Origin of the sequence: Phreatobacter sp. (assembly GCF_052440005.1) — a bacterium.
Lineage (GTDB): Bacteria > Pseudomonadota > Alphaproteobacteria > Rhizobiales > Phreatobacteraceae > Phreatobacter.
The window spans coordinates 1-56,494 of record NZ_JBQVQL010000010.1 but is presented as its reverse complement, the minus strand read 5'-3'; the positions used below and the strand labels follow the sequence as shown (position 1 = coordinate 56,494).

Annotated in this window: 47 protein-coding genes, 1 tRNA gene and 2 pseudogenes (1 of these 50 cut by a window edge); 26 read left to right on the top strand and 24 right to left on the bottom strand. The window is 69.8% G+C overall.

Going from position 1 to position 56,494, the window contains the following annotated elements; genetic code table 11:
• The 7 genes from ACT6XY_RS04355 to ACT6XY_RS04325 form a co-directional block, all read left to right on the top strand.
• Positions 1-620, top strand: the 3' portion of a protein-coding gene (locus ACT6XY_RS04355; protein WP_444747105.1) for an isocitrate lyase/PEP mutase family protein. The gene continues 262 nt to the left of window position 1, outside the view; the window shows 620 of its 882 coding nt (coding positions 263-882); its start codon lies off the left edge, out of view; its stop codon occupies positions 618-620.
• Positions 617-2,272: a hydantoinase B/oxoprolinase family protein gene (locus ACT6XY_RS04350; protein ID WP_444747122.1), complete on the top strand. Its 1,656-nt coding sequence runs from the start codon at positions 617-619 to the stop codon at positions 2,270-2,272. The genes ACT6XY_RS04355 and ACT6XY_RS04350 overlap by 4 nt, the downstream gene beginning before the upstream one ends.
• A gap of 229 nt (positions 2,273-2,501) precedes the next feature.
• Complete coding sequence (locus tag ACT6XY_RS04345) at positions 2,502-4,553, top strand: hydantoinase/oxoprolinase family protein (RefSeq protein WP_444747104.1); 2,052 nt, start codon at positions 2,502-2,504, stop codon at positions 4,551-4,553.
• Entirely contained in the window at positions 4,553-5,149 is a 597-nt protein-coding gene (locus tag ACT6XY_RS04340) for a cysteine hydrolase family protein (RefSeq protein ID WP_444747103.1), read from the top strand. Before ACT6XY_RS04345 ends, ACT6XY_RS04340 begins: the two co-directional genes overlap by 1 nt.
• Before the next feature lie 7 nt (positions 5,150-5,156).
• Positions 5,157-6,560, top strand: a complete 1,404-nt coding sequence (locus ACT6XY_RS04335) for an FAD-dependent oxidoreductase (protein ID WP_444747102.1) — start codon at positions 5,157-5,159, stop codon at positions 6,558-6,560.
• Between the two features lie 9 nt (positions 6,561-6,569).
• A complete protein-coding gene (locus ACT6XY_RS04330; protein WP_444747101.1) occupies positions 6,570-8,495 on the top strand; it encodes an aminopeptidase P family protein in 1,926 nt (641 codons plus the stop codon).
• A 134-nt stretch (positions 8,496-8,629) separates the two neighbouring features.
• Positions 8,630-10,336: a methyl-accepting chemotaxis protein gene (locus ACT6XY_RS04325; RefSeq protein WP_444747100.1), complete on the top strand. Its 1,707-nt coding sequence runs from the start codon at positions 8,630-8,632 to the stop codon at positions 10,334-10,336.
• Positions 10,337-10,404: 68 nt separating this feature from the next.
• Here the strand turns inward: ACT6XY_RS04325 and ACT6XY_RS04320 are convergent, their stop codons facing one another.
• The 3 genes from ACT6XY_RS04320 to ACT6XY_RS04310 all read right to left on the bottom strand — a co-directional run bounded on the left by ACT6XY_RS04320 (position 10,405) and on the right by ACT6XY_RS04310 (position 14,434).
• On the bottom strand, positions 10,405-11,706 hold the full coding sequence (locus ACT6XY_RS04320) for an amidase (RefSeq protein WP_444747099.1): 1,302 nt from the start codon (positions 11,704-11,706) through the stop codon (positions 10,405-10,407).
• Between the two features lie 114 nt (positions 11,707-11,820).
• Positions 11,821-13,104: an ArgE/DapE family deacylase gene (locus tag ACT6XY_RS04315; protein WP_444747098.1), complete on the bottom strand. Its 1,284-nt coding sequence runs from the start codon at positions 13,102-13,104 to the stop codon at positions 11,821-11,823.
• Between the two features lie 40 nt (positions 13,105-13,144).
• Positions 13,145-14,434, bottom strand: coding sequence for an ArgE/DapE family deacylase (locus ACT6XY_RS04310; protein WP_444747097.1), 1,290 nt, complete (start codon positions 14,432-14,434; stop codon positions 13,145-13,147).
• Positions 14,435-14,642: 208 nt separating this feature from the next.
• Here ACT6XY_RS04310 and ACT6XY_RS04305 point away from each other — a divergent pair, with 208 nt between their 5' ends.
• A complete protein-coding gene (locus ACT6XY_RS04305; protein WP_444747096.1) occupies positions 14,643-15,668 on the top strand; it encodes a histone deacetylase family protein in 1,026 nt (341 codons plus the stop codon).
• Here the strand turns inward: ACT6XY_RS04305 and ACT6XY_RS04300 are convergent, their stop codons facing one another.
• Positions 15,669-15,884 carry a YgaP family membrane protein gene (locus ACT6XY_RS04300; RefSeq protein WP_444747095.1) on the bottom strand — a complete coding sequence of 72 codons (216 nt, stop codon included), beginning with the start codon at positions 15,882-15,884 and terminating at the stop codon, positions 15,669-15,671.
• Between the two features lie 85 nt (positions 15,885-15,969).
• Entirely contained in the window at positions 15,970-16,656 is a 687-nt protein-coding gene (locus tag ACT6XY_RS04295) for a Crp/Fnr family transcriptional regulator (RefSeq protein ID WP_444747094.1), read from the bottom strand.
• Between the two features lie 125 nt (positions 16,657-16,781).
• On the opposite strand from ACT6XY_RS04295, the gene ACT6XY_RS04290 reads away from it, so the two are divergent.
• The 3 genes from ACT6XY_RS04290 to ACT6XY_RS04280 all read left to right on the top strand — a co-directional run bounded on the left by ACT6XY_RS04290 (position 16,782) and on the right by ACT6XY_RS04280 (position 19,477).
• A complete protein-coding gene (locus ACT6XY_RS04290; RefSeq protein WP_444747093.1) occupies positions 16,782-18,467 on the top strand; it encodes an FAD-dependent monooxygenase in 1,686 nt (561 codons plus the stop codon).
• The gene (locus ACT6XY_RS04285) at positions 18,464-18,706 is read left to right on the top strand and encodes a hypothetical protein (protein ID WP_444747092.1); all 243 of its coding nucleotides are present in this window, start codon (positions 18,464-18,466) and stop codon (positions 18,704-18,706) included. Before ACT6XY_RS04290 ends, ACT6XY_RS04285 begins: the two co-directional genes overlap by 4 nt.
• Before the next feature lie 96 nt (positions 18,707-18,802).
• Positions 18,803-19,477: a glutathione S-transferase family protein gene (locus tag ACT6XY_RS04280; protein WP_444747091.1), complete on the top strand. Its 675-nt coding sequence runs from the start codon at positions 18,803-18,805 to the stop codon at positions 19,475-19,477.
• Between the two features lie 12 nt (positions 19,478-19,489).
• On the opposite strand, the gene ACT6XY_RS04275 is transcribed toward ACT6XY_RS04280, so the two are convergent.
• A complete protein-coding gene (locus ACT6XY_RS04275) occupies positions 19,490-20,209 on the bottom strand; it encodes an RlmE family RNA methyltransferase (protein ID WP_444747090.1) in 720 nt (239 codons plus the stop codon).
• Positions 20,206-21,294, bottom strand: coding sequence for a Ppx/GppA phosphatase family protein (locus tag ACT6XY_RS04270; protein ID WP_444747089.1), 1,089 nt, complete (start codon positions 21,292-21,294; stop codon positions 20,206-20,208). Before ACT6XY_RS04270 ends, ACT6XY_RS04275 begins: the two co-directional genes overlap by 4 nt.
• A 254-nt stretch (positions 21,295-21,548) precedes the next feature.
• Here ACT6XY_RS04270 and ACT6XY_RS04265 point away from each other — a divergent pair.
• Positions 21,549-21,622, top strand: a tRNA-Gln gene (locus ACT6XY_RS04265).
• 188 nt (positions 21,623-21,810) lie between these two features.
• Here ACT6XY_RS04265 and ACT6XY_RS04260 read toward each other — a convergent pair.
• From ACT6XY_RS04260 to ACT6XY_RS04250, 3 genes are read right to left on the bottom strand one after another with little or no spacing between them, the layout of a single operon-like run.
• A complete protein-coding gene (locus ACT6XY_RS04260) occupies positions 21,811-23,361 on the bottom strand; it encodes an ABC transporter substrate-binding protein (protein ID WP_444747088.1) in 1,551 nt (516 codons plus the stop codon).
• A 13-nt stretch (positions 23,362-23,374) separates the two neighbouring features.
• Positions 23,375-24,244 (bottom strand): alpha/beta hydrolase, encoded by an 870-nt coding sequence (locus ACT6XY_RS04255; RefSeq protein WP_444747087.1) that lies wholly within the window; start codon positions 24,242-24,244, stop codon positions 23,375-23,377.
• Positions 24,241-25,713 (bottom strand): amidase, encoded by a 1,473-nt coding sequence (locus ACT6XY_RS04250; protein ID WP_444747086.1) that lies wholly within the window; start codon positions 25,711-25,713, stop codon positions 24,241-24,243. The genes ACT6XY_RS04255 and ACT6XY_RS04250 overlap by 4 nt, the downstream gene beginning before the upstream one ends.
• Before the next feature lie 298 nt (positions 25,714-26,011).
• Here ACT6XY_RS04250 and ACT6XY_RS04245 point away from each other — a divergent pair, with 298 nt between their 5' ends.
• Together ACT6XY_RS04245 and ACT6XY_RS04240 are read left to right on the top strand one after the other, a co-directional pair.
• A complete protein-coding gene (locus tag ACT6XY_RS04245) occupies positions 26,012-26,896 on the top strand; it encodes a GntR family transcriptional regulator (RefSeq protein WP_444747085.1) in 885 nt (294 codons plus the stop codon).
• Between the two features lie 190 nt (positions 26,897-27,086).
• Positions 27,087-28,421 carry an aspartate aminotransferase family protein gene (locus ACT6XY_RS04240; RefSeq protein WP_444747084.1) on the top strand — a complete coding sequence of 445 codons (1,335 nt, stop codon included), beginning with the start codon at positions 27,087-27,089 and terminating at the stop codon, positions 28,419-28,421.
• A gap of 46 nt (positions 28,422-28,467) precedes the next feature.
• Here the strand turns inward: ACT6XY_RS04240 and ACT6XY_RS04235 are convergent, their stop codons facing one another.
• On the bottom strand, positions 28,468-29,625 hold the full coding sequence (locus ACT6XY_RS04235) for a C45 family autoproteolytic acyltransferase/hydolase (RefSeq protein ID WP_444747083.1): 1,158 nt from the start codon (positions 29,623-29,625) through the stop codon (positions 28,468-28,470).
• Between the two features lie 151 nt (positions 29,626-29,776).
• On the opposite strand from ACT6XY_RS04235, the gene ACT6XY_RS04230 reads away from it, so the two are divergent.
• The 4 genes and pseudogenes from ACT6XY_RS04230 to ACT6XY_RS04215 all read left to right on the top strand — a co-directional run bounded on the left by ACT6XY_RS04230 (position 29,777) and on the right by ACT6XY_RS04215 (position 33,809).
• Entirely contained in the window at positions 29,777-30,724 is a 948-nt protein-coding gene (locus tag ACT6XY_RS04230) for an ABC transporter permease (RefSeq protein WP_444747082.1), read from the top strand.
• Positions 30,721-31,536: an ABC transporter permease gene (locus ACT6XY_RS04225; protein ID WP_444747081.1), complete on the top strand. Its 816-nt coding sequence runs from the start codon at positions 30,721-30,723 to the stop codon at positions 31,534-31,536. The genes ACT6XY_RS04230 and ACT6XY_RS04225 overlap by 4 nt, the downstream gene beginning before the upstream one ends.
• Positions 31,533-33,191, top strand: a pseudogene (locus ACT6XY_RS04220) (ABC transporter ATP-binding protein); the annotation flags it as partial. The gene ACT6XY_RS04225 and the pseudogene ACT6XY_RS04220, both read left to right, overlap by 4 nt.
• Complete coding sequence (locus ACT6XY_RS04215) at positions 33,189-33,809, top strand: pyridoxamine 5'-phosphate oxidase family protein (RefSeq protein ID WP_444747121.1); 621 nt, start codon at positions 33,189-33,191, stop codon at positions 33,807-33,809. The pseudogene ACT6XY_RS04220 and the gene ACT6XY_RS04215, both read left to right, overlap by 3 nt.
• 18 nt (positions 33,810-33,827) lie before the next feature.
• Here ACT6XY_RS04215 and ACT6XY_RS04210 read toward each other — a convergent pair whose 3' ends face one another.
• Positions 33,828-34,742: a tripartite tricarboxylate transporter substrate binding protein gene (locus ACT6XY_RS04210; protein WP_444747080.1), complete on the bottom strand. Its 915-nt coding sequence runs from the start codon at positions 34,740-34,742 to the stop codon at positions 33,828-33,830.
• Positions 34,743-34,933: 191 nt separating this feature from the next.
• Here ACT6XY_RS04210 and ACT6XY_RS04205 point away from each other — a divergent pair, with 191 nt between their 5' ends.
• The 4 genes from ACT6XY_RS04205 (at position 34,934) to ACT6XY_RS04190 (ending at position 40,619) form a co-directional block, all read left to right on the top strand.
• Positions 34,934-35,311, top strand: coding sequence for a DUF427 domain-containing protein (locus ACT6XY_RS04205; RefSeq protein WP_444747079.1), 378 nt, complete (start codon positions 34,934-34,936; stop codon positions 35,309-35,311).
• Between the two features lie 149 nt (positions 35,312-35,460).
• Entirely contained in the window at positions 35,461-38,412 is a 2,952-nt protein-coding gene (locus tag ACT6XY_RS04200; protein WP_444747078.1) for a PAS domain S-box protein, read from the top strand.
• Between the two features lie 98 nt (positions 38,413-38,510).
• Positions 38,511-40,007, top strand: coding sequence for a sensor histidine kinase (locus tag ACT6XY_RS04195; protein WP_444747077.1), 1,497 nt, complete (start codon positions 38,511-38,513; stop codon positions 40,005-40,007).
• Between the two features lie 78 nt (positions 40,008-40,085).
• Complete coding sequence (locus tag ACT6XY_RS04190; RefSeq protein WP_444747076.1) at positions 40,086-40,619, top strand: DUF305 domain-containing protein; 534 nt, start codon at positions 40,086-40,088, stop codon at positions 40,617-40,619.
• Here the strand turns inward: ACT6XY_RS04190 and ACT6XY_RS04185 are convergent.
• Positions 40,597-41,079 (bottom strand): DUF421 domain-containing protein, encoded by a 483-nt coding sequence (locus tag ACT6XY_RS04185; RefSeq protein ID WP_444747075.1) that lies wholly within the window; start codon positions 41,077-41,079, stop codon positions 40,597-40,599. The genes ACT6XY_RS04190 and ACT6XY_RS04185 overlap by 23 nt on opposite strands.
• A gap of 147 nt (positions 41,080-41,226) precedes the next feature.
• Between ACT6XY_RS04185 and ACT6XY_RS04180 the strand changes: the two genes are divergently transcribed.
• Positions 41,227-41,391: a hypothetical protein gene (locus ACT6XY_RS04180; RefSeq protein WP_444747074.1), complete on the top strand. Its 165-nt coding sequence runs from the start codon at positions 41,227-41,229 to the stop codon at positions 41,389-41,391.
• A gap of 48 nt (positions 41,392-41,439) precedes the next feature.
• On the opposite strand, the gene ACT6XY_RS04175 is transcribed toward ACT6XY_RS04180, so the two are convergent.
• The 5 genes from ACT6XY_RS04175 to ACT6XY_RS04155 form a co-directional block, all read right to left on the bottom strand.
• Positions 41,440-42,528: a TRAP transporter substrate-binding protein gene (locus tag ACT6XY_RS04175; RefSeq protein ID WP_444747073.1), complete on the bottom strand. Its 1,089-nt coding sequence runs from the start codon at positions 42,526-42,528 to the stop codon at positions 41,440-41,442.
• Between the two features lie 192 nt (positions 42,529-42,720).
• Entirely contained in the window at positions 42,721-43,707 is a 987-nt protein-coding gene (locus ACT6XY_RS04170; protein WP_444747072.1) for a tripartite tricarboxylate transporter substrate-binding protein, read from the bottom strand.
• Positions 43,708-43,798: 91 nt separating this feature from the next.
• The gene (locus tag ACT6XY_RS04165) at positions 43,799-44,665 is read right to left on the bottom strand and encodes an amidohydrolase family protein (RefSeq protein ID WP_444747071.1); all 867 of its coding nucleotides are present in this window, start codon (positions 44,663-44,665) and stop codon (positions 43,799-43,801) included.
• Positions 44,662-46,545 (bottom strand): feruloyl-CoA synthase, encoded by a 1,884-nt coding sequence (locus ACT6XY_RS04160; protein WP_444747070.1) that lies wholly within the window; start codon positions 46,543-46,545, stop codon positions 44,662-44,664. Before ACT6XY_RS04160 ends, ACT6XY_RS04165 begins: the two co-directional genes overlap by 4 nt.
• A 90-nt stretch (positions 46,546-46,635) precedes the next feature.
• Positions 46,636-47,427 carry a crotonase/enoyl-CoA hydratase family protein gene (locus ACT6XY_RS04155; RefSeq protein ID WP_444747069.1) on the bottom strand — a complete coding sequence of 264 codons (792 nt, stop codon included), beginning with the start codon at positions 47,425-47,427 and terminating at the stop codon, positions 46,636-46,638.
• Positions 47,428-47,527: 100 nt separating this feature from the next.
• Here ACT6XY_RS04155 and ACT6XY_RS04150 point away from each other — a divergent pair, with 100 nt between their 5' ends.
• A complete protein-coding gene (locus ACT6XY_RS04150) occupies positions 47,528-47,992 on the top strand; it encodes a MarR family winged helix-turn-helix transcriptional regulator (RefSeq protein WP_444747068.1) in 465 nt (154 codons plus the stop codon).
• Here ACT6XY_RS04150 and ACT6XY_RS04145 read toward each other — a convergent pair.
• The 5 genes from ACT6XY_RS04145 to ku (ACT6XY_RS04125) form a co-directional block, all read right to left on the bottom strand.
• Complete coding sequence (locus ACT6XY_RS04145; protein ID WP_444747067.1) at positions 47,976-49,271, bottom strand: DUF2254 domain-containing protein; 1,296 nt, start codon at positions 49,269-49,271, stop codon at positions 47,976-47,978. The two genes, ACT6XY_RS04150 and ACT6XY_RS04145, sit on opposite strands and share 17 nt — an antisense overlap.
• On the bottom strand, positions 49,268-51,793 hold the full coding sequence (gene ligD, locus ACT6XY_RS04140; RefSeq protein ID WP_444747066.1) for a DNA ligase D: 2,526 nt from the start codon (positions 51,791-51,793) through the stop codon (positions 49,268-49,270). Before ligD ends, ACT6XY_RS04145 begins: the two co-directional genes overlap by 4 nt.
• A complete protein-coding gene (locus tag ACT6XY_RS04135) occupies positions 51,793-52,038 on the bottom strand; it encodes a hypothetical protein (RefSeq protein WP_444747065.1) in 246 nt (81 codons plus the stop codon). The genes ligD and ACT6XY_RS04135 overlap by 1 nt, the downstream gene beginning before the upstream one ends.
• A gap of 41 nt (positions 52,039-52,079) precedes the next feature.
• Positions 52,080-53,135, bottom strand: a complete 1,056-nt coding sequence (locus ACT6XY_RS04130) for a DNA topoisomerase IB (protein ID WP_444747064.1) — start codon at positions 53,133-53,135, stop codon at positions 52,080-52,082.
• A gap of 89 nt (positions 53,136-53,224) precedes the next feature.
• Positions 53,225-54,136, bottom strand: a complete 912-nt coding sequence (gene ku / locus ACT6XY_RS04125; protein WP_444747063.1) for a non-homologous end joining protein Ku — start codon at positions 54,134-54,136, stop codon at positions 53,225-53,227.
• A gap of 127 nt (positions 54,137-54,263) precedes the next feature.
• Between ku (ACT6XY_RS04125) and ku (ACT6XY_RS04120) the strand changes: the two genes are divergently transcribed.
• Positions 54,264-55,073 (top strand): non-homologous end joining protein Ku, encoded by an 810-nt coding sequence (gene ku, locus ACT6XY_RS04120; RefSeq protein ID WP_444747062.1) that lies wholly within the window; start codon positions 54,264-54,266, stop codon positions 55,071-55,073.
• A gap of 6 nt (positions 55,074-55,079) precedes the next feature.
• Here the strand turns inward: ku (ACT6XY_RS04120) and ACT6XY_RS04115 are convergent, their stop codons facing one another.
• On the bottom strand, positions 55,080-56,126 hold the full coding sequence (locus ACT6XY_RS04115; RefSeq protein WP_444747061.1) for an NAD(P)H-binding protein: 1,047 nt from the start codon (positions 56,124-56,126) through the stop codon (positions 55,080-55,082).
• Positions 56,127-56,282: 156 nt separating this feature from the next.
• Here ACT6XY_RS04115 and ACT6XY_RS04110 point away from each other — a divergent pair.
• Positions 56,283-56,494, top strand: a pseudogene (locus ACT6XY_RS04110) (hypothetical protein); the annotation flags it as partial.

Genomic DNA, 56,494 nt, shown 5'->3' with positions numbered 1-56,494 from the left:
TCGGCAACGCCATCAACGTCCAGCGCACGGTGCGCTGCTTCGAGCGCGCCGGGGCGGCCGCCATCCAGCTCGAGGACCAGACCTTCCCCAAGCGCTGCGGCCATCTCAGGGGCAAGACGGTGGTTCCGGCCGAGGAGATGGTCGGCAAGATCAAGGCCGCGGTGGACGCCCGCCAGAACGGCCTGCTCGTCATCGGCCGCACCGACGCGGGCGCGGTGGAGGGTTTCGAGCGGGCCTTCGAGCGCGCCGAGCTCTATGCCGCGGCCGGGGCCGACATCATCTTCGTCGAGGCGCCCCGCACGCGGGAGGAACTCGCCTCGGTGCCGCAGCGGCTGGGGTCCATCCGCCCCCTCATGGCCAACATGGTCGAGGGCGGCCGCACGCCCATGACGCCCGTCGCCGACCTCGAGGCGATGGGCTTCAGCCTCGTCGTCTTCTCGGCCGGCGTCGTCCGCGCCATGGCCAAGACCGCCCGGCGCTTCTACGACACCCTGCGCTCCGAGGGGACGACGGACTCCATTCGTGAGGACATGTACGACTTCGACGAGCTCGCCGACATCGTCGGCACCAGCGACCTCCTGGAGATCGGCAAGCGCTACGACACCACCGGGGGCGCCTGATGACCCTCGACCCGGTCACCCTCGCGGTCCTCAAGGGGCGGCTGGAGCAGATCGCCGACGAGATGGACGCGACGCTCTATCGCTCCGCCTTCAACCCGATCATCGCCGAGGCGCGTGACGCCTGCCATGGCCTCTACCACCGCGACACCGGCGACACCCTCGTCCAGGGCACCAAGGGCCTGCCGATCTTCGTCGGCGCCATGGCCTTCGCCGTGAAGGCTGTGATCGACAAGGTGAGGGCCCAGGGCGGGCTGAGGCCCGGCGACACCTTCATCTTCAACGACCCCTATGCCGGCGGCACCCATCTCAACGATATCCGCCTGGTGCGTCCCGTCTTTCGCGACGGCGCGCTGTTCTGCTGGCTCGCATCCGCCGGTCACTGGCTCGACCTCGGCGGCAATGTGCCCGGCGGCTATAACCCCGTGGCGACCGAGAGCTTCCAGGAGGGCGTGCTGATCCCGGTGGTGAAGCTCGTCGCCGGCGGGGAGATGCGCCAGGACATCCTCGACATCCTCGCCGCCAATTCGCGCCTGCCGAACTCCAACTGGGGCGACCTCAACGGCCAGCTCAACGCCCTCGACCTCGGCGAGGGCCGGCTGAACGCGCTGCTCGACCAGTACGGCGCGGCGACCGTCGACGGCGCCTTCGCCGCCTTCTCCGCCCGGGCCGAGGCGCTGATGCGGGAGGCCATCGCGGCGCTTCCCGACGGCACCTATTCCTTCGAGGACTATCTGGACAACGACGGCATCGTCGACACCCCGCTCACCGTCGCCCTCGACCTGACGATTGCGGGCGACACCATGACACTCGACGTCTCGCGCTCCTCGCCGCCCTGCGCCGGCCCGATCAACATCTCGGTGCCGACCACCATCGCCGCCTGCTACGTGGCGTTGAAGCACGTCTTCACCGATGTGCCGGCCAACGCGGGTTGCCTCAAGCCCATCACCTTCGTCGTGCCGGACACGACGCTCCTCGGCGCGACGGCGCCGAAGCCCATGGCGGGCTATACCGAGACCATCCTGCGCCTCATCGGCGTGGTCTTCGGCGCGCTCGCCAAGGCCGTGCCGGAGCGCGCCACCGCCGGCCCCTTCGGCACGATCAACGCGCTCTCCATGGCCGGGCACCGGGCGAACGGCCAGCGCTGGGTCATGTTCAACTTCTTCGGCGGCGGCCTCGGCGGCAATCCCGAGAGCGACGGTCTCAACCACGCCAACAACCCCATCTCCACCGCCACCATGCCGCCGGTGGAGATCCTCGAGGCGGCCTATCCCGTCATGTTCACGCAATGGGCGCTGAGGCCCGATTCCGGCGGCGAGGGCGCCCGGCGCGGCGGGCTCGGCGCCGTCTACGAGATCGAGGTGCTGGACGAGCGCGGCGCCGAGGTCTTTCTCCTCGGCGAGCGGGGCCGCCACGCGCCCTTCGGCGTCAATGGCGGCGGAGAGGGGGCCCTCAACCGGTTCTCGTGGGACGACGGCGGCGTCACCGGCACGCCGCCCATGGCCTCCAAGGTCACCGGCGTGAAGCTCCGCCAGGGCGGCCGCGTCAGGCTGGAGACACCCGGCGGCGGCGGTTTCGGCGATCCCGCAGCGCGCGACCCCGCGGCACGCGAGCGGGATCTCAGGCTCGGCTATGTGACGGGGGGAGGGGCATGATCGCGCCCTTCTTGCATTCGTCTTGCCCCCCACCCCTGACCCCTCCCCTCCGCAAGCGGGGGGAGGGTATGTGTGTAACCTCCGCGGTCGCGATATCGAGGCCGCTTCGGTTCAGGACGGGGCACCATACCCCTCCCTCCGCTTGCGGAGGGGAGGGGTCAGCGGTGGGGAGCCTTGTCGTCCCTATTGATCCCCATTCTTCCGCGATCCCGCGGACATACAGCAGGGCATGCTCATGACCACCCTCGTCGGCGTCGATGTCGGTGGAACCTTCACCGACCTGTTCTTCCTCGACGAGGCCTCGGGGACCTTCCGCACGGCCAAGGTGCCGTCGAACCGCGGCGACGAGGCCGTCGGCTTCCTCGAAGGCCTGAAGACCTTCGGTGCGCTCTCCGCCCTCGGCTCCATCGTCCACGGCACGACCGTCGGCACCAACGCGCTGCTGGAGCGCAAGGGCGCCCGCATCGGCGTGATCACCACGGCCGGCTTCCGCGACGTGCTGGAGATGCGACGCCGCGACCGCCGCAACACCTGGGGCCTGTGGGGGGACTTCACACCCATCGCCGACCGCGACATGCGCATCGAGGTGGCGGAGAGGACCCTCGCAGACGGCACGGTCCGCACCGCCGTCGATGCCGCCGAGGTGGCGGCCGCTGCCCGACGCCTCGCCGCGGCCGGCGCGACCGCCCTCGCCATCGTCTTCGTCAACGCCTACGCGAACCCCGCCAACGAGCGCGCCGCGGCCTCGGCCGCCCGCGCCGTCTGGCCGAACGAGCACGTCTCGGTCTCCTCGGAGATCCTGCCCGAGATCCGCGAGTTCGAGCGCGCCTCCACCACGGCCCTCAACGCCTATCTGCAGCCGGTGGTCGGCTCCTATCTCGCCAAGCTCGAGACGGCGCTCGCGGGCGAGGCCTTTGCCGGCGCCTTCCACATCGTCCAGTCGAACGGCGGCGTCATGTCGACGGCCGGAGCCCGGCGCCTGCCGGTCCGGACGGCGCTGTCGGGTCCTGCCGCCGGTGTCATCGCGGCCGCCGCCATCTCCACCGCGGCCGGCTATCCCGACATCATCACCGGCGACCTCGGCGGCACCTCCTTCGACGTGTCGCTGATCGCCGGGGGCGAGGCCTCTCTCGCCGCCCAGACCACGATCGATTTCGGCCTCGTCATTCGCTCGCCGATGATCGAGATCACCACCATCGGGGCGGGGGGCGGTTCCATAGCCCGCGTCGACCGCGGCGGTTTCCTGGAGGTCGGGCCCGAGAGCGCCGGCTCGCGTCCGGGCCCCGTCGCCTACGGCCAGGGCAACGAGCGTCCGACGCTGACCGACGCCAACATCGTCCTCGGTCGCATCAATGCCGAGCGCCCCATCGGCGGCAAGCTCGCGCGCCTCGACGTGGAGGCGGCGCGGCGGGCGCTGGCGAACCATGTCGGCGAGCCGCTGGGCCTCACGCCCGAGGAGGCCGCCGAGGCCGTGGTGCGCGTCGCCGATGCCCGCATGGCCGGCGCCATCCGCCTCGTCTCGGTGGAACGCGGCCACGATCCCGCGACCTTCGCCTTCGTGCCCTTCGGCGGCGGCGGCGCGCTCCATGCCGGCGCGCTCATCGCCGATATCGGCCTGAAGGCGGCCCTGGTTCCGCGCTTTCCCGGTGTCACCTCGGCCATGGGCTGCGTCATGGCGGACATCCGCCACGACCAGGTGCAGACGCTGAACCTCGTCCTCGACGGGCTCGATGCCGAGGCCCTCGACCGCCGCATGGCGGAGGAGGGGGCCGCCGCCCATGCGGTCGTCGCCGGCGCCGGCCTCTCAGTCGGGCGCATCGACGTCACCTTCGAACTAGACATGCACTATCTCGGGCAGACCCATACGGTGGCGGTACCGCTGCCGGTGACGCTCGCCGAGGGCCGCACCGGCGTCACGGCCGACGGGGTGCGCAAGGCCTTTGAGGCCGCCTATTCCCGCGCCTTCTCCCGTCTGCTGCCCGGCCTCGGCATCCGCATCGTCAACCTGCGTACCGCCGCCATCGGCCGCCGCCCGGCCATCGACCTCGCGGCGCTGGCCCCGGGCGCCACGGCCTCGCTGGAGAAGGCCCGCACCGGCAGCCGCCCCGTCTGGTTCGGCGGCTGGCGGGAGACCGCGGTCTTCGCCCGCCTCGACCTGCCGGTGGATGCGGTGGTGGAGGGCCCCGCCGTGCTCGAACAGCCGGACGCCACCATCCTCGTGCCGCCGGGCCAGCGCGCCCGGGTCGACCGCTTCGGCAACCTCGTCATGGAGCGCCTGTGATGGACCTCTCCCGCACGGCCCTGCTCGTCTGCGACCTTCAGAACGACTTCCTCCATCCCGACGGCGCCTATGGCCGGGCGGGCCGGTCGGCCCCCGAGATCGCCGCATTGCCGGACCGGCTGAAGCCGCTCGCCGACCTCATGCGGACGAAGGGCGGCTGGATCGTCTCGACCCATTTCACGCTGGTGCCCGGCAAGGGCGGTGAGCCCTTCATCTCCGATCACCTGAAGAAACTCCGGCCGTTTCTGACAAAGGGCGACTTCGTCCCCGGCTCCTGGGGCCACGACACGGTCGACGCCCTGCAGCCGGTGGATATGAGGGTGGAGAAGGTCGCCTATTCCGCCTTCTACATGTCGCGGCTGGAATGGGTTCTGCGGAAGGCCGGCATCGACACCCTGCTCGCCTGCGGCATCGTCACCAATGGCGGCGTCGCCTCCACCGTGCGCGACGCCCATGTGCGCGACTTCCACGTCACCGTGATCGCCGACGGCTGCGCCGCCTTCTCCCCGAAGGTGCATGACGAGGCCATCGCGGGCCTCCGGCCCGTGGCGCGGATCGCGACGGTGGCGGATCTGATGAAGGAGATCGGCGGGTGAAGGCGTAATGTCCCGCATCCTGACCGACGACCTGCCTTTCGACCTCACGGTCCCGGTCGCCATCGTCGGCGGGGGCGCGGCGGGCCTCTGCGCGGCGCTGGCGGCGAAGGAGGCCGGGACAGACCCGGTCGTCTTCGAGCGCGATGCCCTGCCGCAGGGCTCCACGGCGCTCTCCGCCGGCCTGATCCCGGCCGCCGGCACGGCGGCCCAGCGCGCCGCCGGCATCGACGACAGCGAGGCGGCCTTCGCCGCGGACATCCAGGTCAAGGCCCATGGCGCGGCGGACGCCGTCGTGCTCCGTGCCGTGACCGAGGGCGCCGGCCCCGCCATGGACTGGCTGAGCGACGTCCACGGCCTCGCCTTCACGGTGATCGCCGACTTCTCCTACCCCGGCCATTCCGCGCGGCGCATGCACGGCCTCGCCTCGCGCTCCGGCGCCGAACTCGTCGATCGCCTGCGCGCCGCCGCGGAGACAGCGGGCGTCGACATCGTCACCGGCGCCCATGTCACGGCCCTCATCGCGACACCCGAGGGCCGCGTTCGCGGGCTGGTCGTCAGTCGCCCGGACGGGTCCGAGGAGCGCATCGGCTGCTTGGCGCTCGTCCTCGCCTGCAACGGCTATGGTGGGAACCGTTCCCTCGTCGCAGAGCACATCCCGGCGCTCAAGGACGCGCTCTATTTCGGCCACCCCGGCAACCAGGGCGACGCCGTTCTCTGGGGTCAGAGCCTCGGGGCCGAGCTGCGCCACATGACCGGCCACCAGGGCCACGGCTCCGTCGCCCATCCCCACGGCATCCTCGTCACCTGGGCGGTCGTCATGGAGGGCGGGTTCCAGGTGAACGTGCAGGGGCAGCGCTTCTGGAACGAGGCGTCCGGCTATTCCGAGGCCGCGCTGGCGGTCCTCGGTCAGCCCGGCGGCATCGCCTTCGACGTCTTCGACGACCGCATTGCCCGCATCGCGCGCCAGTTCGAGGACTTCCGCCGGGCCGAGGCGGCGGGAGCCGTTCTTCAAGCGGAATCAACGGATGAACTGGCGCGCCGCCTGAGCATTCCTCGGCAAGTGATTCGCGCGACTCTCGAATCCGTCGCCGACCTCAAGCGCCGTCGAGCCACCGACGGCTTCGGCCGCGACTGGGCCGGCGTGCCGGACCTTGCGCCGCCGTACCGGGCCGTGAAGGTCACCGGCGCGCTGTTCCACACCCAGGGAGGCCTCGCCGTGGATGGAGCCGCACGGGTGCTCCGGGCGGGCGGCGTGCCGCTTCCCAATCTTTTTGCGGCAGGGGGCGCCGCCGTGGGGGTGTCGGGACCCGAAGCCTCCGGCTATCTTTCCGGCAACGGGCTTCTGACTGCGGTGGTGCTGGGACGCATCGCCGGTGGCGAGGCAGCCCGTCTCGCCCGCGCCGAACCCTGAGAGCCACCCATGCCCGTCGATCTCGAGGCCCTGAAGCCGCTTCTCGCCCGCGTCCGCGCGACGCCTCCGGCAAAGGTCGCCGACGGCTGGATGGAAGCGGCCTGCCCCGGCGCCACCGCGGCCGACAGGGAGCGCATCGCCGAAGCCCTCGCCGCGGTTCCCGCGCCCGCCTTCGACCGCGACGCCTCCCGCATCCCGGCGCTGCAGAAGTTCCTCCGCAAGGAGAAGCTCGCCGCCTTCCTCGTGCCGCGGGCCGACGAGCACCAGGGCGAATACCTCGTGGCGCGCGCCGAGCGGCTGCAATGGCTCACCGGCTTCACCGGGTCCGCCGGCTTCGTCATCGTCCTGCAGAAGGAGGCCGCGCTCTTCGTCGACGGCCGCTACACGCTGCAGGCCCCGGCGGAGACCGACGCCTCCGTCATCGCGTGCCGCCACTTCAAGAAGCCGCCGGCCATCGAGTGGCTGGCGGGCAAGGTGAAGGCTGGCGACCGCGTCGGCTTCGACCCGCGCATCACGCCGGTGAAGGAGGCCGAGCGCTGGCGCGACGCGCTCGCCAAGCGTGGCGCAGAACTCGTCGGCCTCGACCGGAACCCGATCGACACCATCTGGGCCGCCCAGCCCGGTGATCCCTTCTCCGCCGTCCACGTCCAGCCGCTGAAGTTCGCCGGCGAGGCGAGCGCCGACAAGCGCACCCGCCTCGGCGAGGACATCGCCGCCCGCGGCGCGAAGGCGGCGGTACTGAACCAGCTCGATTCCATCGCCTGGCTCCTCAACGTGCGCGGCGGCGACACGCCCGCGACGCCGCTCGTCCAGAGCTTCCTGATCCTCGCCGACGACGGCCACGCCACCTGGTTCGTCGACCAGGCGAAGTTCACGCCGGGCCTTTCCGCCCATCTCGGCAACGGCGTCACGGTGCGGCCCATCGACGCCTTCGGCGACGGGCTGAACGAACTGGCGGGCAAGCCCGTCACCATCGAGCCGGAGACCGCCACCGCCTGGATCGCCGACCGGTTGACGGCGGCAGGGGCGACCCTCGTCCACGGCGTCGATCCCTGCGTGCTGCCCAAGGCTCGCAAGAACCCGGTGGAACTCGCCGGCACCCGCAAGGCCCATATCCGCGACGGCGCGGCCGTGGCCCGCTTCCTCCACTGGATCGACCGCGAGGCGACGGGGCAGGGCGAGCTCGCCGTCATGGCGAAGCTCGAGGAGATCCGCGGCGACGACCCGCTGCACCGCGGGGCGGGTTTCACCACCATTGCCGGCGCCGGCTCCAACGGCGCCATTGTCCACTACCGCTCCTCGCCCGCCACCGAGCGGACGGTGGAGAAGGGCACGTTCCTGCTGGTGGATTCCGGCGCCCAGTACATCGACGGCACCACCGACATCACCCGCACCATTGCCGTCGGCACCGTCCCGAAGCGGCTGAAGGAGCACTACACGCTGGTGCTCAAGGGCCATATCGCCGTCGCCACAGCGCGCTTTCCCAAGGGCACGGGCGGGATCGCCATCGACGGTTTCGCCCGCCGCGCCCTCTGGCAGGCGGGCCTCGACTTCGACCACGGCACGGGCCACGGCGTCGGTGTCTATCTCGGCGTGCACGAGGGGCCGGCGCGCATCTCGCCCCTGTCGCAGGTGCCGCTGGAGCCGGGCATGATCCTGTCCAACGAGCCCGGCTACTACGAGACCGGCTCGCACGGGATCCGTCTGGAGAACCTGCTGGTGGTGACGGAAAGCCCCATGCCGGGCTTTCTCGAGTTCGAGACCATCACCTTCTGCCCCTTCGACCGGCGCGCCATCGTCACCGGCCTGCTGACCGAGGCGGAGCGCGAATGGCTGGACGCCTATCATGCTCGCACCTGGCGGCGGCTTCAGTCGCGGCTCTCTGGAGCCGACCGCGCCTGGCTGAAACGGATGACCGCGCCGCTGCGGAAATGACGCCCGAAACGCCAACATTACGTTACGTAATGGACGATTTGTGCGATATTTCCCATATATGAGCGGTCATTAGGTACCAATTGTTAATCGCATTTCCCCAATGGTTTTGGTGATTGAACCAAGCCGGGGCTTCCATGCGCTTTCTCTCTCGCCTCCCTCTCGCCGCCAGGGTCGCCGTCCTGTCGGCTCTCATGATCGCCGCCGTCGCGCTCGGCGCGGGCTTCTACGCAGTCTCGCAGATCAACGCCCGGATGGCCGGGATCGTCGAGGGCCAGGTACGCGACCGCAGCATCCACATGAGCCGTGCCGCCGAACTCGCCCTCCCCGGGGGCAAGATGGAGCGAGCCGGCAACACCACCGGCCCGGTCCTGCGCATTCGCGCCACCGCGATGCCCGCCCAGGGCGATCACAGTATCGTCGACCACGCGGCAGACGGCTCGTCGCTCTTCCTGCGCGATGCGGCGACCGGTGACCTCATCCGCTTCTCGTCCTCTGTCCGTGACGCGCAGGGCAACCGCGTCATGGGCTCGCGCATCCCCGCCACCTCGCCCATCGCCCAGGCCATCGGCCGCGGCGAGGTCATGACCGATCACATCACCGTCGGCGGCATTGCCCGGATCGCCCGCTACGTCCCGATCGTCACCCCGGACAACCGCGTCCTGGGTGCCATCGGCGCCGGCATCAGCCAGGCCGACGCCGATGCCTCGGCGGCGAGCATGCGCAGCGGGGTCATCATCGCCCTCGCACTGCTGGCGGTCCTCGCCACTGTCGGCGTCTTCTTCATGCTGACCGTCTTCCTCAAGCCCGTGCGCGAGGCTGCCGACGCCATCAACGGCCTCGCCGAGGAGCGTCATGTCGACATGACGCGCCACGCCGGTCGCCAGGACGAGATTGGTCTCATCGCCCGGGCCGTCGAGGGGCTCGCCCGCAGCCTCGCCGAGCGTGCGCAGATGCGCGCCGCCGAGGCGGAGCGCGGCACGGCCGAGCAGGCGCGCCGCACCGTCATGGAGAAGGCTGTCTCCCAGTTCGACGCCGCCATCGGCACGGTCATCGACCGCGTCGCCTCCCGCGCCGTCGCGGTGACCGGGGCCACCGGCACGGTCAATGCCGCCGGCGAGGCGGCGGAGGCCGGCGTCCGCGAGACCGTCCAGGCCACCGAGGAAACCATGCACCGCGTCACCGGCATCGCCGGCGCCACCGAGGAGCTGAATGCTGCCATCGTCGAGATTCGCCGCCAGACGGAAGAGGCCATGAAGGTCTCCACCGAGGCGACTCAGGCGGTGGAATCGGCCGCCGCCGACGTGTCGGGCCTTGCCGCCATGGGCGAGAAGATCGGCGCGGTCGTGGAGCTGATCCGCGCCATCGCCGAGCAGACCAACCTGCTTGCGCTCAACGCGACCATCGAGGCCGCCCGCGCCGGCGAGGCCGGCAAGGGCTTCGCGGTGGTCGCCCAGGAGGTCAAGCAGCTCGCCTCGCAGACCGCCCGCGCCACCGAGGACATCGCTGCCCAGGTCGCCTCCATCCAGCAGGCGACCGGCCGCAGCGTTTCCTCCATGGCCGGCATCACCGAGACGGTGGTGCGGATGCGGCGCGCCAGCGACGCCATCTCCACCGCCATCGACCAGCAGGCGCAGGCCACGCAGGAGATCGGCGTCAGCGTCGAGGGCACCGCATCGGTGGCCCAGACCGCCGGCACCGCCATTGGCACCGTGTCCGAGCGCCTCAAGGCGACCGGTTCTGCCATGGGCGCCCTCAACGACGTGGCAAAGGGCCTGGAGACCGACATTGCCGGTCTGCGCCAGGCGGTCGGCGCCTTCCTCAACGAGGTCAAGGCGGCCTGACCGCCCGACCCCCTCGCGCATCTTCGGAACGGCCGGGCCTTTGCCCGGCCGTTGCCGTTTGAGGGAGCCTAGCGCGCGAAGGCCTGCTCGACCGCGGCCGCCATGCGCAGCAGGCGGCGGTCCTGGCCCGCGAGGGCCGTCATCATGAAGCCGACCGGCAGGCCCTTCGCCTTGGGGCAGGGGATGGAGATGCCGGTGAAGGTGAAGATGTTGCCGACCGTGGTGTTGCGGAGCACCAGCCCGTTGGCGGTCCAGAACTTCTCGTCCGACGCGATCAGGTCGGAGATCTTCGGCGCCCGGATCGGCGTCGTCGGCAGGATCAGGGCGTCGACGTCCGCAAGACGGTCACGCATGCGCGCCACCAGCTCCGCCCGCTTGTTGACGAGGCGGATGTAGTCGGGGGCAGTCGCCTTGGCGCCGATGCGGATGCGCGCCAGCACCCGGGGGTCGAAGTCCCGGGCCCGCTCCTCCATCCACTCGGCGTGGATGGCGGCAGCCTCCATGGCGACGAAGGGGGCCCGCGCCATGGCGTCGGCGAGCTCCTGAAGCAGGTCCTCGATGGAGATGTCGGTAATCTGGGCACCGGCCTTCGCGAGCCGGGAGGCGGCGGCCTCGAAGGCCTGCTCGACCTCCGGCTCCATCTGGCCGAACAGGCGCCCGCGCGGGATGGCGAGCCTGAGGCCGGACAGCGGCGCCGGCGTCAGCGTCCAGGGCTGCTCTCCGGCCAGCACTGCGTCGGTCGCGGCGCAATCCGCCACGGTCTTCGCCAGCGGGCCGATCGTGTCGAGGGCATAGGAAAGGGGGAAGGCGCCGTTGAGGGGAATGCGGCCATAGGTCGGCTTGAAGCCGACGCAGCCGTTCAGTGCCGCGGGAATGCGGATGGAACCGCCGGTGTCGGAGCCCAGGCCCATGCGCACGGTCCCCTCCGCGGCGGAGACGCCGGCGCCCGAGGAGGACCCACCGGGCACGCGGCTCTTGTCGGCGGCATTGCCGGGCGTGCCGAAATGCGGGTTGATGCCGATGCCGGAGAAGGCGAACTCGCTCATGTTCGTCTTGCCGACGATGACGACGCCGGCCTGGCGGAGGCGCGCGATGGTCGGCGCGTCCGCGGCGGCCGGCGGCTGCGACTTCAGGATGATCGAGCCGGCGGTGGTCGTCTCGCTGGCGACGTCGAACAGGTCCTTGATCGAAATGACCCAGCCGTCGAGGGGCGACAGCTTGACGCCCGCCTTCGCGCGCGCATCGGCGGCGTCCGCCTCCGCCCGCGCCCGCTCCGCATAGACCTTGGTGAAGGTCACGCGTCCGTCGGAGGAGGGATCGTCGATGCGGGCGAGCGAGGCTTCGAGCGCATCGCGGACGGCGGTGGACATGGGAGGCACTCCGGCAAAGGTGAGGGCGCGACTGTCGGCAATGGCGGGGGGTGAGGTCAAGGCGGGTCTGCCGCATGGGCAGGTGGCGGGGGATGCCGTCCCCCGCCGGCTCGCTCACACCGCCTCGGTGCCGCACCACTCCGCCACGAACAGCGCCATGGACTTGGTCGCCTTGCGCAGGCTCTCGATGGAGAAGCGCTCGTCGAAGCCGTGCACCCGCTCGGCGGAGGGCCCGTAGTTCAGGGTCGGGATCTCGTCGAACAGCGCGTAGACGCGCCCGTCCAGATAGGCGGGCGTCACGCTCTCCTTGAGCGGCTCGCCCCAGGCGCGCTGGTGGGCGCGGCCGAGCACGGCCTCGGCCTCCGAGCCGGGGGCGAGGATGTAGCCCTCGGTGGTGAAGCCGTTGAACACGACCCGCGGCGGATTGTTGGCGAGGAAGCGGTCATCGCGGGCCGCCTTGGCGATGGTCTCCTCGATGGCGCGCATCATCGTCTCCGGCTTCTCGCCTGGGAAGATCGAGATGCGGCAGTCGACGGTGCACCAGGCAGGCACGGAGGAGGCCCAGTCGCCGCCCTTGATCTTGCCGAAGTTCAGGTTGATCGGGTGCGCCTCGTCCTTGAACAGCGGATGGTCCGGCGTCTTGGTGTTCCAGAAGGCCTCGAGCTCACGCAGCTTGCGCATCACACCGAAGGCCGCCTCGATGGCGTTCTGGCCCGATCCGGCCTCGCGGACGTGGACCGGATGGCCCTGCACCGTGAACTGGAACCAGACGACGCCGACATTGCCGCGGGTGATCTTGCCCTGGCTCGGCTCGGGGATCAGCGCCGCCTCGGCCTTGTAGCCGCGCAGGTGGCACTGGAGGGCGCCGTTGCCGGTGGATTCCTCCTCGACGACCGACTGCACGTAGACGGTCGCGGCCGGTTGCACGCCCGCGCGCTTCAGGGCGTCGAACACCGCCACCATGGCGCCGTGGCCGGCCTTCATGTCGCCGGCGCCGCGCCCGTAGAACCAGTCGCCGTCGATGCGCGGCTCGTAGGGCGGCGAGGTCCACATCTCCAGCGGTCCCGGCGGCACGATGTCGATATGGCCCTGCATGATCAGGCTGCGGCCGGTCTCCGCCTTCGGGCGGTGGATGCCGACGACGATCGGCGCAGTGGAGTGCGTGTCGGAGAAGGGCGAGCCGCCGGGATGGCGCTTGATCGCCTCCTCGTCCATGGCGAAGCGCTCCATGGCGAAGCCGCGCTTCCTCAGCTCCTGGAACACGAAGTCCTGGACGGCGTGCTCGTCGCCGCGCTGCGAGGGAAAGCGCACCAGCGTCTTCAGGTAGTCGAGCTGGGCGTCGAAGCCGTCGTCGACGGCCTTGACGATGCGGTCGGCGAGGGCGGGGTCGAGGGCCATGGATGATGCTCCGGCGAGGCGGGAAGGGAGGGGGATGGGGTCAGGGCTGGACCGGCTCGGTGCCGCACCATTCGGCGACGAAGAGGGCCATGGTCCGGGTGACGCGGCGCATGCTCTCCAGCGAGAAGCGCTCGTCGAAGCCGTGGATGTTCTCGGAAATGGGGCCGTAGCAGAGCGCCGGAATGCGATCGTACAGGGCATAGACGCGGGTATCGAGATAGCCGGGCGTCACGAGGTCCTGAAGCTTGGCGCCTGTGGCGCGCTCGTGGGCGCGGGCGAGCACGGCTTCGGCCTCGGACCCCGGTTCCAGCGTATAGCCCTCGGTGGTGAAGCCGGTGAAGGTGACCCGCGGCGGATTGTTGGCGAGGAACCGGTCGGCCCGCGCCGCACCCGTCACCGCCTCCTCGACGGCGCGCATCATCGTCTCCGCGCGCTCGCCCGGATAGATGGCGATGCGGCAGTCGATGGCACACCAGGCCGGCACGGAGGAGGCCCAGTCGCCGCCCTCGATCATGCCGATATTGAGGTTGATCGGGTGCTCGACGTCGTCGAAATGCGGGAACTCGCCCTTCTTGGCGTTCCAGCGGGCTTCCAGCTCGCGCAGGGCCCGGATGACGCCCTGCGTCGCCTCGATGGCGTTCTGTCCGGAGCCTGCGTGGCTGACATGGACGGGCAGGCCCGCCACCTCGACGCGGAACCAGACCACGCCGGTGTTGGCGCGAATGATCTTCTCGTCCTCGGGTTCCGGGATGAGCACGGCATCGGCCTTGTAGCCACGCAGGTGGCACTGCAGGGCGCCATTCCCCGTCGATTCCTCCTCCACCACCGACTGCACGGTCACAGTCGCCGCCGGATGCAGCCCGATGCTCGCCAGCGCGTCGAAGACGGCGAACATGGCGGCGTGGCCGGCCTTCATGTCGGCGCCGCCGCGGCCGTAGAACCAGTCGCTCTCCATGTGCGGCTCGAAGGGGTCGCGCGACCAGAGTTCGCGCGGGCCGGCCGGCACCACGTCGACATGGCTCTGCAGGATCAGCGTTCGGCCAGTCTCGGTGCGCGGCCGGTGGATGCCGACGACGATCGGCGCGTCGGAGTGGTCCTCCGTCACCGGCGAGCCGCCGGGATGGCGCGCGAGCGCCTCAGGCTCCATGGCGAAGCGCTCGGTGGCCCAGCCGCGGCGCTTCATCTCGGCGAGCACGAAGTCCTGGCAGGCGTGCTCGCGCCCGCGCGTCGAGGCGAAGCGCACGAGATCGGCGGTCAGCGTCATCTGGCGTTCGAAGCCGGCATCGACGGCAGCGACGATCTTGTCGGCGAGGGTGGGATCGAGAGGCATGGCGGCTCCAGCGGGGAGCGGCGAGCCTAGCCGTGCGCTGCGGCCGATCAACCGTCGCCGGCGCAGCCGAGATGCGCGCCCCACGGCGTATCGCGGAGCGGGGCGCCGATCCCGTCCGCAGTGCAAACCACCCCGCCGCGTGCCGGCCTTGCCTCGGCCCGCCATCCGGGGAACATGGCACAAACCTCTCCAGCCCGGTCGAATCCCGATGAAAGCCGTCTTCACCGACCTGCACAAAGGCCACGATCCCAAGCGCTTCATCCTGCGCGGCAAGTTCGCGCAAGGCGAGGAGCGCCCCGAGCGCGCCGAGCGCCTGGCGGCCGGCCTGAACGCGGGGAACCACGAGCTCGTGCCGAGCGAGGTCTTCGGACAGGGGCCGCGGCTCGGCGTCCATTCCGTCGACTACCTGCGCTTCATGGAAGAGGCGGCCGCCGAGTGGAAGACGCTGGCTGATGCCTCCGACGAGGTGCTGGGGAACGTCCATCCCGTCCGCCGCGGCGGCACCATGCCCCAGTCCATCACCGGCCGCGCCGGCTGGTACATGCAGGACATGGCCTGCGGCATCGGCCCCGACAGCTGGCTCGCCGCGTCCTCGGCGACCGACGTCGCAGTGACGGCCGCCGAACTCGTCATCGAGGGCGAGCGCGCCGCCTATGCACTCTGCCGCCCGCCCGGCCACCACGCCTACCGTGACGCCGCTGGCGGCCACTGCTTCCTCAACAACACCGCCATCGCCGCGCAGTACCTGCGCTCCGTCCACGACCGGGTGGCGATTCTCGACATCGACATCCACCACGGCAACGGCACGCAGGACATCTTCTACGACCGCGGCGACGTGCTCACCGTCTCTGTTCATGCCGATCCCTCGCGCTTCTACCCCTTCTTCTGGGGTTATGCGCACGAGCGCGGCACCGGCGCCGGCGAGGGCGCCAATCTGAACCTGCCGATCCCCGTCGGCTCGGGCGACGATGCCTATGTCGCGGCGGTCGAGGCCTCGGCGAAGACCATCGCCGCCTTCACGCCGGGCATGCTGGTCATCGCGCTTGGTCTCGACGCCTCCGCCGACGATCCCTTCGGCGGCGCCAAGGTGACGGCGGCGGGTTTCCGCCGCGCCGGCGAGGCCATCGCGCGGATGGGCCTGCCGACGCTCTTCGTGCAGGAGGGCGGCTATCTCTCCGACCAGCTCGGGCCGAACCTGACGGCGGTGCTGGGTGGCTTCGAGGCCGCCGCCTGATCAGCCCCGGCGGCCCGACACCGGGCAGGTGTTCATGCCGAGCAGCGTATAGGCCGGGCACCAGCCGAGTGCCGCGGTGGCGAGCGGCACGATGCCGATCCAGCCGAGCCAGTTGTAGCCGGTGGCGGGAACGCCGGTGATGGCGAAGAGCAGGAGGGCGATGCCGGCGACGATGCGCAGGCCGCGGTCGATGCCGCCGATATTGGTGCTGAACATGGGAGCCTCCGTCAGGGGCGCCAGCGGAAAGCCGGTGCCGATGGACGCAGTGGGCGCTTTTTCCGCGACACTGTCGGTGACCTCGTCACACGGAGCGGGCGAGGCGGGCCAGTTTCTCCGGCGCCTTGATCTGGATCACCCCACGCCCGAGCTCCACCATGCCGTCCTGCTCCAGCGCCTTCAGCGCCCGGCTCACCACCTCGCGTGCCGATCCAAGCTCGACCGCGAGGTCGTGATGGGTCGCGGTCACGGCGCCGTCCGCGGCGCGGGCGAGCAGGGCTTCGGCGAGCCGGCGGTCGAGCCTGCGGAAGGCGAGCTCCTCGAAAGTCATGATGAGGTCGGTGACGCGGCTCGCGTAACTCTCCAGCACCGCGTTGCGGAAGGCCGGCGACGCGCCGAGAAGGTTGTGGAAGAGGGGGGCGGGGATCGCGACCGCCGTGACGGCGCTCTCGCAGAGCGCTTCCGCCGAATAGGGCTCGTGCTTGAGCAGGCACGATGTGGTCAGCACGCAGCTCTCGCCGGCGGCAACCCGGTAGAGGACGATTTCCCGGCCGGATTCGGCGACGATCTGCACGCGCACCGAGCCGTCCAGCACGATGAGATAGGCCTCGCACGGTGCGCCCGGCACGAAGGGGTGGGCATCCTTCGGCAGGTGTACGACGCGCGCTCGCCTCGCAACCTGGTCCCGCGCCTCGGCGTCGAGGCCGGCAAAGGCGCCGATCCTCTCGATCCAGGCTGCGGCGGGGTCGGCCGGCTTCGCTTCGTGATCCATGCACCCGAGCCTGAGCCATTGGCTCCCCGGCTTCAAGCTGGCCCAACCGCTTGACACCCGCGGCGCCGCTCGCTCCCCTGACCGCACAAGGTCGCGGCTCAACGCGGCGGGAAGGAAGCGCATCCGTGAGACCCGAGGGCAGGGGGCCGCTGGACTCCCTCTATTTCACCTATCCCCATTTCGCCGCCGAGCGCACGCCGGAGCTCGACGGCGACACGACCCAGCACCCCGTCGTCATCGTCGGCGCCGGGCCCATCGGCATGACCGCCGCCCTGACCCTGGCGCGCTACGGCGTGCGCTCGCTCGTCCTGGACTCGAAGCCCACCTTCAACGACGGCAGCCGCGCCACCTGCATCGCGCGGTCCAGCTTCCACATCTTCGAGCGGGTCGGCGCGGTCGACGCCTTCCTCGCCAAATCGCTCGGCTGGACGACCGGCCGCAGCTCCTATCGCGGGCGCGAGATCTACCGCCTTACCATGCCGGACTCCGAGAACGAGAAGTTCCGGCCCATGTACAATCTGCAGCAGCAATATACCGAGCAGTTCCTCCACGATGCCTGCATGGCGAGCGGGCTGGTTGCCTTCCGCTGGCAGAGCGAGGTGACCGGGACCGACAACCGCGCCGAGGGCGTGACGCTGACCGTCGAGAGCCCGCACGGGTCCTATCCGCTCCGCGCCGCCTTCGTGCTCGCCGCCGACGGCGCCCGCAGCGCGCTGCGGGGCCAGCTCGGCCTGCGCCTGAAGGGCGACAACTACGAAGGGCGCTACGTCATCGCCGACGTGAAGATGGCCTTCGACCACCCGACCGAGCGGCGCGCCCTGTTCGACCCGGCTTCCAATCCCGGCGGCACCGTTCTGATGCACAAGCAACCTGACGCCATCTGGCGCGTCGACTACCAGTTGCGCGAGGGCGAGAGCCCGGATGAGGCGGTGCGCGAGGCGACGATCCGCGCCCGCGTCGGCGCCATCCTCGTCGATCTCGGCCATGACGGGCCTTGGGAACTCGAGTGGTGGTCGATCTACACCGCCAACACCCTCGCCCTCGACGACTACCGCCATGGCCGTGTGATCTTCATCGGCGACAGCGCGCACATCGTGCCGATCTTCGGCGTGCGCGGTCTCAACAACGGCCTCGCCGACGCCCACAATATCGGCTGGAAGCTCGCCTATGTGCTGAAGGGCGAGGCCGGCGAGACGCTCCTCGACAGCTATTCGCCGGAGCGGCGCGGCGCGACCCTCGACGTCTTCGCCAACGCCACCAAGAGCACGCGTTTCATGACGCCGCCGACCCGTGGCCACCGGCTGGTGCGCGAGGCCGTGCTCTCCCTCGCCCTCAGCGAGGATTTCGCGAGAGGCTTCGCCAACCCGCGGCAGATGCAGCCCTACACCTACGGGCAGAGCCCGCTGACGCCCTTCGCAGGCCGCGACGTGGAGTTTGATGCGGGCCCGGTCTCGGGCGCCGCGCTGGTGAATGTCCGCCTCGCCGATGGTTTTCTCTCCGACCATGTCGGCGACGGCTTCACCGCGCTGCTCTTCGCCGATGGCGCGGTGCCGGCCGACATCGCCGCCCTCGTGGGAGGCCTCGCGGCGCGCGAACCTCGCTTCCGCGCGGTCGTGATCGGAGGAACGCTCGAGCACCCTTGCGCGGTCCCGATCGCCGATCCCGGCGGTCGCCTCGCGAACGCCTACGGCGCCGTGCCCGGCACGCTCTATCTCGTCCGGCCGGACCTCCATGTCGCCGGCCGCTGGCGGCAGGCCGTGCCGGCCGAAGTGCTCATAACCCTCAATGCCGGTCTCGGGAGGCCGCAATGACCTCCGCTTCTACCCCCGCGACGCTCCCCTTCGAGGATCTCGAACGCGTCTACGAGCAGCTCGCCGCCGCCATCGACCGGGCGGGGGAGGCAAACGAGGCGCTGTTCCTGACGAAGCTGGTCATGGTGATGGCCCACCGTGCCGGCACCGGGCTTGACTTCGCGGCCTGTGTCGCCACCGCGCTGGACAGTCTCGACCTTGCCGCTCAGCCGGCGCCGTCCGTCCCGCCGGCGGCCTGAGCCAGGAGCGCCGCCCCTCCCGGCACCGGCACTTGTCGAGGGGTCAAAAGAACATATCATGAACATCGATTGATTCCCTCATCCGGGGCTGCGACCATGACAATGACCCTCTTTTCCGGCCCGCTCAGCATGTTCGGGGCCAAGGCGGAGATCGCCGCGCGTGAGAAGGCGATCCCCTTCGATCTCGTCATGGTGCCCTTCGACATGCAGCGCCTGTACGACCCCAAGCATCCGGAGGTCACCCGGATCAATCCGAAGCGGCAGGTGCCCGTCCTGGTCGACGGGCCGGTCGAGATCTTCGATTCGACCCAGATCTTCGAATATTTCGAACATCTGCGGCCCGAGCCGCCGCTCTGGCCGGAATCGCCAGCGGACCGCGCCCGGGCGCGGCTGATCGAGCATCTCTCGGACGAGGTCTATTTCCCGCCCGTGATCCGCCTGATGAGCTTGCAGGACCGGCCGGACGACCCCGCCGCCGTGGCCGCCCGGGAGGCCGCCGCCGCCGTCTGCAGACGGCTCGAGGATGTGATCGGCGAACAGGCCTACCTCGCCGGCGCCTATTCCTATGCCGACATCGCCTTCTTCATGGCGCAGCTGTTCGGTGAGCGCATGGGGGCAAGGCTTGCGGACGATACGCCGCGCCTCATGGCCTGGCGCCAGCGCATGGGCCGTCGGCCCGCCGTGCGCGCCGTGGTCGGCCCGATGCTGGACTATCTCAGAGGGCAAGGGCGCCCGATCCCCGAGCCGTTCCAGGCCATCGCCGCGGACTGACGCGGAGGGCCGTCAGTCGTCCGTCGGGCCGCCTTCGACCGGTCCCGCGCCGCGGCCCCTGAACCCCATGGCGAGCACGTACAGCTCCTTCGAATCGGCTCGGCTCGCCTGCGGCTTGATGTGTTTCACAGTGGCGAAGTCGCGCTTCAGGTCGCCGAGGAGATCGCCCTCGGTGCCGCCCTGCAGCACCTTGCAGAGGAAGTGGCCGCCGGGGGCCAGCACCTCGCGCGCGAAGTGGATGGCGAGTTCCGCCAGATAGATGATCTTGATCTGGTCGGTCTTGCGGTGGCCGGTGGCGTTCGCCGCCATGTCGGAGAGCACCACGTCCGCCTCGCCGCCGAGCATTTCCTTCAGCCGCTCCGGCGCATCGTCGGTGGTGAAGTCGCCCTTCATGAAGGCGACGCCGGGCACGGGATCGATGTCGAGCAGGTCAATGCCGACGATCTTGCCGCGGCCCTGGTCGAGGCCGATGCGCTTGGCCGCCACCTGCAGCCAGCCGCCGGGCGCAGCGCCGAGGTCGACGATGCGCTGGCCGGGCTTCAGGAGTTTCGCCCGGTCGTCGATCTCGATCAGCTTGAAGGCGGCGCGCGAGCGCCAGCCCTCGCGCTTCGCGCGGGCGACATAGGGGTCGTTGAGCTGGCGCTCCAGCCATTTCTGCTGGCTGGTGGTCCGCTTCTTCGCCGTCTTCAGGCGCACCGCCAGCTGGCGGCCGCCACCGGTCTTCGTCGTCATCGGCCGCCTCCCGGTCCGTTCGGCCTCGGCTCCTGGCGGTGGTGGAAAGGACGGCGCCAGACGCCGTCCTGGCGCATCAGGCTGACGAGGATGCCCTCGCGCAGCCCCCGGTCGGCGACGCGCAGCCGCTGGCAGGGGAAATGCCGCCGCATGCCCTCCAGGATGGCGCAGCCGGCGAGGACCAGGTCCGCCCGTTCCGCCCCGATGCAGGGATGGGCGATGCGGTCCTCGTAGGTCATGTCGAGCAGCTGGTCGAGGATGACGTCCACCTCGCCGGCTCCGAGCCAGGCCCCGTCGACACGGCGCCGGTCGTATTTCGGCAGGCCGAGATGGACGCCGGCGAGCGTCGTCACCGTGCCAGAGGTGCCGAGCATGTGCAGATGCTCGATCTGCGCCTGGATCGCCTTGCGATGGGCGAAGGGCTCCACCATGGCGGCGACCTCGTCGACCATGCGCCCGAAGCTCTCGCGCGTCACGTGCTTGCCGTCGTGCCGTTCGGCCAGAGTCACCACACCGACGGGCAGGGAGGTCCAGCCGAGAATCTCCGCCGTCGGCGGTCCGCCCTGCCGGCCGGGGCCGCGCGGCAGCAGCCACACGATCTCCGAGGAGCCGCCGCCGATGTCGAAGAGGATGACGCCGCGCGAGCGCGGGTCGGCCAGCGGCACGCAGCCCTGGGCGGCGAGCTGCGCCTCGGTGCGCCGGTCGACCACCTCGAGCGCCAGCCCGGTCTCGGCCTTGACGCGCTGGATGAAGGCATCGCCGTTGGTCGCCTGGCGGCACGCTTCCGTGGCGATGAGGCGGGCGCGGGCGACCTGCCGGTCGCGGAGCTTCATGCGGCAGACCTTGAGCGCCTCGACGGCCCTGTCCATCGCCGCCTCGCTCAGCCGGCCCGTCTGGGCCAGGCCCTCGCCGAGGCGCACGATTCGCGAGAAGGCGTCGACGACGCGGAAGCTCGCGCCCTCGGGCTTGGCCACCAGCAGGCGGCAATTGTTGGTTCCGAGATCCAGCGCGGCATAGAGCCTGCGCGGCCGGTGCGGCTGGGGAGCACGGGCCTCGCCCGTCTTCCCGTCCGATTCCGGACGCACGCCCAAATCTCCCGGCGAACCGCGGGGCGGCTCGTGGGTCATGGCGACCTTTCCCGCCGGAGGCCGGAACGCGCGAGCGCTCGACGGACGACCGGCTGATCTGTTCAGTTGGCGCCAAGTGTATCAGGGCGGGGGGCGGCTGCAAGCCTTCTGGTACCGGCCTTCAAAAGCTGTCGGCCGGGGCTTGAACAGCCCGGCGCAATCGACTATGACCGCGCCTCGCACGGCATCGCGCCCCCTTCGGGGAGCGCTGCTGGGGGATAGTTCAACGGTAGAACATCGGACTCTGACTCCGAGAATCTTGGTTCGAATCCAGGTCCCCCAGCCAGCCGGCTGCGTGTTCTTCCCTCTCGCTCTGAAATTGCGGCGACAGCCGTGACTTTGCCGTCGGCGGGCGTGGGTCCGGCGGCTGGCTTTTGCTTGCGCGGTCCCGCGCCCGGAGCGCAGCCGATCGCGTCCGCCGCAGCTCCGGCGGAGCGCGTGCCTTGCGGCGGCCCCACGCTTTCCGTCGCGCGTTCAGCGCTTGCTGACGCCCCAGGTGATCGGCTGGCCCGCCGGCCAGGGCCTGTATCCCTGCACGCGGGGGTGGCTCGCCTCCACATTGGGGTTGAAGTAGAGGCCGATGATCGGGACGTCCGTGCGGATCTTCGCGTGGAGCTGTGCGAACAGGCCGGCCCGCGCGCGGTCGTCCGCCGTCCGCTCGCTCTCCACCAGCAGCCGGATGGCGTCGGCATCGCCATACTGGGCGGTCTTGATCTGGCTCTTGTCGGCGATGAAGGTCGCGTACATCAGCCCCGGGTCGAAGCGGGCGGAGAACCCGAAGGACTGCATCTGGAAGCGGCCGTTGAGGTAGTTCGACAGCTGCGTCGCCCAGTCGATCACCTCGAGCTGCACCTTGAAGCCCGCGGCGGTCAGCATCGCCTCGGCCATGACGGCGTTCTGGTACATGTTGGCATATTGCCGGTTGGTCTGGATCTTCAGCGGCTCGCCGCGATATCCCGCCTCGCGCAGCAGCGCCTGGGCGCGGGCCGGGTCATGGGCCGGCCACTGCAGGTAGCCCGGCCCGAAGAAGGCGGTGGCCTCGCTGACGGAGGACGGATTGGCCTCCGCCATGCCGAGGTTGCGGGCCTCCGCGATCTGCCTGAGGTCGAGGGCGTGGGCGATGGCCTGGCGGATCTTGACGTTCGACAGCAGCGGGTCGTCGGTCTGCAGCAGGAGCGTCGACCAGCTGAGCCCGGGCGCCGAGGTCACGGTCATGCCCCGCTGCTTCAGCGTGTCGATCTGCTGCGGCTCGATCTGGTGGACGACATCCACGGCGCCCGTCACCAGGGCGGCCTCGCGGGCGCTGCTGTCGGGGATGATCCGGAACTGGACCTGGTCGACCTGCATGACCCTCGCCCCGGAGAAACCGTCGGCCGCCGCGCCGGAGGGGCGGTATCCCGGGACCTTGTCGAGGAGCACATACTCCGCCCGGCGCCACTCCCGCAGGCTGAGGGGGCCGGATCCGATCGGCGTCGTCCACTTGCCCTCCGCATCGACGCTGTCGGGATGGGCGGCGACCACATGGCACTGGATGTTGGCGAGCTGCTTGAGGAAGACGCCGCTCGCCCGGTCGAGGCGGAACACCACCGTCCGCGGATCGGGGGCCTCCACCGCAGCGACCCGCGCGCCCGAGCGACCGTCGAAGATGGCCCGGCAGGCCCAGGTGGAGGCGCCGATCAGCCGCTCCCACATCCACTTCACCTCGGCCGAGGTCACGGGCTTGCCGTTGTGGAACGTGGCGCCCTCCCTCAGAGTGAAGGTGTAGGTGCGCCCCTCGTCCGAGACCAGCCAGCTGTCGGCCAGGGCCGGACCGACCGTGAGGTCGCGACGATAGGCGACCAGCCCCTCGAAGATCTGGTGGATCACGGTGTCGGTGTTCGAGTCGCGGTTGACGCCCGGTTCGAGGCTGCGGATGTCGGCGTTCATGCCGACCACCAGGCGGCTCGGCGTCTGTGCGGCGGCCGCTGCGGGGAGGGCGAGTGCGAGAGCCGCCACCAGCGGCAGGGTCCACGAGGCAGGGGTCATCCGCATCTCTCCATCACGGTCGGGGGGTGGTCGGGGAAGGCGCGAGGCGAGCCATCTGCTCGCCCAGGAAGTCCTTGACGGCCGGCATGAGCCCGTCCCAGCGGTGGGGAACCCCGGGGACGCTGTCGTGGCGCACGGCGATGCCGTAGTGCGAGAGGCTCGCCCCGAGCGAGGCCAGCCGCTCCGGGCGGTTGCCGCCCGCCACATCCCAGTCGGGCCGCCAGCCGGGATGGGTGGGCGTGATGGTGATCTCCCAGGTGTCGAGATCGTCGGCGCCGATCACCGTCTGGACGGCCACGGCGCGCATGGCCTCGAGATCGATCGGACGGCCCCACACCGCCGCGAAGTCGCGCACGCCGACCCAGTAGTCGCGTTCGCGGTCGAGCAGCGTCACGATCCCTGGTGCGCCGATCGACACCGCATGCAGCCGTTCAGGGTGCAGGTAGAAGAACCGGTGGGCGAAATGGCCGCCGCCCGAAAAGCCGAACAGGCTGAACCGCGGACCGGCGAGGCGATAGCGCGCCCCGATCTCCTCGATCATGTCGAGGAGGGCCAGGTCGTAGCGCACGGCGCAGGGCACCATGAGCTTGTAGGACGACACGTCGGCAGGGCCGGTGATGCCGGCGGGAAAGAGCGGCGCCAGGACGATGCAGGAATGGGCCTCGGCGAAGTCCGCGAAGGCGTCGCGGCTGCTCGTGGCGTCGCGCAGCGTGCCGTGAACGACCACGACCAGCGGATAGCGCTCCGCACCGTCCTCGTCATAGCCCAGTGGCACATAGGCACAGTAGGACAGGCGGGGGTCGAAACGGCTGGCATAGACCGTCGTCCTGCCGAAATCGTAGGACGACAGCCGCCTGCCGTGGACGCGCCGCGTCGGGGTCATACCGGGCTCCAGGCGGGCGTGACGGGGGTGCGGGGCGTGCCGTGGGCCTCGATCACCTCGGCCGCGTCGAAGATGAGATCCTCGCGGAAGCGTCCGGCGACCACCTGGACACCGGTCGGGATGGTGCCGGCGAGGCCGATCGGCACGGCGAGGCCGGGCAGCCCCATGACGGAGATCGCCATCATCGGCCCTTGCGCCTCCAGCACGCGCGCCGTGGTCGGCGCATCGGTCACGTCGAAGCCGACCCGGTAGGGCAGGTCGTAGGAGACGGGCATCACCACCACCGGATAGGTCTCGAGGAACACCTGCCAGTCGCGCAGCGCCGCCGAGCGCTCGCCGAGGGCGGTCAGCACGTCCTGCGGCCCGTAGGAGGGCAGGACCTCGTGCCAGAGGGCGACCGCCCGCCTGATGCCCTCGTCGCCGTTCTTGTCGATGAGCGGCTGAAGGCCCGCCATGACGTCGGGCATGGCCATCTTCGCCCAGACGCGCGCGATGGCGTCGATCCGCGGCGGCGCGACCTCCTCGACCCGGTAGCCGCCGGCCGCGAGCCGCCGCCCGGCCTCGCGGACGGGCTCCGACACCTCCGGGGCGACCGCAACCTCCTCCGATCCGGTGACGAGGGCAACGCGCACGGGCCGTTGTGCCGGCGGGAACGGGGCGGGGACCACGCAGCGCGTGTCGAGCGGGCTCGGCTGGGCCATGGCCGCGAAGGCGAGGCGCATGTCGCGCATGGAGCGGGTGAGGGGGCCCTGCACCGCCATGAGCTGCGAGGCGATCGGAGCCAGGCCGGTCGCCGTGCCGTTGCTCGAGGGGATGCGGCCGAAGCTCGGGCGCAGGCCGAAGAGGCCGCAGCAATAGGCAGGATAGCGGACCGAGCCTGCGATGTCGTTGCCATGGGCGATGGGACCGATCCCGGCGGCAACCGCGGAGCCCGCCCCGCCCGACGAGCCGCCCGGTGTCACGTCGCGGTCCCAGGGATTGAAGGTCTGACCGTGCAGGTCGTTGTCGGTGTGCCAGCGCATCGAATAGCCGGGCGTGTTGGTGCGCCCGATGACGATGGCGCCCGCACGGCGCAGGTTGGCGACCACCGGATTGTCGCTGGCGGCGACGAGCTCGCGGTAGGCGACAATGCCGCCGTCCGTCGGGTGCCCCTGCTGGTCGATGTTGACCTTGATGGTGACGGGGACGCCGTGGAGCGGACCGACAGGCTCCCCGCTGCGGAGCGCCGCGTCCGCCCGCGCCGCATCGCGGAGGGCCTCCTCGTCGAAGCGCCGGACCACCGCGTTGAGGGCCCCGTTGACCGCGTCCATACGTGCGAGGCAGGCCGCGACCGCCTCGCGGCTGGACACCGCGCCGGCCCGGATCAACGCCGCGAGTTCGCTGGCATCGAGCGCCCACAGGCCGGAACCTGCGGGATCCCCGGCCTTGCCGGGCGTCGCCAGGGGGTGAGCGGACGTGACTGCGGGCATCGGTCTTCCCTCCGGATTGCCATGGAGGACGATGAGATGTATTTTGTCAACTCATGAGACACATGTTGCGAAGCGCTTCAGCGGGCCGGCGGGTCGGGGCACCTCGGCCGCCCGTCGCCCATGCGGAACTCCGGCCGTCGTCCTTCCCCTTCGCCGCGGCCCGGGTTCGGGCTATTCCTGGAACCCGTTCATGACGTCCCCGCCGGTTCCCATGTCCTCAAAGCCCCGATCGCCCGCCGCCAGACCGACCCGCGGCAAGCCGCGCGCCCCCGCCGCCGCGGCGCCGGCGGCCCCACTCGTGTCGGCAGAGCCCCCGAGCCGGCTCCAGCGCGATCTCCTGCCGCGGATCGTGGAATTGCTGCGCATCGACGGGGCGGAACCCGGCCACCGCATCACCGAGGCGGCCATGGCGCGGCGCCTCCAGGTCTCGCGGACGCCGGTCCGTGCGGCCCTCAAGCACCTGGCGGAGCGGGGGGTGCTCGCCGCCCTGCCCGGCGGGGGGCTGACCCTCGCCCGCCCGCTTGACCAGCTGGCGGACGCCGAGTTTGCCTCCGTCGGGGTGGAGATCGACGTCTGGTGCTCGCGCATGGCGCGCGACCGGCTGTCCGGCGCCCTCCCGCATCAGGTCTCCGAGGCGGACCTGATGCGACGCTACGATCTCGGCCGTCCGCTGCTGCTGCGCATCCTCAACAAGCTCGCCGAGGTGGGGCTCGTGGAGCGGCTCCCCGGGCACGGCTGGCTCTTCTCGCCGGTCAACGATCCCGCCGCCATCGCCGAAAGCTACGCCTTCCGCCGCATCATCGAGCCGGCGTCCCTGCTGGAGGCCGCCACCCGCATCGATCCCGCCTGGCTCGCCGAGATGCGCCGCCGGCACGAGGAGATGCTGACCCGGACCTGGAACGAGGCCCTCGCGGTCTCCCTGTTCGAGATGAACGCGGATTTTCACGAGGGGCTCATTGCCGCGTCGGGCAACCGCTACCTCCTGCTCGCGATCCAGCAGCAGACGCGCCTCAGGCGCTACACCAACTACGAATGGCGCTACGGCCCGGAGCGGGTGAAGGTGTCGTGCCGGCAGCACCTGGAGATCATCGCGCGGCTCGAGGCGGGAGAGATCGAGGTCGCCGCGGCCCTCCTGCGCCAGCATCTCGATCTCGCCCGGACCGTCAGCCTCGGGCCGCGCTGACCACCGCTGTCGGCGGGCGATGCCCTATCGAGCCCTTGCGCCGTGTTCTTTATCACATCATAGTACATGACATGGCGGCGGCCCTCCACCGTTTCGGGGGGTGTCGGCCTGGCATGGCCGGTCGCGGCGTGCCGTCCCCTCGCACCCGGACCAAAAGGTCCGGAGGCGACAGCCGGATCAGGTATTGGCGATGACGATTGTTCCCCAGCTCAATCTCAGCCGCGAGGCGCTCGAACCCTACTGGATGCCCTTCACGGCGAACCGCGCCTTCAAGGCCGCTCCGCGTCTGATGATCGCGGCCAAGGGCATGTATTACACCACGGCCGAGGGGCGGCAGGTTCTCGACGCCATGGCGGGTCTGTGGTGCGTCAATGCCGGTCACGGCCAGCAGCGCATCACCGACGCGATCCGCGAGCAGGCGGGCCACCTCGACTACGTCTCCTCGTTCCAGATGGGCCACCCGATCGCCTTCAAGGCGGCCGAGCGCATCGCCGGTCTCACGCCCGCGGGGATGGACCACGTCTTCTTCGTCAATTCCGGCTCCGAGGCGGTGGATACCGCGCTCAAGATCGCCCGCGCCTATCACCGCATGCGCGGGGAGGGGCACCGCACGCGCCTCATCGGCCGGGCCAAGGGCTATCACGGCATGGGCTTCGGCGGCCTGTCCGTCGCCGGCATCGGCCGCCACCGCCGGGACTTCGGGCCGCTCCTCCCAGATGTCGCCCATCTTCCCCACACCTATTCGCGCGAGCACCAGGCCTTTTCCCGCGGGCAGCCGGACTGGGGCGCCCACCTCGCCGACGAGCTGGAGGCCATCGCTCAGATCAACGATCCCTCGACGATCGCCGCGGTCATCGTCGAGCCGGTGACGGGGTCGGGCGGCGTCCTGCCGCCGCCGAAGGGCTATCTCGAGCGCCTGCGGGCCATCTGCGACAAGCACGGCATCCTGCTCATCTTCGACGAGGTGATTACAGGCTACGGCCGGCTCGGGACGCCTTTCGGCTCGGCGGCGCTCGGCGTCATGCCCGACATCATCACTTGCGCCAAGGGCATGACCAACGGCGCGGTGCCGATGGGCGGCGTCATCGCTTCTGACCAGGTCTACGACGCCTTCATGGCGGGTCCCGAGGGCGCCGTCGAACTGATGCACGGCTACACCTATTCGGGCCATCCGCTCGCCTGCGCGGCGGCCATCGCCTCGATCGACGTCTACGAGGAGCAGGACATCTTCGCCAACTGCGCCCGTGCCGCGGCGCGCTGGGAGGACCAGGCCCATTCCCTCCAGGGCGAGCCCCACGTCGTCGACGTCAGGAATATCGGGCTCCTCGCGGCGATCGAGATCGCGCCGAAGGCCGGCGAGCCCGGCGGGCGTGCGCTTGCCGCCGGCAACATCTGCTTCGAGGCCGGCGTGCTGGTCCGCACCGCGGGGGATGCCCTCGTCCTGTCTCCGCCGCTGATCATCGCCGACGGCGAGATCGACCGGATCTTCGAGACGATCCGCGGCGCCGTCCGGGCCCTCGCCTGAGATCCATCTCCGGCAGGCGCCCCGCGCCTGCCGGGCCGCGCCCTACTTATTCAGCGGCACGCAGCACCCGGCCGTCGCGGGTTCCCTCGAAGGCCGCTTCCTCCATGTCCAGGCGGTAGGCGGTGAACGTCCGGTCCGCCGCCGGCAGCATGGCCACCTCCATGCGGCCGAGGGAGGGCGTCATCACCACCATCGCCACCGTCGCCGTCACCATCCCGGACAGGGAAGGGAAGGGCGGGCGGCAGACCGAGCGCGGCGACTGGAACGTGTCGAGCAGGGCTTCCTTGACGACGTCCGTCGTCACCCGGCCGCGGTGGGGCGTGACGAGCTGGCGCACCCTGATGTCGCGATAGAGCGAGTCGGGCGTCGTCGCGATGCCGGTATCCTTCAGCTTCGACAGGGCGACCGGGCTCTGCCAGTGATTGGCGTGGGCGAGGATGCCCCCGTCGGGGAAGACCTGGAATGTCTCGTCCGGCGCACACTCGAAATCGATCACGATCCCGGCGGGGTGGCTGATGATCATGTTGTTGGAGGCCGATTTCGGCGTCGCATAGACCGCATGCATGGCCATCGCCAGGTTGTCCTGCTGCAGGGCCTTGCGACGGATGAGGGCGAGGGGGACGCCGGTCTGGCTATAGTCCCGGTCGGACTGCAGGTAATTGGCCGTGATGGCGATTCCCGCCGCGTTGAAGCCGGAGCGCGCCAGACCCCCGGCCTCGGTGAAGGTGAGGATGTCGGGTCCGTCGGCACGCCGGATCTTCAGCACGACCGCGGTCTCGGCGCAGTCGACCTTCCAGTCCCAGTTCTGGGCGTGGATCAGGCGCCCGTCGGCCGTCGCCTCCCCCGTCACCACGAGGCCCGTGCATTCCATGTCGGCGGCCGCGACGGCGGCCGCCCGGCGGCGTGACCCCAGCTTCAGGATTTCCGTGCGCGCGTTCAGCAGCACCACGTCCTCGAAGGCGACGCCGGCGCCGCGGGCGATGCCCTGCATTTCCGGCACGTAGTCGGCGTCAAAACGCTCGATCGTCGGCAGGAAGCCGCCGACCAGTCCGTGAATGTCGGCGATGGCGAGATCAGACCCGGCGAGCTGCTGCTGGTAGTGGGCGATGCCGAGCCTGACGCGGTCACGGGCGGCCTCGCCGTACTGTTCGCCCCGCTCCTGGGGGGAGCCGGAGACCTCGATCAGCGGCGCCGGGGTTGCCATGGGTGCCCTCGTTGTTTTTTGTCGACATGAAAACCATTATCGTTGATGATGTTTGGGAGCAAGGAGACGGGACGATGTTTTTTCGTTGCAGCCAGAGCGCGAGAATGCGGGACTGCCGACCGACCGGTGTCCCGGGCTGAGGGGCGGACCCATGGCCGGCTACATCGCCCGTCGTCTTCTGCTGACGATCCCGACGCTGGTTCTCGTCGCGCTTGCCGTCTTTGCGCTGATCCGCATGGTTCCCGGTGACCCCGCCCAGCTGATGCTCGGCGACAGCGCCGACGCCGAGACGCTGGAGGCCCTTCGCAAGGCGATGGGCCACGACCGCTCTCTCGCCGCGCAGTTCCTGCACTGGGGCGGCAGGGTGCTGGCCGGCGATCTCGGGCTCTCGATCACCAGCCGCGAGCCCGTCCTCCCGCTGATCCTGACGCGCTTTTCCGTGACGGCCCAGATCGTGGTCGTCGCCGTGGTCCTGTCGAGCCTCATCGCCATCCCACTCGGCATGATCGCCGCCTGGCGGCAGAATTCCGGTCTCGACCTCGGCATCACGGCGTTCTCGACGCTGATGGTCTCCCTGCCGAGCTTCTGGCTCGGCCTGATCCTCCTGCTGGTCTTCGGCGTCTGGCTCCAGTGGCTGCCCATCGTCGGCTATGTCGGCCTCGCCGAGGCTCCGCTGCGGTCGCTGAGCTTCGTGGTCCTCCCGGTGCTGACGCTGGTCCTGATCGAGATCGGCGTGCTCACGCGCATGGCGCGCGCCGCGACCATCGACGTCCTCGGCCTCGAATACGTCGCCCACGCCCGCGCCAAGGGCGTCTCCGAGGCCGGCGTCATGGTGCGCCACGTCCTCCCCAACGCCTTCGCGCCGACCCTGACCCTGATCGGCGTCGTGCTCGGCAATCTCCTCGGCGGCATCGCGGTCATCGAGACCGTCTTCACCTTGCCGGGCCTCGGCCGCCTCATGGTCGATGCGATCTTCCAGCGCGACTATCCCGTGGTGCAGGGCGTGATGCTCTTCATCGCCACGACCTACGTCCTGGTGAACCTCGCCGTCGATCTCGCCTACCCCCTGTTCGATCCCCGCGTGGCGGCGGAGGCGTGATGCGCGCGCGGCTCAACCTGATCATCGGCGGCACGCTGGTCTCCGCTCTCGTCGTCATGGCGGCGACGGCCATGGTCTGGACACCGGCGAGCCCGGTTCGCGTCAACATCCGGGCCCGGCTGCTGCCGCCCTCCGGCCAGTACTGGCTCGGCACCGACGAGTTCGGCCGCGACGTGCTGTCCCGGCTGATGACCGGCGCCCAGACCAGCCTGACGGTGGCCGTCACCACGGTCGTGGTGGCCATGGCCATCGGCATCGCCGTCGGGGTGACGAGCGGCTTCTTCCGCGGCTGGATCGACCGCGTGCTGATGATGGCCAATGACGCGCTGCTGGCCTTCCCCGGCATCCTGCTGGCGCTCGGCCTGCTGGCGGTCATCGGCCCCTCGCAATGGGGCATCGTGCTGGCGCTCGGCCTCGCCTATGCACCCACTGTCGCCCGCGTCGTGCGCGGCCAGGTTCTGTCCCTGCGCGAGCGCGAATTCGTCGAGGCCTCGCGCGCCCTCGGCAACAGCCAGGCCTACACCCTCGTCCGCCACGTCCTCCCCCACACGGTGTCGCCGCTCATCGTGCTGGCGACGTCCATGTGCGGCTGGGTCATCCTCGCCGAGAGCGCGCTGTCGTTCCTCGGTCTCGGCGTGCCGCCGCCGGCGCCGACCTGGGGCAACATGCTCTCGGCGGCCCGGCCCTTCATGGAGACCGCGCCCCAACTCGCCATCGTGCCGGGCGTCATGATCGCGCTCTGCCTGCTCGGCGCCAACCTGCTGGGGGATGCCCTGCGCGACCTCCTCGATCCGAGGATGCTGGGCCGATGACCGCGACACCCGCAAAGCCGGACGCATCGATACCGGGGGTCTCTTCCCCCGTTCTTGCCGTGCGTGACCTCCGGGTTGGAACACCGTCCGGCTTCGTTGCCGTGGCCGGCGTCAGCTTCGACATCGGCGCGGGAGAGATCCTGGCGGTGGTGGGCGAATCCGGCTCCGGCAAGACCGCCACGGGCCGCGCGGTGATCGGACTGCTGCCGAGCGGCCTTGCCGTCACGGGTGGTTCCATCGCGATCGCTGGCGAGGAGGTGACGGCCCTCGCGCAGGGGCAGTTGCGGTCCATTCGCGGCGCGGTCGTCGGCATGGTCTTCCAGGAGCCGATGGTTTCGCTCAATCCGGCGCTGAGCATCGGCCTCCAGATGTCCGAGGCCCTTCGGATCCACACCACCATGCGGGACGCCGAGATCAAGCACGCGATCCTCGCCATGCTCGCGCGCGTCGGCATCGCCGATCCCGAAGGTTGTCTCGCCGCCTATCCGCACGAGTTCTCGGGCGGCATGCGCCAGCGGATCATGCTGGCCAGCGTCATGCTGTTGAAGCCGCGGCTCCTCATTGCCGACGAGCCGACCACCGCACTCGACACCCTTTCGCAGGCCGAGGTCCTTGACCTCATGGTGGAACTGACGCGCGAGAGCGGCACGGCGGTGATGCTGATCACCCACAATCTCGGCCTCGTCGCCCGCTATGCCGACCGCGCCCTTGTCATGCGCCGCGGCGAGATCGTCGAGGAAGGCGCGGCGCGGCGCCTTCTTGCCGATCCCCGGCACCCCTACACGCGCGCTCTCGTCGACGCCCTGCCGCGTCGCACGGTGCGCCGGGTCGTCCCCGTCGCCCGGGACCCGGTGATCCGCGCGGAAGGGCTTTCCGTCCGCTTCGCCTCGGGTGGCGGCTGGCTGAGGCCGCGGCGGATCGTGCGCGCGGTCGACGGCGTCGACCTCTCCGTCCATGCCGGCGAGACGGTCTCGCTGGTCGGCGGCTCCGGTTCCGGCAAGACCACCCTCGGGCGGGCCATGCTGCGGCTGGTCGAGCCGAGCGCCGGGCGGATCCTCTTCAGGGGCGAGGACGTCTCGGCCCTGAAGGGATCCCGTCTGCTGCCCTTCAGGCTGGCGTGCCAGATCGTCTTCCAGGACCCCTATTCCTCGCTCGACCCGCGCATGCGGATCGGCGCGATCGTCAGGGAGCCGCTCCGGCTCGTGCCCGGCCTCGACGCGGCGGAGGCCGCGCGGCGCGTGGCGGCCATTCTGGACGACGTGGGCCTCACCGGTCTCGAGGCGCGCTATCCGCATCAGCTCTCGGGCGGCCAGCGTCAACGCGTGGCGATCGCCCGCGCCCTGGTCAGGCGGCCCGACTTCGTCGTGGCGGACGAGCCGGTCTCCGCCCTCGACATGACCATCCAGAAGCAGATCCTCGCCCTGTTCCGGTCTCTGCAGCAGTCCTACGGCTTCGCCTGCCTGTTCGTGAGCCATGACCTGGCCGCCGTCGAGGAAATCTCCGACCGGGTGGTGGTGATGCAGGAGGGCAGGATCGTCGAGGAAGGCCCGCGCGACGCCGTCTACGACCATCCCCGACACGACTACACGCGGCGGCTGCTGGCGGCCTCACCGCGTCTCGAAAGCGAAACGCCCGCGGCGAAAGGAGTGACGATGAGCGAGCCCCAAGCGATCGACCGCAGCGACGGCCTTCGCCGGATCTATGACCCGCCCGCCGAGATGACCACCCGCAAGATCCTCGACCGGCTCGATGATCACTGTCGCCGGTTCATCGCCCTGTCGCCCTTCCTGACCATCGCGAGCACCAGCGAGGGCGGCACCGACTGTTCGCCGCGCGGCGACGAACCGGGCTTCGTCCGCGTCGTCGACGAAAGGACCCTGCTGCTCCCCGACCGGCGCGGCAACAACATCCTCGACACGCTCCAGAACGTCCTGACGCGCCCGGACGTGGGCCTCCTCTTCCTGGTGCCGGGGCTCAACGAGACCCTCAGGGTCAACGGCCGGGCCCGCATCGTCACCGATCCCGCCGTGCTCCAGTCCATGGCGATCAAGGGCAGGATCGTCCCGAGCTCGGCGATGGAGATCACGGTGGAGCAGGTCTATTTCCACTGCGGACGGGCAGTCCTGCGGTCGGACCTCTGGAACCCGGAGAAGAAGGTCGGCCGCGACGCCTTTCCACCGCTCGGCACCGTGCTCGCCGACCAGATCAAGGGCGTCGACCCCGACCTGGCCAACCAGCGCCTCGCCGTCGCCTACACCACCAATCTCTACTAGCGCGGCCGCCTGTTCGCGCTAGTCGTTGGACCGGATGTTGGCGCTGCGGACGAGACGCCCCCACTTGTCCGATTCGGCCGCCAGCCACGTGGCGAGTTCTGCGGGCGAGGAGCCGAGGGCCTCGACAGAGAGCTCGGCGAGCCTCGTCCTGACGCCGTCCTGGCGCATGACCTGAACGATCGAGGCGGACAGGCTGTCGATCACCGCCGCGGGCGTCGCCGCCGGCGCGAAGACGCCGTTCCAGGTCGTCACCTCGAAACCCGGCAGGCTGTCGGCCACCGGTGGGAGTTCGGGAAGCAGCGGGTTGCGCCCGGGCGTGGTCACGGCCAGCGCCCGCACCGTGCCCGCCTTCACCTGCTGGACGACGGCGGTCAGGATGTCGAACATCACGTCGAGGCGGCCGCCGATCAGGTCGTTGAGCGCCGGACCGGTGCCCCGATAGGGCACGTGGGTCATGGTGACGCCGGTCATCTGGCAGAACAGCTCCGCTGCGAGATGGGCCGACGTCCCGATACCGGCCGAGCCATAGGTGATCTTGCCCGGCGCCGCCTTCGCCGCGGCGATCAGGTCGGCGGTCGAGCGCATCGACACGTGCGGGCCGACGAGCAGGACGTTCGGCACGGTCGCGATGAGGCTGACGGGCGCGAGATCCTTGAGCGGATCGAAGGGCAGGTTCTTGAAGATATGATGGTTCGTCGAGATGGAAACCGACGCGACCAGGAGCTCGTGCCCGTCCGGCGCCGCCTTCGCCACCTGGCTGGCGCCGATCGTGCCGCCGGCACCCGGCTTGTTCTCGATGACGACCGGCACGCCCAGACGTCCGCCAAGGCCTTCCGCCGCGATCCGTGCGATGACGTCGGTGGAGCCGCCGGCGGGGAACGGCACCACCAGCTTGAGCGGGCGTCCGGCGGGGAAACCGCTCGCCCTCGCCATCGTCGGTGCCAACAAACTAGCCGCACTGGCTAGAAAAAGTCGCCGGTTCATCCGCTGAGGCCCTCTTGCTGGACGGTACGCGGTTCCATCGCAAGGCCGGTGCCAATCCGGGAACGAGGGGTTGTCGCGGCCCGGCGCAGCGCCGGTGGAACGGCACCGGCGCGGCGGCGTTGCTGGTCAGGAGGCCTCACATGACACCGACACCCACCGGCAGCAGCAGCGATGCCCGAGCGTTCGACGGCTCGGTGCACGTGCGGTTCCTCGACACGATGCTCGCGTCCACCGGCGACGCGGCGATGATCGAGGATGCCGACCACGGGCGGCTCTATCTCATCCCCTTCGACGACGTCTATTTCACCTACCTGACGCGGACCGACGCCAGCGTGGACCATCCCGATCGCGGGCGGCTCGGCGTCTGGCGCGTCTCGGCGGGCGGCCGGGCCGAGGACGCCGTCATGTGGACGCTGGACGAGCCGCCGCCGGAGCTGGCCCGGTTCGGCCGTTTCGTCATCTTCGACGGCACCAAGGTTTCGATCGAGGTGGTGCCCGCAGACGGCACCGTGGTCTGAGCCGCGCGCACCGCGATGGGTGGGGATTGCGCGGCGAGGTGGTTTCGTCGCGCCGCGGCAACTGGCCGATGGCCTCGCCCTGCAAAGCCCTCTACATCTGACGTGATGCGCGCCCTGGGCGCGATGCGACACACGCAGGGCGAGGCAGGATGAACGACCCCTATGCGGCGCAGTCCCAAAGGCCCGTTGTGGAGACCGCCGACGGCCTGCGGAGGGCCGAGGCGCGGCTCGACGCGATCGGCAATTTGCCGGGCGACGAGTTCCTGTATGCCGCCCTCGAAATCCTGACCGGCGAGCTCGGCGTCACCTGTGCTCTCGCCTCGGTGGTCGACGAGCGATCGCTCGAAAGGGCGCGCACGGTCGCCGTCGTGCGCGACGGTCTGCGCCAGGCCAACTTTTCCTACGACCTCGCCGGCACGCCCTGCGCCGATGTGGTGGGAGAGAGCACCTGCTTCTATCCACACGGCGTGGCCGGCCTGTTTCCGGCCGACGAGATCCTCGCCGCCATGGGGGCCGAGGCCTATTGGGGCGCCCCGCTGCGGTCCGCCCGCGGCGACGTCATCGGGCTGATCGCCCTCGTCCATTCCGCGCCGATGGTCGAGAGCGCCGGCATCGACCGGCTTCTGCAGATCTATGCGCAACGCGTCGGCGCCCACCTCGAGCGGACCGTCTCCCAGTCGATCAACGAGAGGCTCGGCCGCATCGTCGAGGAGTCCGCCAGCGAGGTCTACATCTTCGACGTCGCCACATACCGCTTCATCCTCGTCAACAAGGGGGCCCGCGACAATCTCGGCTACACCCTGGACGAGTTGCGCCAGAAGACGCCCTGGGACCTGAAGCCGAAATTCTCGCGCGAGGACTTCATCGCCTACGTGGCGCCGCTGGTGCGGGGCGAGGTGCCGCGCCTCGACTTCGAGACGGTGCACTGCCGCAAGGACGGCACCTGCTACGACGTCGACGTCAAGCTGCAGATCCTCGACTTCGGCGGCGAGCGGGTCTTCTTCGCCGCCATCCAGGACGTGAGCTCGCGCAAGGTCGCCGAGGAGGCACTGCGCCAGATCACCCGCCGTCTCAACGCCATCCTCAACAACACGAGCATGGCCGTCTTCATGATGGACGAGCGCCAGCACTGCGCCTTCATGAACGAGGCGGCCGAGAAACTCACCGGCTTCCGCTTCGACGAGACGCAGGGTCGGCCCCTGCACGACGTGATCCACCACACCTATCCCGACGGCCGGCCCTTTCCCCTGCATGAATGCGCCATCGACCGGGCCTTTCCCGAAAAGAGCAGGGTGCAGGGTGAGACTGTCTTCATCCACAAGGACGGCCACTTCTACCCCGTTGGGTTCACCGCCTCGCCCATCGAGGACGAGGCCGGCACCCCCATCGGCACCGTCATCGAGGCGCGCAACATCGCCGAGGAGCTGAAGAGCCGCGAAGCGCTCGCCTCGTTCCACGAGGTGCTCCAGGCGCGCATCGATGAGGCCATCGCCCAGCGCGAGAAGGTTGAGGCGGAGCTGCGCCAGTCGCAGAAGATGGAGGCGGTCGGCAAGCTCACCGGCGGCATCGCCCACGACTTCAACAACCTGCTGCAGATCATCGGCGGCAACCTGCAGCTTCTGCAGAAGGACGTCGCGGGGAGCAGCAAGGCGGAGCGGCGCCTCGACCTCGCGCTTACCGGCGTCAACCGCGGCGCCAAGCTCGCCGCCCAGCTCCTCGCCTTCGGCAGGCGCCAGCCACTGGCGCCGAAGGTCGTCAACCTCGGGCGCCTCGTGCGTGGCCTCGACGAACTGCTGCGCCGGGCGCTGGGTGAATCGATCGAGATCGAGACGGTGATCTCCGGTGGCCTCTGGAACACGCTCGTCGACCCGGCGCAGCTGGAGAACGCCGTCCTCAATCTCGCCATCAACGCCCGCGACGCCATGGGCGGGCAGGGCAAGCTGACCATCGAGAGCGGCAACGCCTTCCTGGACGACACCTACGCCCAGCAGCACGACGACGTGAAGGCGGGCCAGTACGTGGTCCTCGCCGTCACCGACACGGGCAGCGGCATTCCCCCCGAGATCATGGGGCAGGTGTTCGAGCCGTTCTTCACCACCAAGCCGGAGGGGCAGGGGAGCGGCCTCGGGCTGAGCATGGTCTACGGCCTCGTCAAGCAGTCCGGCGGGCACATCAAGCTCTACAGCGAGCCGGGCGAGGGGACGACGGTGCGCCTCTATTTCCCGCGGGACGTCAGCGAGGAGGACGTGGTCGCCGCCCAGGGCCCCACCGGGCCGGCCGAGGGCGGCACGGAGACCATCCTCGTGGTGGAGGACGACGAGGCGGTCCGCTCGACCGCGGTCGAGCTGCTCGGCGAACTCGGCTACCGCGTTCTCACCGCGAAGGACGCCGACGCCGCCTGGGCGATCGTCGAAAGCGGTCTGCCGATCGACCTCCTGTTCACCGACGTCGTCATGCCCGGCAAGCTGCGCAGTCCGGAACTGGCGCGCAAGGCGCAGATACGACTGCCGAATCTCGCCGTCCTCTTCACCTCCGGCTACACCCAGAACGCCATCGTCCACGGCGGCCGGCTCGACGAGGGTGTCGAGCTCCTGAGCAAGCCCTACAGCCGCGAGGAACTGGCCCACAAGGTTCGCCAGGTGCTGGCGGGCGGCAGGCGCCGTCCCCCGGACGACGCGGCGGCCAAGGTCCCTCTGGCCACCGCTTCCATGACCAGCGCTCCCATGACAAAGGCCCCCGCGGCGAACGAGCGCCTCAGCCTGCTCCTTCTCGAGGACGAGGCGCTCGTCCGCATGGCGCTCGCCGACATGCTGGAGGAGATGGGCCACGCCACCACCGAGGCCGGCAAGGTCGCCGAGGCACGGCAGAAGCTCGCCTCCGCCTCCTTCGACGTGCTCATCGCCGACGTGAACCTGCCGGACGGCTCGGGCAAGGACTTCGTCGTCGAGCTCCGCAGCCGTGATCCCGCCATCGCCATCATCGTGGCCTCGGGCGACGACAGCGCGTCCGGCGGGACCGACGGCTTCGTCTACCTGCCCAAACCCTATGACGATCACATGCTCGTTGAGGCGCTTGATCGTGCCCTCGGACAAGTGCGCTGAGAGGCCATGCGACCGCTGTGTAAACCGGCGCCGTCACGGCTCTGGAACCGCGCGACCCCCGCCCCGTTGATTATCTCTGATCGGACGCCAGGGTACGCATGACTGATGATCCTCACTTCCTGGCCGGCGGCGGTCAGATGGGAGCGCTGATGCGGGCTCATGACTGGGCCGCGACCGCGTTCGGTCGGCCGTCCGACTGGGCCGCCGAACTCAAGGTCCTCGCTTCATTCGTCCTCGCAAGCCCCCAGCCGATGATGATCTGGTGGGGCCAAGATCTCCTGCAGATCTACAACGACGCCTTCGCCGCCCTGATGGGGCCCGAGCGCCATCCGGGCGCCTTCGGTGCCGCCGCGCAGCACAGCTGGGGGGAGATCTGGTCCATCCTCGGGCCGCAGGTCGCACATGTCCTCGCCGGCGGCGAGCCGCGGCTGAACGAGGAGGAGCTCATCCAGATCACGCGCTTCGGCGCGCGGCGGAGCGTGTGGTGGACCTATGGCTTCTCGCCGATCATGGTCGAAGGCAGGGTGGCGGGCGTCGTCCTCACCTGCCAGGAGGTCACCGCCCGCCAACGCCTGACGAACCGCATCCGCCATCAGTCGGAGCGCTTCCAGCAGCTTTTCGAACAGGCGCCGGGATTCATCGCCTTCCTGCTGGGGCCCCAGCACGTCTTCCAGTTCGCCAACGCCGCCTACCGCGCTCTCGTCGGCAATCGCCCGCTGATCGGCAAGCCCGTGGCCGACATCCTCCCCGAGGCCTCGGCCCAGGGCTTCGTGGAGCGCCTCGACGAGGTCTATCGGAGCGGCGAGCTGCACGTGGGGCGCCGGGTCCCGCTGACGCTTGCCGACGGGGACGGCACGGAGCGGGACTACGTTCTCGACTTCATCTACCAGCCGATCGTCGACGACGACGGTCAGGTCGCCGGCGTGTTCATCCAGGGCCACGACGTCACCGCCCATGCGGCCGCCGAGAAGAACTTGACGCTGATCAACCACGAGCTGAAGCATCGCGTGAAGAACACGCTGGCGGTGACCACGGGCATCGTCAACCAGACGCTGCGCAACCGCGGCAACGACGAACTTCTCGCGACGCTGCGCGCCCGGATCAGCGCCTATGCCCGCGCCCACGACATCCTCGCTCCACAGACCTGGGCGACGGGAACGGTGCACGGCGCCGTCATGTCGGCCGTCCAGACCTTCCGCGCACAGGGCGGGTCTTTCACCATCGAGGGGCCGGACCTCACGCTCGGCTCGCGGCAGGTGCTCTCGCTCGCCCTCGCCGTGCACGAACTCGCGGTCAACGCCAGGCGCTACGGCGCCCTGTCGCACCCGACCGGCAGCGTCGACATCCGCTGGACGTTGCTCGATCCGGAAAACGAGCCGAAATTCGAGTTCACCTGGAAAGAGAGCGGCGGCCCACCCTGCAGGGAACCGGAGCGCCACGGCTTCGGACTGCACCTGGTCTCGCGGGTGCTCGCCGCCGATTTCGACGCGACGACGTCGATCGCCTTTCCCACCTCCGGCCTCATCTTCACGATGCTGGCCCTCGGCCCGTCCCTGCGGCCGCCCGATCCGGACGGGTTCTTCGCCAAGCTCTGACGGCGCGCGGCGCCATCTCTCCGGCGGGAACCTTCGCGGCGATCCGGCGTATCGCCGCAAGGCCCCCGGGAGTGTCCCATGTCCTATATCCGCTTCCTCGCCATGATCGCGACCTCGACCCTCGTCATGTTCGGGCTGATGTATCTGAACGTGTGGTCGCTCGATCACGTCTTCTACAGCCAGACCCGAACCTGGATGGCCCTGCTCATGGGTGCCGCCATGGCGGTGGTCATGCTCGCCTTCATGTGGAGCATGTACAGGAACCTGGCGGCGAACCTGGCGATCCTCGCGGCGGGTCTCGTCGTTTTCCTAGGCTCGTTGTGGCTCGTCCGCAGCCAGCAGACCGTGTCGGACCTCGCCTATATGAAGGCGATGATCCCCCACCACTCCATCGCCATTCTCACCAGCCGCGAGGCCCATATCCGCGATCCCCGGGTCAGGCGGCTCGCCGACGCCATCATTGCCGCCCAGGTCCGGGAGATCGCGGAGATGAAGGATCTGATCGCCGCACTGGAGAGACAGCCGACGCCGCCCGGGACGCCCGACCTGCCGCCGGCCCTGCCGGAACGAGGCATGGGGGCCGGCGCCGTCACGACCGCAGCACCACGCTGAGCGTCCCGTCACTCTCGAGGATGACCGCTTCGGCCTCGCCGACGCCGCGGCCGCCGGCGGCCCGGATCGCGCTGAGCGCCTCGTCCCGCGTCACCCGCTCGCGCTTCATCGCGCCATCGCAATACATCCCGTCGCGGACCAACAGCGCCGGCTCGGAGCGGACGCCGGAGGCAAACCCCTTCCACCGGACCGAAACGAAGGTGACGAAAAACTGCAGCACGATGAGAAGGGCGAGGGCGGCCGCGCCCTCGGCCAGCGCGACCGATTCCTGCAGCAGGATCGCCGACAGGGTCGATCCCAGCGCCACGGTGACCACCAGGTCGAAGGCGTTGAGCTTGGCCAGCGTGCGCTTGCCGGAGATGCGCAGGAACAGGACCAGCGTCGCATAGGCGAGCGTTCCCACGAGTATCGTCCGAACAATGCCCGACCATGTCTGGAACAGCATGCCGCCGAGATCCATGACGCCGTCTCCTCCCGCCTGCGCCCCCGCTCCCATGCGGAACCCCTGCCGCGCGGGGGGCGTTCCCTCCGGTGAAGGCCTCCGCATGCTGCGGGGCCGACGGAGGATGCGGGAATGGCCGGAGGACAGAGCAGCGGGACCGGGGCGATGACGGAGCTCGAAGACGAGAAGGTGAGGAAGGACGACATCCTCAGCAATCGCGACAAGGCCCAGCGCCGGCCGGGACAGAGCCTCGACGGCAAGGGCGTCCAGGTGGACGAGTACAAGGACAATCCGGCCAACCGCCGGCCGGCGCCTGAAAGCGAGCGCTGATCCGGAAGAGGGCGGATGCGCCGGCCATGCCGGCGCATCCTCGATGTATCAGCCGCGCTGCCGCAGGCGCAGCATCATGGTGTCGAAGGAATATTCCGCCACCTGCCACCACAGGTACTCTTCGTTGCGGAACGCGCGCATGTGCTCGTAGATCCGCTTGAAGTCGGCATTGCCCTTCGACAGGTCGTCATAGATCTCGTTCGCCGCCTTGTAGGCCGCGTCGAGAATCTCGGGGCTGAAGGCGCGCAGCTGCGCACCCGCCGCCACGAGCCGGCGGAGGGCTGCCGGGTTGCGGGCGTCGTAGATGGCCGTCATGTCCAGATTGTTGGCGGCCGCCGCGTTGTTGAAGATCTGCTGGTAGGACTTTGGCAGCGCGTTCCACTTGTCGGTGCCGATCCAGTAGTGGACCGTCGGCGCCCCTTCCCAGAAGCCGGGATAGTAGTAGTAGGGAGCGACCCGGACGAAGGCGAGTTTCTCGTCGTCATAGGGGCCGACCCACTCCGCCGCGTCGATGACGCCGCGTTCCAGCGAGGAATAGGTGTCGCCGCCGGGGATCTGCTGCGGCACGACGCCGAGCTTGGCCACCACCTGTCCGGCGAGGCCGGCGATGCGGAACTTGAGGCCCTTCAGGTCCTCGAGGGTGCGGACTTCCCTCCGGAACCAGCCGCCCATCTGGGTGCCGGTATTGCCGCCCGGCACCGTGTGGACGTTGTACTTCTTGACGTAGTCGTTGATGAGCTGCTGCCCGCCGCCCTGGTAGAGCCAGGCGTTGCGCTGCCGCACGTTCATGATGAAGGGGATGTCGGCCATCAGCGCGAGGACCGGATCCTTGCCGACGAAGTAGTAGCCCGGCGACTGGCACATCTCGATCGTGCCGGCCGAGACGGCGTCGAGCGTCTGGAAGGCGCCGACGATCTCGCCCGCCGCGAAGCACTGGATCTTGAAGCGCCCATCGGTCGCTTCCGCGATCTGCTTGGTCATCGTGTCGAGCGGACCGTAGAGCGCGTCCAGCGATTTCGGGAAGGAGGAGGCGCAGCGCCAGCTGACCTCCGGCATGGTCTGGGCAATGGCCGGGGCCGCGACCGCGGCGCCGGCGACGCCCGCCGCACTTCCCGCCATGAATGTTCTGCGTTTCATCTCGTTCCTCCATTCGTCCGCGATTGTGATTGTGATGCGGATCGCGGGGTTGTCCCCGTCGGACGAGACTAGCGCCTGGCTTGCGCCTTCCGGCATGGCCTCAGCGAATGGACGACATGCGTGGACAATACGCGGCCGTCGGATGTGATATGCGGCGGGCGGGACGGTGGTCCGGCCCGCCGCGGAAAGCGCTCACTCCTCCAGCGAGAAGCCGGAGGCCTTGACGATCGGCTCCCAGGTCTTGCGGGCCCGGTCGAGATAGGCGGCATAGTCCGGCGGCGACATGGTGAAGGGCTCCTGTCCCACCGCCCTGAGCGTGTCGCGGGTGGCCGCCACCTTCACCGCCTCTGCGACGAAGCCGGCGATCTGCGCGGCGAGCTCCGGAGCGGTGCCCCTGGGCATGAAACAGCCGAACGTGTCGCGTCCCACCACCTGCGCAAATCCCTGCTCGGCGAAGGTCGGCACGTTCGGCAGGAAGGCCGAACGCTCGCGGTCCGAGACGCCGATGACCCTGAGGGCGCCGGAGGCGGCGTGTGGCACGTAGTCGCCGATCGGCGTGATGGTGGCGGCGACATGGCCGCCGAGGAGGTCCTGGATCGCCGGCGTCGAGCCGCGATAGGGCACGTGGCGCAGCTGCACGCCGGCGGCGGCGATTAGCAACTCGCCGAGGAAGTGCGGCGTCGAGCCTGCGGCAGGCGATCCAAAAGCCGCCCGCGTCGGATTGGCCTTGGCCCAGGCGACGAAGCCGGCGACGTCCTTCACCTCGGCCGGAACCATCGAGCCGACGGCGAGGGCGAAGACCGCATAGGTCGCCGGCGTCACCGGCGTCACGTCGGTCGCGGCGTTGTAGGCGAGCTTCTTGTAGACGCTCGGATAGATCGTGAACATCGCGTCCGGGCTGACGAGGATGGTGCGGCCGTCGGCCGGCGCCTCCATCAGCGCCTGGATGGCGATCTTGGCGGCGGCGCCGGGCCGGTTCTCGACCACGAAACTGTCGGCGACCGAGCCCTTCAGGCTCTCGGCGAGGCGCCGGGCCAGCGTGTCGGTCGGCCCCCCGGCGGGAAAGCCGACGAGGATGCGCCCGTTGCCGCGCACCAGCTGGGCGGGGGCGGGCAGGGTGGATGCGGTCAGGGCTGCGGCCGACAGGCCGAGCATGCGGCGGCGGTTCATGGACGTCATGGGTTCCTCCCTCTGGTGGTGGCGGTGGCGCCGGCTTCTCCTGGCCGGTCGACCGCACGGGTCTTGGCATGTCCTCCTGCGGGGCCGGGTCTCAACTGCCGAGGCCGAGCACCCGCATGGCATTCTTCTTCATGATCAGGTCGTGGACCTCCGGCTTGAATCCCACCTCGGCGAACTGGGCGAGCCAGCGCTCCGGCGCGATCAGGGGAAAATCCGACCCGAACAGCATCTTGGTGCGCAACTGCGCATTCGCATACTGGACGATCTGTGGCGGGAAGTATTTCGGCATCCACCCCGACAGGTCGATGTAGACGTTGGGCTTGTGCAGGGCCATGGACAGCGCCTCGTCGGTCCAGGGCCAGGACGGGTGCGCCAGCACGATGGTCATGTCGGGGAAGTCCACCGCGACGTCGTCCACGTGGATCGGCTGGGAATACTTGAGCCGCATGCCGCCGCCGCCGCGCATGCCCGTGCCGATGCCGGAATGGCCGGTGTGGAAGATGGCGGGCATCTTGTGGTGGGCGATGACCTCGTAGAGCTGGTAGGCCATCCGGTCGTTCGGATAGAAGCCCTGGCAGGTCGGGTGGAACTTGAAGCCCTTGACCACGCCACCCTTGATCAGGTCCTCCGCCTCTCGCGCGCCAAGCCGGCCCTTGTGGGGGTCGATGGAGGCGAAGGCGATCATCATGTCGGCATTGTCGCGCGCCGCGTCGGCAATCTCGTCGTTCGGGATGCGCCGGTTGCCGATCTGCGTCTCGGTGTCCACCGTGAACATGACGAGGCCGATCTTCTGCGCCCGGTAATGCGCGATGGTCTCGGCGATGGTCGGCCGCTTTCCGACCTTGAAATACTTGCCCGCCGCCTCCTCGTAGGGCGCCCAATAGGGATCGGGCTCCTGCCGGCACGAGACTTCGGCATGGGTGTGGATGTCGATGGCGATGAGGTCGTCGACCTTCATGGGGCCTCTCCTGCACGGATATCGAGGGCGATGACGCCGGGCGGCGGCGCCGGGGCATGGAGCGCGCCGACGAGCCCCGCCCGCCGCGCGAGCACGGCGCGCTGGTTGATGGAGCCCTTGTCGGTGAGCTCGCCATGTTCGAGCGAGGGCGGATCGTCGAGGATCATGGCCCGCACGACGCGGTTCGACGAGCCGGTGGCCTCCTTCGCGAGGTCCGCGAGGCGCCGCGTGACCTCGGCCACCAGTTGCCCGTGGGTCAGGAGGCCCGGATCCCCGGCCTTCAGGCCTGCGAAGGCGGCGCAGGCCTCTCGGTCCGGCACCAGCAGTACGCCGACCTCGTCGCGGTCGTGGCCGGTGATGACGGTGTCGCGGATCAGCGGGTCGAGGGCCGAGTTGAGGACGTGGCGGAGCGGACCGACGCTGACCCAGGTGCCGGTCGCGAGCTTGAAATCCTCCGACAGGCGACCGTCGAACAGGAACCCTTTGGACAGGTCTGCCGGATCGGCATAGGCCACCGCGTCGCCGAAGCAGTAGTAGCCTTCCTCGTCGAAGACCTTGGCGGTGAGGTCCGGCCGTCGCCAGTAGCCCGGCGTCACCGTCTCGGCCTTGACGCGGGCCTCGAGCTTCGCACCCGCCGGGACGAGCTTCAGCGTCACCCCGACCATCGGCAGGCCGATGGCGCCCGCCTGTCCGGTGGTGCGCAGGTTCATGATGGCGGAAGGTGCGGTCTCGGTGGCGCCGAGACCGGTGACGAAGGGCACGTCGCGGCCGACGGCCTCGCGGGCGAGGGCGCGGTAGCCGTCCCAGACCGGCTGGGCGAGGCCTGCGCCGGCATAGAACAGCATTTCGAGGCGGCTGAAGAAGTGACGGGCGAAGGCCGGGTCAGCCTGGAGGTGCGGCAGCAGGGCCTCGTAGCCCTTCGGCACGTTGAAATAGGCGGTCGGCGCGATCTCCCTGAGGTTGCGCACCGTCGGCAGGATGCCCGCCGCCACCGGCTTGCCCTCGTCGAGATGGAGCGTGCCGCCGTGGGTCAGCACCATGCCGAAATTGTGGTTCGAGCCGAAGGTGTGGTTCCACGGCAGCCAGTCGACGAAGACCGGCGGCGTCTCCGCGAGAAAGGGAAAGCACTGCTCCAGCATCACCTGGTTGGCCATCAGCATGCGCTGGGTGTTGATGACGGCCTTCGGCTCGCCGGTCGAGCCGGAGGTGAGGAGGAATTTGGCGATGGTGTCGGGGCCGACCGCCGCATGGGCCGCGTCGACAGCAGGGTCCGCCGCATCGCCCGCCAGCGCCGTAAGCGGCACCGCGCCCACCGCCTCCGCGCCGCGCGCCGCGACCATCACGCGGCCCTCGCCGGCCACGGCCGCGAGCGCCGCCCGGAACGGCCGGGCATCGGCGACGAAGACGAGGCCCGGCGTGAGCAGGTCGATGCAGTACGACAGCTTGCCGAAGTCCCGCGCCACCAGGCTGTAGGGCGGCGAGATCGGCGCATAAGGCACGCCGATCATCATCGCCGCGAGGGCGACCAGCGCGTGGTCGATGCTGTTGCCGGAGAGGATGGCGACCGGCCGCTCGGCGGAGAGGTCGTGGTGCAGCAGCCCCGCCGCGAGGCTGCGGACCTGGCCGAGCGCCTCGGCATAGGTCAGCTGCCGCCAGGCGCCGTCCGGTCCGCGCTCTGCGAGGAAGGTGCGGTCGGGTGCCGCCGCCGCCCAGTGCACAAGCCGGTCCGTGAGGGCACGCGGATAGGGGCCGAGCCCCTGCCGCACGGTGACGAGACGCGCGCCATCCGCCCGGTCCTCGACCAGGGGATCGAGGGTGCCGAGCCGGTGCCAGCCATGGCTGTCCGCGGCTTGCATCGGGCGAGGGGCGACACGCGACATCGGGGGCCTCCGGGGGTGCCGATAGCGGCGGGATGAGGCGACGGTTTATGGGAATGCACTGGACCGGGCAGGCGGGCCGGCCCCGGTCGGTCAGCCGGGCCGGGTGACCTTGGCCGCCTTCTTGGCCAGGAAGTCGCGCACGCGCTCCTTGGCCTCGGGCATGGTCTGCGCGGTCGAGGCCATCAGCGCCTCGGTGAGGTAGCCGATATGAGGGTCGGCCTCCGCGATGCGGGGCAGGGCATGGATCACCGCGAACCGCGTCATGTCGGCGATCCCAGCGGCCTTGCGCGCGAGCTCCATGGCGAGCGGCAGGCCCGCACCGTCATCGACGAGATACTGGCAGGCTCCCGCCGCCCGGGCCTCCTCGGCGGAGAGGGTGCGCCCGGTGAGCATCATGTCCTGCACGAGCGGCGTGCCGATCAGCCGGGGAATGCGGACCGATCCGCCGCCGCCGAGGAAGATGCCGCGCTGCCCCTCGGGCAGGGCGAAAAAGGCGGAGCGTTCGGCGATGCGCACATGGGTGGCGGCGGCGAGCTCGAAGCCGCCGCCCACGACGGCGCCGTGCAGCACCGAGAAGACCGGCACGCGGCCGTACTGGAGGTCCTGGAAGGAGCGGTGCCACCCGAGGGAGTGCTGGATGGCAGCGGCGAGGTCCGGTTCGCCGTCCACCTCGCCGAGGTCGAGCCCGGCGCAGAAATGGTCGCCCTCGCCGTGGATGACCACCGCCCGGATGGCGGGCGGAAAGCCGGTGACGGCCTTCGACAGGCCCGCCACCATGGCCTCGTTGAGCGCATTGCGCTTGGCCGGGCGCGACAGCCGGATGACGGCCACGGCGCCGTCCACATGGACCGAGAGGCCCGCAGTAGGTGACTGGACTGACAAGAGCGCCGCTCCCACGGAACCGTTTTTGGTTATTGGCAATAACTATTTTCCGCCGCCGCGCTTGTGTCAATGGGGCAGGGCCTTTACCGATCGGCACGCGGTGACGCAGTTTCCCGAGGTGATGATGGCGCTGGATCTGGGTCCTCTCGACAGCCATGTCGGTTATCTCCTGCGCCGGGCCCAGCTCGCCGTCTTCGCCGACATCCTCCCGAGCCTCGCCGAGCACGACGTCTCGCCGGCGGACTATGCGGTCCTCACCGTCATCGACCGCAACCCGGGCGCGGGACAGTCGCAGGTGGCCGAAACCCTCGGTATCCAGAAGACCAACTTCGTGCCCCTGATCCGCCGGATGGAGGCCCGCGGCCTCGTCCTGCGCACGCCGTCGGCGCGCGACCGGCGGTCGGTCGCTTTGACGTTGACCCCGCAGGGAAATGCGCTTCTCGCAGACCTGCACGCGGCGGCGCAGGCCCATATCGAGCGCGTTCGGAGCCACCTTGGCAGTGCAGAGTACGACTCTCTGCTCGAGCCGCTGCAAAGGCTCGCGAGCGTCAGCCGTCCGTCCTGACGGCGCGGATTCCGGCGGCGACGGCGGCGACCGCCTGCTGCTCATCCTCGAGGGCGAACGCCGCCTCGGAGCGGCGCAGCGCGATGGTGGAATGGCGTCGGGCGGCGGCGGCGAACACGGCCTCATCGGCGACGGCGAGGCTCAGGAGAGCCTTCTGCAGGCGCAGTTGCACCTCCAGGATGCCGGCGCCGTCGCGGGCGATCGGAGAGAAGACGTCGTCGAGCATGTCGCCGACCGAGAGGGCGGGAACACGGACGTTCTCGCAGGCGATCTCCGCGTCGTCGGCCGGGCCGTCACAGCGGTTCCATCGCACCAGCAGCCGCACGGCCCGGCCGATCACGTCGATGGCCGTGCCCGGATCGTTCACCGCGGGTGACAGGGCGCGGGACGCGATTTCCGACAGCACGCACAGGCCGAAGCGCGGGTCCTGGTCGAAAGTGCGTTCGGACCCGATCGTGAAGGCCTCTGCAACGGAACGAGCCTCCTCGTCGTCCACCTCGCCCGCGATCATCGCCACCGCGCGGGCGGGATCCGCGAAGATGCCGGGTGGCGCCGTCACGAAGACCGTGAAGCCGCCCTCCGCGGCCCGCTCCTGGAGCGCGGCCATGTCGACGTGCTGGACGTAGCCGATGGCGGTGGCGAAGATCGGACGTGCGTCTGAGGGGGGCGGGCCCCGCATCGGCCTGCCGCCGAGATGGGGATGAGCGCGCCGCCTTTCGAGCGCCTCCCATGTCGCGTCCTCGACCCGGGCGATGGTCTCGCCAAGCCGCCCGAAGCGCGCGAGATAGTCGATCCAGCGCAGGATCGTGACGGCGATGAGCGCGATCAGCCCGATGGTGACCACAAGCAGGATGGCGCGCCCCTCGGAGCCGTAGAGGCCGGTGCTGAGCGCGATGATGCCGACCAGGCTGAACAGGAACGAGCCGATGAACGTGCCGAGCACGTTCTGGCTGGTATTGTCCTCCATCAACAGGCGGGTCGCGCGCGGCGTCACGTTGCTCGTCGCCGCGCCATAGGCGGAGACCATCGTGGTCATGGAAAAGACGGTCACCGCCAGCATGCTGGAGGCGAGGACGTTGAGGATGCCGTCGATGGCCTGGGCGCCGATCTTGATCGTCCAGGCGTCGGGAACATAGGGCGCAAAGACGATCCCTGCCGCGGCGGTCGCGACGCCGATCAGCGCCATCACGCTGACGCGGATCCAGAGCTTGCGGGCAAAGAGCGTGAGGAGCCAGCGCCAGCGGGTCATCATGGCGGTGCGGCGCGCGCGCGTCCTCACCGTTCCGCCAGCGGCTGCGCCGCAGCACGGAAGCCCGCCCAGGGGTCGCGGGCGGGCAGAGCGTCCCCCACCTTGAAGGCGTTGGGCTCCATGCCGCCCTCCACGTCCTTCCAGGTCGCCGGCACGGAGAAGGGCGCGCCGGGACGGGCGCGGGTGGAATAGGCGGCGACCGCCGTCGCTCCGCGCCCGTTGCGCAGGTAGTCGATGAAGATCTTGCCGCGCCGCGCCTTCTTGGCGAGGGTCGCGGTGTAGCGCCCCGGCTCCGTCGCGGCCATGGCGCGGGCGAAATCGTGGGCGAAGCCCTTGACGGCGGCCCAGTCGGCGCCGGGGGTCAGCGGCACGGTGACGTGGAAGCCCTTGCCGCCGGAGAGCTTGACGAAGCTGTCAAGGCCGATCCCCTTCAGGCGCTCGCCAACCGCGATCGCCCCCTCGCGCACCGCGTCGAGGCCGACGCCGTCGCCCGGGTCGAGGTCGAAGATCACCTGATCGGGCCGTTCCAGGTCGTCGATGGTCGAGCCCCAGACGTGGATCTCCACCACGCCCATCTGCACCAGCGCGGCGATGCCGTCGAAATCCTCCACATAGAGCAACGCGTCGCTCTCGCCCTTCGGCTTCACCGTGCGGATCGCCTTGCCCATGCCCGGCGAGGCGTGTTTCTGGAAGAAGGAGTGGCGGGCGATGCCGTCCGGGGCGCGCACGAGGCTCAAAGGCCGGCGCACCACCAGCGGCTCCATGCGCTTCCACACTGCGCCGTAATGCGCGAGCAGGCCTTCCTTGGTCAGGCCCGGGTCCGGCCAGAGCACCTTGTCGGCATTCGACAGCACCACCGAGGTCGCGGGCGCCGCGGCCGCGGGGGCCTTCTTCGCCCGCTTCGGCGCCTTCGTCGGCACCGGATCGGCGACAGGCGCATCCTCGCGCACGATCTCGCCGGCGGGCTTGTCTTCGCGCAGCCCCTTGAAGGCCGCCTGTCGCAGGAGGCCGTCCGCCGTCCAGGTGCGGTATTCCACCTCGCAGGCGAGCGCCGGTTCCACCCAGACCACGTCCTTCTGGCGGCCGTCCTTGCCGGAGAAAGGGGCGCGCTCGGCACGGATCCCGTCGAGGCGGCGCTTCAGGGCGGTTGCCAGGGTTCCGGTATAGCCGGTTCCCACCCGGCCCGCGTGCTTCAGGACGCCGTCCTCCTGATAGCCGACGACGAGCGAGCCGATGCGGCCGGCATGGGCCTTGGACGGCACGTAGCCTACGATCACGAACTCCTGCGAGCGGGTGCATTTGGCCTTGATCCAGTCGCCTCGACGGCCACTGTGATAGGGCGCGTCGAGCCGCTTCGAGATGACCCCTTCCAGCCCCATCCGGCAGGCATGGGCGAGCATGACCTCTCCCGGCTCTGCGAAGTCCTCGCTGTATCGGATGCGCCCTGCGTCCGCGCCTGCCAGCAGCGCCGCCAGCCGTTCCTTGCGCGCGACGAGAGGTTCACCGGTGAGGTCCTCCCCGTCGAGATGCAGGAGGTCGAAGGCGTAGTAGACCATCCCCTCGCGCCGTCCCTCGGACAGCGCCGCTTGCAGCGCCGCGAAGGAGGAGACGCCGGCATCGTTCAGCACCACCACCTCGCCATCGATGACGGCGCTCTCGCAGGGGAGGTCGGCGAAGGCGGCCGCGACCTCGCTGCCGAACCGCTCCGTCCAGTCGAGCCCGGTGCGGGTGAGGAGCCGCGCCTCGCCGCCCGCCACCACGGCCTGGACGCGATAGCCGTCGAACTTCACCTCGTGGACCCAGCCCTTGCCTTCGGCGGGATGCTCCTTGAGGCTGGCGAGGCAGGGCGGCACGAAGGCCGGCGCCTGCGCCGCGCTCCGGCGCTTGCCGGCTGTCCTGGCCGCCTTCGTGCTAGCCTTCGACGGTGCTTTATCCGCGGTTGCAGGCGTCTTCTTCGCCGGCTTGCCCTCCGCCACCTCCTCCACCGTCAGGCCGGAGACGAGCGAGGTGGGCTCTTCCGCGAGGATGTCGCGGTCGGCGGCCGCCTCGTCCTTCACCTTCATCAGCAGCCAGTTGTCGCGGCTCTCGCCCTTCCGCGGCTTGAGCCTGACGAGGTGCCAGCCGCCCTTCAGCCGCTCGCCGTCCAGGGTGAAGGCGATGTGCCCCTTGGCCATGGCCTTGGCGGGGTCGATTTCCGGGGTCCACGTCCCCCGATCCCAGACGATGACCGAACCGGCACCATATTCCCCCGCGGGGATCGTTCCCTCGAAGCCGCCATAGCTCAGAGGATGGTCCTCGACGTGGACCGCGAGGCGCTTGTCGTCGGGGTCCAGGCTCGGTCCACGCGTGACCGCCCAGCTCCACAGCACGCCCTCGTGTTCGAGGCGCAGATCGTAGTGGAGCCGCCTCGCGGCGTGCTTGTGGACGACGAAGCTCCCGCCGGTTGCCTTCGCCGCCTTCGCGTCGAGGCGCCCGTCGGGTTCGCGGGTCCTGGAGAAGTCACGCTTCTCCCGATAGGCGCCGAGCCGGTCGGCTGCTTGCGCCCGCGGCATTACGCCGCCCGGTGATAGGCCGGTGCCGCCGCGGCCACTGCGTCGGCGGCCAGCAGGTCCAGCTGAGTGATGGCGGGAATCGGGTCCTCCAGCATGGCCACCATGACCTCGCGCTGGAGACCTGACCGCACCGCCTCGGCGAAGGCCTGGCGCGTCTCCCGCTCGGCTCGCAACTGGGCGGCCAGAGCCAAGATCAGTCTGTCACGGTTGTCCATGATCAACACCTCGTCCTTGCCCTCATGCAACGTCGGCCCATCCTCGCCTGTTCCCTCGACGACGTTCGCCCTCAGGCGGCCTCGGCCGTCATTTCCCGGGCAGCGGGCTCGGCCGGCTTCTGCTCCAGCGTCTCGTTGAGGATCTTCAGCACCGCCCGCTCGGCCGGCGTCAGCTTCGCGTCATACTCTGTCGCGTGGGACATGCGGCGGGCATAGCGGGTGAGGAGGCCGCCCGTGTGGGCTGAGAAAATCGCGGGGTGGATGTAGGAGGAGCGGCACACCGCCGGCGTGTTGCCGAGGCGCTGCGACACCGCCCGCACCGCGCTCGCCAGCTGCTTGCGCAATTGCCGCTCGTTGGGCGGGGGAGGAGCGAGGGAAAGGGCGAGCCCACACAGAACCGTGCCCGCCCAGGTGCGGAAATCCTTGGCGCTCACCGGGCTGCCGGCGGCGCGGCGCAGATAGTCGTTGACCTCGTCGGAGGAGACGGCGCGCAGCTCGCCGTCCTTGTCGCGGTACTGGAACAGGTGCTGACCGGGAAGATGCTGGCAGGTGCGCACGATCCGGCTGACGCGCTTGTCGAAGATGGCGAGGCGCCATTCCTTGCCGCTCTTGCCCTTGAAGGTGAAGCGGATGGTGGCGCCGGCCACCGCCACATGGCCGCTGCGCAGCGTGGAGAGGCCGAAACTGCCGTTGTCGCGCGCATAGGTCTCGTTGCCGATGCGGATGAGCGTGCGGTCGAGGAGATAGACGACGGTCGCCAGCACCTTGTCGCGATCCAGCCCGGGAAGCGCCATGTCGGCCGAGACCCGGCGCCGCAGCCGCGGCAGGATCTGCGCGAAGGTGATCAACTTCTCGAACTTCTCCGCCTCGCGCTCTGCGCGGAAGGCCGCGTGGTAGATGTACTGGCGGCGCCCCTTCTCGTCCCGGCCGATGGCCTGGACGTGGCCGGCCGGGTTGGGGCAGATCCACACGTCCCGCCACGCTGGCGGGATCACCAGATCGCGGACACGCTGCAGCGTTGCCGCGTCCGTCAAGCGACTGCCCGTCTCGTCCCTGTAGGAAAAGCCCTTGCCGCAGCGCTGGCGGGTGATGCCGGGGGCGGTGAGGTCGGCGAAGACGAGATCCATGGCTTTACTCACGCAGGCGCCGCTCGAGGGGGCGCGAGGGGCAACGTGCCGGCCCCGGACAGGTTCCTGTCGGGGCGGGGGGCTGCGCGTCAGGCCGCCTTCTTGCCGCGGGACTTGGCGGAACCGCCACCGGCCGCCTTGCGCGACGTCTTCGCGGGGGTCTTGGCCGAGGTCTTCGCGGAAGCCTTGGCCGGCGTCTTCGCGGCCTTGGCGGGCGCCTCCTTCATCACGCCGGCGCTCGCCCGCAAGGCTTCCATGAGGTCCACGACCTTCGTCTGCTTCGGGTTCTTGCGGCGCTTCAGCGGCTTGCCAGCGAGCTTGGCCTTGACCATCTCGGCCACCGCCGCCTCGTAGCGGTCGTCGAAGGCGCTCGGGTCGAAGGTCCCGGCCTTCGTCTCGACGATATGGCGGGCGAGGTCGAGCATGTCCTTCTTGATCTTGATGTCTTTCACGTCCTCGAAGGCGGAGGCGGCAGACCGCACCTCGTAGTCGTAGTTCAGCGTATGCGCGATCAGCCCCTCGCCGTGGGCGCGGATCATCAGCGTCCGCACCCGCTTGAACAGGACGGTGCGGGCGAGAGCCGCCACCTTTTCCTCGCGCATGGCGTCGCGGACGACGAGGAAGGCCTCCTGCGCCACCGCGCCGGCGGGCGCGAGATAGTAGGGCTTGTCGAAGAACACGGTGTCGATGTCGTCGCAGCCGATGAAGGCCTCGACCTTCAGACGCTTGTCGCTTTCCGGTACCGCCTTGGCGATGTCCTCCGGCTCCAGCAGCACCATGTGGCTGTCGTCGAGGGCATAGCCCTTGATCTGCTGGTCGCGGTCCACCGGCTTGCCGGTGGCGGGATCGACGAACTCGCGCCGCACCCGGTTGCCCGTCTTGGCATTGACCGTGTGGAAGGCGATGCGCTCGGCCGTCGATGCGGCGGTGTAGAGCGCCACGGGGCAGGTGAGGTCCCCGATCGCCAGTGATCCCTTCCAGTTGGCCCTCGGTGACGCCATGGCCTGTTCTTTCCCTGCGAGCCGCGCGGACGACGGAACGGTGGAGGCAACGCCTTTTCCGGCTTTTCGTTCCGCCGAGGGAACCTCAGGCCGCCGCCGGGCATTATCCCGCGTCGGGGGAGAACGCATGGCCGGACGCACCTACTGGAAGGGCTATCTGAAGCTGTCGCTCGTCACCTGCCCGGTGGCGATGACGCCTGCGACGTCTGAATCGGAGAAGATCCGCTTCCACACCATCAACCGCGAGACCGGCAACCGGGTCGAGAGCCGCTATGTCGACGCGGAAACCGGCAAGGTCGTCGACGAGGACGATCAGGCCCGCGGCTATGCCCAGGGCGAGAACGACTTCATCATCCTCGACGACGATGACCTCGACGCCGTCGCCCTCGACACCACGCGCACCATCGACATCGATACCTTCGTGCCGCGTGGCGCGATCTCCTGGCTCTATCTCGACAAGCCGCACTACCTCGTGCCGAACGACGAGGTGGGGGAGGAGGCCTTCGCCGTGATCCGCGAGGCGATGAAGGCCTCGAAGGTCGTGGGCATCGCCCGCCTCGTGCTCTATCGCCGCGAGCGCGCCGTCATGCTCCAGCCGCGCGACAAGGGAATCGTCCTGTGGACCCTGCGCTATGGCGACGAGGTGCGCGACGAGGCCGCCTATTTCGGTGACATCCCCGACGACGGGGAGCCGCCCGCCAGGGCCACCCAGCTCGCGCGCGACCTCATCGGCGAGCGGACACGACCCTGGAATCCCAAGATGGCTTCCGACCCGGTCCAGACCGAGCTTGCCCGCCTCATCCAGTCGAAGAAGAAGACCCGGACGAAGGCGGCGAAGGGCAAGGAGGCGGCCGGCGGCGACAACGTGGTGGATCTCTTCGCGGCGCTCCGCAAGAGCCTGGCGACGGAGACGAAGCCGCGCGGCAAGCGGTCCTGACCCGGATCAGGGTCGCTCGCCGGCGTCAGCTGACCGGAACACCGCATGATCGCCCCGCTCGGCGCGCGCCTCGCCGCGAAGGACCTGCGCGTAATAGTCAAACAGCGTTTCGGTGCCGGTGGAGGGCGTCGCCTCCGCGTCGTAGCGTCCGGTCGCCGGATCGAGCACCAGCATCGATTCGGTCGCGTAATAGCGCCCGATCCGCGCGAATTCCGCCTTGTCGGCGAGCGCCGGCAGGACCCGCCCGGCGAGGCTCAGAGTGGCGATGATGCCGTCGAGCAGGGCGACCGGCACGCGGCGGAAGCGCGGCGGGCGGCCCGTGAGGGCGAAGAGAGCCTCGCCCTGCTGGCGCGGCGTCACCGCCGGCCCGGGGCCGCCAATGGGCAGGATGCGGTTCTGCCGGTGCGGATCGTCGAGACAGTCGGCGATGAAGGCGCCGAGGTCGGCGTCGCTGATCGGCTTGCAGGCGGTCAGCGTGCCGTCGCCGAAGATCAGGTAGGGCCTGCCGGCCTGCACCCGCGCGATCTGGCCCGACAGCGACTTGAAGAAGGCCGTGGGTCGCACGATCGACCAGATGAGACCGGAAGCGATCAGGGCCTCCTCGAAAGCGAGCTTGGCCTTCTGGAAGGCGAGAAGAGGCTTCTGCACGCAGATCGCGGAGAGCAGCACCATCTGTTCCACGCCGGCCTCGCGGGCCGCCGTCAGCACGTCCCTATGCGCCTGGAAATCGATCGCCCAGGCATCGCGCGGCACCCCGGTGCGCGAGGCGAGGCAGGAGACGACGGCGTCGAACGGTCCTCCGGCCGCAGAAGCTCTTGCGAAGGCGGCCGGGTCCGTGACGTCACCCTCGACCACGACTGTTTCGGTGAAAAGCCCATCATCCTTGGCCGAACCCGGACGGACGAGGCAGGCGACGGCATGGCCGCGGGCGACCAGCGCGAGGGCCGTCGCGCGGCCGATCGTCCCCGTCCCGCCGAGAAGGAGGACGCGGCGATGCCGGGGCGAAGCCTTCGGGCCGTGATCGGGAAAAGGGGGAGGGAAGGGCGGGGCCATGGCGGTGGCGTGATGAGGACGCGATCCGCCGCAGGAATCAAGTCGCCTATGCCGGACCCCGACACCAACATGAACGGCAGCCGGCCGGGCAGGTTCACCCTGGGTTCAAGCCGGGACCCCAAACTCCGGCGGACCTAACGAGAGGAGAAACGCCTGATGACTTCCGCATCCCGCATTCTCGATCGTCGCGCCCTGCTCGCCACGGCGACCGCCTCCGCGGCCGTCCTCGTGGTCGCCGGTGCCGCGGCACCCGCCTCGGCGCAGGCTCTCGCGCCTATGCCTCCCGCCGCCCCGGTCGCCGCGGCGCCCGAGGAAATGCAGTGGGGCTGGCGCCGCCGGCGCTGGCGCCGTCGTGGCTGGGGCTGGGG

What these genes read in the sequence shown, in the direction of transcription:
- ACT6XY_RS04200 (WP_444747078.1), top strand. Translation starts at nt 35,461, where the DNA reads ATGAACGACCCCTATGCGGCGCAGTCCCAAAGGCCCGTTGTGGAGACC.
- ACT6XY_RS04175 (WP_444747073.1), bottom strand. Translation starts at nt 42,528, where the DNA reads ATGAAACGCAGAACATTCATGGCGGGAAGTGCGGCGGGCGTCGCCGGC.
- ACT6XY_RS04330 (WP_444747101.1), top strand. Translation starts at nt 6,570, where the DNA reads ATGCCCGTCGATCTCGAGGCCCTGAAGCCGCTTCTCGCCCGCGTCCGC.
- ACT6XY_RS04205 (WP_444747079.1), top strand. Translation starts at nt 34,934, where the DNA reads ATGACACCGACACCCACCGGCAGCAGCAGCGATGCCCGAGCGTTCGAC.
- ACT6XY_RS04230 (WP_444747082.1), top strand. Translation starts at nt 29,777, where the DNA reads ATGGCCGGCTACATCGCCCGTCGTCTTCTGCTGACGATCCCGACGCTG.
- ACT6XY_RS04285 (WP_444747092.1), top strand. Translation starts at nt 18,464, where the DNA reads ATGACCTCCGCTTCTACCCCCGCGACGCTCCCCTTCGAGGATCTCGAA.
- ACT6XY_RS04315 (WP_444747098.1), bottom strand. Translation starts at nt 13,104, where the DNA reads ATGGCCCTCGACCCCGCCCTCGCCGACCGCATCGTCAAGGCCGTCGAC.
- ligD (WP_444747066.1), bottom strand. Translation starts at nt 51,793, where the DNA reads ATGCCGCGGGCGCAAGCAGCCGACCGGCTCGGCGCCTATCGGGAGAAG.
- ACT6XY_RS04240 (WP_444747084.1), top strand. Translation starts at nt 27,087, where the DNA reads ATGACGATTGTTCCCCAGCTCAATCTCAGCCGCGAGGCGCTCGAACCC.
- ACT6XY_RS04260 (WP_444747088.1), bottom strand. Translation starts at nt 23,361, where the DNA reads ATGACCCCTGCCTCGTGGACCCTGCCGCTGGTGGCGGCTCTCGCACTC.
- ACT6XY_RS04255 (WP_444747087.1), bottom strand. Translation starts at nt 24,244, where the DNA reads ATGACCCCGACGCGGCGCGTCCACGGCAGGCGGCTGTCGTCCTACGAT.
- ACT6XY_RS04345 (WP_444747104.1), top strand. Translation starts at nt 2,502, where the DNA reads ATGCTCATGACCACCCTCGTCGGCGTCGATGTCGGTGGAACCTTCACC.
- ACT6XY_RS04295 (WP_444747094.1), bottom strand. Translation starts at nt 16,656, where the DNA reads ATGGATCACGAAGCGAAGCCGGCCGACCCCGCCGCAGCCTGGATCGAG.
- ACT6XY_RS04335 (WP_444747102.1), top strand. Translation starts at nt 5,157, where the DNA reads ATGTCCCGCATCCTGACCGACGACCTGCCTTTCGACCTCACGGTCCCG.
- ACT6XY_RS04160 (WP_444747070.1), bottom strand. Translation starts at nt 46,545, where the DNA reads ATGTCGCGTGTCGCCCCTCGCCCGATGCAAGCCGCGGACAGCCATGGC.
- ku (WP_444747062.1), top strand. Translation starts at nt 54,264, where the DNA reads ATGGCCGGACGCACCTACTGGAAGGGCTATCTGAAGCTGTCGCTCGTC.
- ACT6XY_RS04250 (WP_444747086.1), bottom strand. Translation starts at nt 25,713, where the DNA reads ATGCCCGCAGTCACGTCCGCTCACCCCCTGGCGACGCCCGGCAAGGCC.
- ku (WP_444747063.1), bottom strand. Translation starts at nt 54,136, where the DNA reads ATGGCGTCACCGAGGGCCAACTGGAAGGGATCACTGGCGATCGGGGAC.
- ACT6XY_RS04300 (WP_444747095.1), bottom strand. Translation starts at nt 15,884, where the DNA reads ATGTTCAGCACCAATATCGGCGGCATCGACCGCGGCCTGCGCATCGTC.
- ACT6XY_RS04115 (WP_444747061.1), bottom strand. Translation starts at nt 56,126, where the DNA reads ATGGCCCCGCCCTTCCCTCCCCCTTTTCCCGATCACGGCCCGAAGGCT.
- ACT6XY_RS04340 (WP_444747103.1), top strand. Translation starts at nt 4,553, where the DNA reads ATGGACCTCTCCCGCACGGCCCTGCTCGTCTGCGACCTTCAGAACGAC.
- ACT6XY_RS04215 (WP_444747121.1), top strand. Translation starts at nt 33,189, where the DNA reads ATGAGCGAGCCCCAAGCGATCGACCGCAGCGACGGCCTTCGCCGGATC.
- ACT6XY_RS04185 (WP_444747075.1), bottom strand. Translation starts at nt 41,079, where the DNA reads ATGGATCTCGGCGGCATGCTGTTCCAGACATGGTCGGGCATTGTTCGG.
- ACT6XY_RS04280 (WP_444747091.1), top strand. Translation starts at nt 18,803, where the DNA reads ATGACAATGACCCTCTTTTCCGGCCCGCTCAGCATGTTCGGGGCCAAG.
- ACT6XY_RS04310 (WP_444747097.1), bottom strand. Translation starts at nt 14,434, where the DNA reads ATGCCTCTCGATCCCACCCTCGCCGACAAGATCGTCGCTGCCGTCGAT.
- ACT6XY_RS04235 (WP_444747083.1), bottom strand. Translation starts at nt 29,625, where the DNA reads ATGGCAACCCCGGCGCCGCTGATCGAGGTCTCCGGCTCCCCCCAGGAG.
- ACT6XY_RS04210 (WP_444747080.1), bottom strand. Translation starts at nt 34,742, where the DNA reads ATGGCGAGGGCGAGCGGTTTCCCCGCCGGACGCCCGCTCAAGCTGGTG.
- ACT6XY_RS04130 (WP_444747064.1), bottom strand. Translation starts at nt 53,135, where the DNA reads ATGGATCTCGTCTTCGCCGACCTCACCGCCCCCGGCATCACCCGCCAG.
- ACT6XY_RS04275 (WP_444747090.1), bottom strand. Translation starts at nt 20,209, where the DNA reads ATGACGACGAAGACCGGTGGCGGCCGCCAGCTGGCGGTGCGCCTGAAG.
- ACT6XY_RS04165 (WP_444747071.1), bottom strand. Translation starts at nt 44,665, where the DNA reads ATGAAGGTCGACGACCTCATCGCCATCGACATCCACACCCATGCCGAA.
- ACT6XY_RS04190 (WP_444747076.1), top strand. Translation starts at nt 40,086, where the DNA reads ATGTCCTATATCCGCTTCCTCGCCATGATCGCGACCTCGACCCTCGTC.
- ACT6XY_RS04195 (WP_444747077.1), top strand. Translation starts at nt 38,511, where the DNA reads ATGACTGATGATCCTCACTTCCTGGCCGGCGGCGGTCAGATGGGAGCG.
- ACT6XY_RS04305 (WP_444747096.1), top strand. Translation starts at nt 14,643, where the DNA reads ATGAAAGCCGTCTTCACCGACCTGCACAAAGGCCACGATCCCAAGCGC.
- ACT6XY_RS04170 (WP_444747072.1), bottom strand. Translation starts at nt 43,707, where the DNA reads ATGACGTCCATGAACCGCCGCCGCATGCTCGGCCTGTCGGCCGCAGCC.
- ACT6XY_RS04320 (WP_444747099.1), bottom strand. Translation starts at nt 11,706, where the DNA reads ATGTCCACCGCCGTCCGCGATGCGCTCGAAGCCTCGCTCGCCCGCATC.
- ACT6XY_RS04325 (WP_444747100.1), top strand. Translation starts at nt 8,630, where the DNA reads ATGCGCTTTCTCTCTCGCCTCCCTCTCGCCGCCAGGGTCGCCGTCCTG.
- ACT6XY_RS04180 (WP_444747074.1), top strand. Translation starts at nt 41,227, where the DNA reads ATGACGGAGCTCGAAGACGAGAAGGTGAGGAAGGACGACATCCTCAGC.